This window comes from Streptomyces sp. x-80 (genome assembly GCF_046549095.1).
GTDB lineage: Bacteria > Actinomycetota > Actinomycetes > Streptomycetales > Streptomycetaceae > Streptomyces > Streptomyces celluloflavus.
Genome location: NZ_JAJPWM010000007.1, coordinates 168,462 through 223,903, shown reverse-complemented (window position 1 = coordinate 223,903; position 55,442 = coordinate 168,462). Strand labels below are relative to the sequence as shown.

The following is a 55,442-nucleotide window of genomic DNA, read 5'->3' as shown; positions in this document are numbered from 1 at the left end:
GGCGGCGGCCTGGAAGTCCGCCTCGGACAGACCGGGGACACGGGCCCGGACGGTCAGGGCGATGGCGGTGATGCCCTCGCCGGGCTGGAAGGTGACATCGGCCTGGGTGTCGAGGGCCTCGACGGTGTGGCCCTTGCCCGCCAGGCCGTGCGAGAAGGCCATGGAGTAGCAGGAGGAGTGGGCCGCGGCGATCAGTTCCTCGGGGCTGGTGACGCCGTTCGGCTGCTCCGCGCGGGCCGGCCAGTTCACGTCGTACGTACCGACCTTGGAGGACTCCAGGGCGACGGTGCCCTTGCCCTCCATGAGGTTGCCTTCCCAGTGGGTCTTGGCGGTGCGGGTGGTTGCCATGGTGCATAACTCCTGGTGGTGGGCGGAAAGAGGTCTGCGGGCCCCAGCTTAGTGACCCCGCGCCGCCGCGACCTGCTGATCGGGCCACCCGCGCGGTGGGTCACCGGGGGCCGCCGGACGATCCGGTTCCGCCCGGTTCCGCCCGGTACGCCGTTCGCGGACCGGTCCGCGCGCCGCCGGGCCGGGGGCGCCCGGTAGCATCCGAGGCCGTACGCATGGTGCGTACGGCGCATGCCGCGTACTCCCCGACGCGATCCGTGCCGCGGCCGCTGACCCGGTCCGGCGCGGCCCGCCCGGCGCGACGCGGCGGCCGAAGACCCGGGAGGAGCCCACCGGTGGCGGGAGAACCGCAGGCCGACTGCCTGTTCTGCAAGATCGTGGCGGGGGAGGTGCCGGCGACCATCGTCCGGGAGACCGAGACGACCGTCGCCTTCCGTGACATCAACCCCCAGGCCCCGACCCACATCCTGGTGATCCCCAAGGTCCACTACGCCAACGCCCTGGAGCTGGCCGCCGCCGAACCGGCCATCGCCGGTGACGTGCTGCGCGAGGCGGGCGTGGTGGCCGCCGCGGAGAAGGTCGACACGACCGGGTACCGCATCGTCTTCAACACCGGGCCCGGCGCCGGTCAGACCGTCTTCCACGCCCATGCGCACCTGCTGGGCGGCCGCGACCTCCAGCGTCTGGTCTGACGGGGCCGAGTTGTCCGTACGCGAACTGGTCGTCCTGGGCACCGCGAGTCAGGTCCCCACCCGGCACCGCAACCACAACGGCTATCTGCTGCGCTGGGACGGCCAGGGGCTGCTCTTCGACCCCGGTGAGGGGACGCAGCGCCAGATGCTGCGCGCCGGGGTCGCCGCGCACGACCTCAACCGGATCTGCGTCACGCACTTCCACGGCGACCACTCGCTGGGCCTGGCCGGGGTGATCCAGCGGATCAACCTGGACCGGGTGCCGCATCCGGTCACCGCCCACTATCCGGCGAGCGGACAGCACTTCTTCGACCGGCTGCGCTACTCCACCGCCTACCGCGAGACGGTCCGGCTGACGCAGCGGCCGGTCGCCGCCGACGGCGCGCTGGACCGGACGGCGTCCTACGTCCTGGAGGCGTACCGGCTCTCGCACCCCGTCGAGTCGTACGGCTACCGCCTGGTGGAGCCCGACGCCCGGCGGATGCTGCCCGGCCTCCTGGCGGAGCGCGGGATCACCGGCCCGGACGTCGGTCGGCTGCAACGCGAGGGCGAGCTGCGCGGCGTCCGCCTCGACGAGGTGAGCGAGCTCCGGCCCGGCCAGCGGTTCGCGTTCGTCATGGACACCCGGCTCTGCGACGGGGTGCACGCCCTGGCAGCAGGCGCGGACATGCTCGTCATCGAGTCGACGTTCCTGGACGAGGACCTCCGGCTCGCCGAGGACCACGGGCATCTGACGGCCGGCCAGGCAGCCGAGGCGGCGGCGCGGGCGGGGGTGCGCCACCTCGTGCTGACGCACTTCTCGCAGCGCTACTCCGACCCCGGGGAGTTCGGGCGGCAGGCACGCGCAGCGGGGTTCACCGGCGAACTCACCATCGCCCAGGACCTGATGCGCGTGCCGGTGCCCAAGCGCCGCTGAGCGCCCGGCCCGCGCCTACGGCAGGTAGTACATCGGGTTCGGCATCTTGAACGTCCGGTCCCCGGCGCCGCCCTGGAGATCGCTGTACTGGTCGCCGAAGTTGGCGACGATGTCATAGCCGAGCGACTCGATGTGCTTGCGGGTGCCCGACTTGAAGCCGATCGTCGAGCAGGTGGCGCCGCACGGCAGGTACGCGGGCGGGTGCTCCTTGTCCTTCAGGTAGACGTGCGTACGGTCCAGCGGTACGTCGTAGCCGACGTTCTTGAGGTTGCGCACGCTCCAGGCGCGCTGCGCCTCCTTGCGGCCGGTGAGGAAGAAGACCTCGGCGCCCTTGTCGTGCGCCCAGTTGACCAGCCGGTCCATGCCGAAGACCGCGTCCATGTCCTTGGTGGCGAGGTACTTGTCCTGGCTCGCCTCGGTGAAGTGGAAGCCGACCTGGAGCTCGTAGTTGTAGGTGAGCAGGGTGGTGTCGTCCATGTCGAGGACGATGGCGGGCTTGGCGGGCTTGGCGGGCTTGCCGTGGCCCCGGCCGGGCCGGTGGGCGGCGGACTGCGCACGGTACTTGGCGAGCGCCTTGGTCAGGTAGGTGCGGGCCTTGGCCTCGATGTCGCGGACCTGGCGGCCGTAGTTGCTGTCGGGGGAGGCGTAGTGCTCGCCGTCGGCGGTGACCTTGTCGCCGTAGTACGCCTTGATCTGGTCCTGCACCAGCGTCAGGTTGGGGATCTCCTTGTCGGTGCGCGGCACGGAGTGCTCCGCGGTGGCCTGGCCGATGCCGAACACCGCCGTACCGGCGACGAGTGCGGTGACCACCGCGGCACCGAGGCGGGTACGTCGGGAGAGGGCGGGGAGGGGCATGCGGCTCCTTCGGGAGGTAAAGACGGACCCAAGTAGGTTTAACAGAGCCTCATATCGGTATCTACGCGCGCAGATTCAACGCTTGGCAAAGGCTGGCGGCCGGGCGCGGCGGCCGGTGCCGTCGCGGGTGTTGACGGGCGCGCCGCGCGCTCCCTAGCCTCCATCCTCATGTGTGGACGCCATTTACATAGCGGGACGAATGAGGAATGAGGCGACGCCATGACGGCTGACCGTGCCACCCCCGCCGCACCCACCGCCCCCGCGGACCTCGTCCTCACCGAGGTCCGGCTCACCCCCGTCCTCATCGCCGACCCGCCACTGCTGAACACCCAGGGCGTCCACCAGCCCTACACCCCCCGGCTGATCATCGAGGTGGTCACCGCGGGCGGCGCCACCGGCCTCGGCGAGACCTACGGCGATACCGAGTACCTCGAACTGGCCCGCCCGCTGGCCGAGGCGCTGATCGGCCGGCCGGTCACGGATCTGAACGGACTGCCCGCGCTCGCCGCCCGGGTCTGCGGCGACTCACCGGCCGCCACCGGCGCGGACGCGGTGGACGCCGGCGGGCTGCGCGGTGTGCGGACCGCCGACAAGCTGCGGCTCTCGGTGCTCTCCGGGTTCGAGGTCGCCTGCCTGGACGCCTGGGGCCACGCCACCGGCCTGCCCGTGCACGCGCTGCTCGGCGGCAAGGTCCGCGACCGCGTCGAGTACAGCGCCTACCTCTTCTACCGCTGGGCCCGGCACCCGGGCGGCCGCGGGGAACCCGACGACTGGGGCGCGGCGCTCGATCCGGCCGGCGTCGTCGCGCAGGCCCGCCGCTTCGCCGACACCTACGGTTTCACGTCCTTCAAGCTCAAGGGCGGTGTGTACGAGCCCGCGCGGGAGGTCGCGGCGGTCCGGGCGCTGGCGGCGGCCTTCCCCGGGCGCCCGCTGCGCCTGGACCCCAACGGCGCCTGGAGCGTGCCGGTCGCGCTGGGGGTCGCGCACGAGCTGCGGGACGTCCTGGAGTACCTGGAGGACCCGGCGAGCGGTACCGCGCGGATGGCTGAGGTGGCCGCCGGTACGGATCTGCCGCTGGCCACCAACATGTGCGTCACCACCTTCGACGAGATCGCCGAGGCGTTCACCCGCGGCGCCGTCCAGATCGTCCTCGCCGACCACCACTACTGGGGCGGGCTGCGCAACACCCGCGAACTCGCCGCCGTCTGCCGTACCTTCGGCGTCGGCCTGTCCATGCACTCCAACACCCACCTGGGCATCAGCCTCGCCGCCATGACGCACGTCGCCGCGACCGTCCCCCACCTCGACCACGCCTGCGACACCCACTACCCCTGGCAGCGCGAGGACGTCCTCACCGAGCGGCTCACCTTCCGCGACGGCCGCCTCGACGTGAGCGACGCCCCCGGCCTCGGCGTCACCCTCGACCGCGACCGGCTCGCCGCGCTGCACCGCCGCTGGCTGGCCGACGACGGCGGCCAGCGCGTCCGCGACGACGCCGCGGCCATGCGGGTGGCCGACCCCGGCTGGGTCACCCCCGCCGTCCCGCGCTGGTGACGTGACCGGGGGCGGCCGCGGTCCCGGGCGGTGTCGCCCGGCACGCGTACGGTGTGGCACGGTTTCCTGGCGGTGCGCCACAGTGGGGCCCGTACGCGATCTTTGAGAGGGGCTGTCCCCATGGCACAGGAAGTGCGCGGCGTCATCGCGCCGGGGAAGAACGAGCCGGTCCGGCTGGAGACGATCCTGGTGCCGGACCCGGGTCCGGGCGAGGCCGTGGTGAAGATCCAGGCGTGCGGGGTGTGCCACACCGATCTGCACTACAAGCAGGGCGGCATCAACGACGACTTCCCGTTCCTGCTCGGGCACGAGGCGGCCGGTGTCGTGGAGTCCGTCGGCGCCGGGGTCACCGATGTCGCCCCCGGTGACTTCGTGATCCTCAACTGGCGCGCGGTCTGCGGGCAGTGCCGGGCGTGTCTGCGCGGCCGCCCGCAGTACTGCTTCGACACGCACAACGCGAAGCAGAAGATGACCCTGACGGACGGCACGGAGCTGAGCCCGGCGCTCGGCATCGGCGCCTTCGCCGACAAGACGCTGGTCGCCGCGGGCCAGTGCACCAAGGTCGATCCGCAGGTCTCGCCGGCCGTCGGCGGGCTGCTGGGCTGCGGTGTGATGGCGGGCATCGGCGCCGCCATCAACACCGGCGCGGTCGGCCGCGGCGACTCGGTCGCGGTCATCGGCTGCGGCGGGGTGGGCGACGCGGCGGTGGTCGGCGCCCGGCTGGCCGGCGCGGCCCGGATCATCGCGGTGGACGTCGACGACCGGAAGCTGACGACCGCCCGCACGATGGGCGCCACCCACACCGTCAACTCCCGCACCACCGACGCCGTCGAGGCGATCCGCGAGCTGACCGGCGGCTTCGGCGCGGATGTCGTCATCGACGCGGTGGGCCGCCCGGAGACGTACCGGCAGGCGTTCTACGCCCGCGACCTGGCGGGCACCGTCGTCCTCGTCGGTGTGCCGACCCCGGAGATGACCCTGGAGCTGCCGCTGCTGGACGTCTTCGGCCGCGGCGGCGCCCTCAAGTCCTCCTGGTACGGCGACTGCCTGCCGTCCCGCGACTTCCCGATGCTCATCGACCTGCACCAGCAGGGCCGGATCGACCTCGGCGCGTTCGTCACCGAGACCATCGGCATCGACGGCGTCGAGGGGGCCTTCGAGCGGATGCACGCGGGCGACGTCCTGCGCTCGGTGGTGGAGTTCTGATGGCGGCCCGGATCGACCACCTCGTCACCTCCGGCACCTTCTCGCTGGACGGCGGCACCTGGGACGTCGACAACAACGTCTGGATCGTCGGCGACGACGAGGACGCGATCGTCATCGACGCCGCCCACGACGCCGACGCCATCCTCGCCGCCCTCGGCGGCCGGCGGCTGCGCGCGATCGTCTGCACCCACGCGCACAACGACCACATCGACGCCGCCCCGGCACTGGCCGCCCGTACCGGTGCCACCATCCACCTGCACCCCGGCGACCTGCCGCTGTGGCAGCGGACCCATCCCGACTCCGCACCGGACGCGGAGCTGGCCGACGGGCAGGTGCTGACCATCGCCGGCACGGACCTGACCGTGCTGCACACCCCGGGCCACGCGCCCGGCGCGGTCTGCCTGTACGCGCCCGCCCTCGGCGCGGTCTTCACCGGTGACACCCTCTTCCAGGGCGGCCCGGGTGCCACCGGCCGGTCCTTCTCGGACTTCCCGACGATCGTCGGCTCGATCCGCGACCGGCTGCTGACCCTGCCCCCGGAGACGAAGGTCCTCACCGGCCACGGCGATCCGACGACGATCGGCGCCGAGGCACCGCACCTGGACGAATGGATCAGGCGCGGGCACTGACCGCTACGCCACCGTGGCTGCCCGCGCCAGGATGCGGGCGGCCACCGCGGGGGAGTCCACCAGCGGATGCAGCGCCAGCGCGCGCAGCGCCGCCGCGTGGTCGTGGCCCGTCGCCGCCGCCACCGTCGCCCGCTCGACCGCCTTGATCTGCAACATCAGCCCCAGCTGGTCCTCGCGCAGCGGTGCGCACGGCAGCGGGCGGGCTCCCTCGGCGGTCACCTCGCAGACCGTCTCCACGATCGCGTCCGGCGCCAGCTGCGGCACCGTCGTCCCGTTGCGGACGTTCAGGATCAGCCGGGTGCCCCGGCCGTCCGCGAGGGCCCGCATCAGGGCCAGCGCGACCCGGTCGTAGCCGCCGCCCTCCAGATCCTCGCTGTCGCGCTGCCAGCGCCCGCTCGCCTCCCGGCTGTGCGCCAGGTACGTCTCCTCGCGCTCCAGCCGGATCCGCTCCCACAGCGCGTACGCCGCGTCCGGGCTGCCGGCCGCCGCCGCCTCGAAGAAGCCGCCCTGCTGCCGGTCGAGGAACTCGCCCCGGGTCCGCGCGGTGTCGCGCAGCGCGTCCAGGGTCTCCCGGCGGAAGTAGTAGTAGTGCAGATACTCGTTGGGCAGCGCGCCCAGCGTGCGCAGCCACTCGCCGCCGAACAGCCGGCCCTCCTCGAAGGAGCCCAGCGCCGCGTCGTCCGCGAGCAGCCCTGGCAGCAGCTCGGTGCCGTCCACCACCAGCGACCGCAGCCAGCCGAGGTGGTTGAGCCCCACGTAGTCGTACCGCAGCCGCTCCGGGTCCGCGAAGGCCGCCGGATCGGCGCCGGCCGCGCGGGCCGCCCGGCGCACCAGCCCCACCGGCGAATCGCAGATCCCGATGACCCGCTCGCCCAGCACCTGGGCCATCGCCTCGGTGACCATGCCCGCGGGGTTGGTGAAGTTGATGACCCACGCCCCCGGCGCGCGGGCCGCGATCCGCTCGGCGAGGTGCCTCGCCACCGGGATCGTCCGCAGCCCGTACAGGACGCCGCCGGCCCCCACCGTCTCCTGGCCGAGCACGCCCTCGGACAGCGGGATCCGCTCGTCGCGGACGCGCCCCGCGGTGCCGCCCACCCGGATCGCGGAGAAGACGAAGTCGGCACCGGTCAGCGCGGCGTCCAGATCGTCCGCGACCCGTACGGCCACCGGCGCGGGGCGGCCCTGCGCCAGCCGGGCCAGGACATCGGTGATCACCTTGAGCCGCAGCGGATCGGTGTCGTACAGCGTCACCTCGGAAACGGAGCGTGCCGGGTCGTCCAGCAGCGCGCGGTAGACCAGCGGCACCCGGAATCCGCCACCGCCGAGAATCGTGAGCCTCATGAGGCGGAACGTATCGCAGAGATCGGGCAGACTGGCGGCACGGGCCGGAACGAGAGGGGCCAGCACGGTGAGCAGACGCGACGCACCACCGCCCACGCGCCAGAGTGCCGCGCCGCCGGTGCTCGACCCGCTGGCCGCGGTGCGCGCCGACGGTGATCCGCGCACCGACGTCTTCCTCACCGGCACGGTCTTCCTCGACATCATCTTCACCGGCCTGGACACCGCGCCGGTCCGCGGCACCGAGTCCTGGGCCCGCGGGATGGGCTCCAGCCCCGGCGGCGTCGCCAACATGGCCACCGCGCTGGCCAGGCTCGGACTGCACACCTCACTGGCCGCCGCGTTCGGCGACGACATGTACGGCGAGTACTGCTGGGACGCGCTCGCCCAGGGCGAGGGCATCGACCTGTCGCTGTCGCGTACGGTGCCCGGCTGGCACTCCCCGGTCACCGTCTCCATGGCGTACGAGGGCGAGCGCACGATGGTCTCGCACGGCCATGAGGCGCCGCCGTCCGAGGCCGCCTTCGACAGCCGCCACGCACCGGGCTGCCCGCCGCCGTCCCGCGCCTGCGTCACCTCGCTGGTGCCCGGCCGCCGGGAGGAGTGGCTGGGCTGCGCGGCCGGCCGCGGCAGCCGGATCTTCGCGGACGTCGGCTGGGACGACACCGGCCGCTGGGATCCGGCCGATCTCGCCGGCCTCGAACACTGCGAGGCGTTCCTGCCGAACGCAGAGGAGGCGATGCGCTACACCCGCACGGACTGCCCCCGCGCGGCCGCCCGCAAGCTCGCGGAGCGGGTGCCGCTCGCGGTGGTCACCATGGGTGCGGAGGGCGCCTGCGCGGTGGACGGCAGGACCGGCGAGAGCGCCGAGGTGCCCGCCATCACCGTCGAGGAGCTGGACCCGACCGGCGCGGGCGATGTGTTCGTCGCCGGGTTCATCACCGGCACCCTCGCCGGCTGGCCGCTCACCGACCGGCTGTCCTTCGCGGGGCTGACCGCCGCCCTGTCCGTGCAGGAGTTCGGCGGCTCGCTCTCCGCACCCGGCTGGGCCGAGATCGCCGCCTGGTGGCAGCAGGTACGCGACTTCGAGCGGCGGGCGGGCGGCGGGCCGGAGGTGCCCGCCGCCCCGGCGCTGCCGGTGGGACCGGCCACCTCGGCGGCCTCGGTGCTGCCGGGCGCCCAGGATCCGGCCGTCGCGGCCGCCCCGGCGACACCGGCCGCCGCGGCCCGGCTGCGCCACCGCTATGCCTTCCTGGACACCGTCCTGCCCACCGCCGACCGGCCGTCGCCGCTGGCCCGCGCCGTCCCCACGATCGGCTTCCGCCGGCCGGCCTGAGCGGCCGGGCGGCAGCGGCCGGCCGCGGGGACCGGGCAGGTCCCTCCGCCGCCCTCCGCCGCCCTCCGCCGCCCTCCGCCGTGCCGCGCCCGTGCGTCGCCCCGGGGCGCGTTAAAGCCCTCGGGCTTGTCGGTGCACCGACGTACTCTTGGTAGTCCAGGGGGCCGCGTTTCCGGCACCTCTCTTCAGGCACCTCATACGAGCAAAGGACGGGGGTTGAGCAGGCCACAGAGCCGGCCCATGACTCAGACACCCACGCGACCGCAAGCACGCGCCCAGTTCACCGTCCCGGCCAGTCACCCCATGGTCACGGTCCTGGGATCCGGAGACAGCCTCCTGCGCGTGATCGAGACAGCTTTCCCGGCAACCGACATCCACGTCCGGGGCAATGAAGTCAGCGCGGTCGGCGATGCGCAGGAAGTCGCCCTGATCCAGCGCCTGTTCGACGAGATGATGCTGGTGCTCCGCACCGGACAACCGATGACGGAGGACGCAGTGGAACGCTCCATCGCCATGCTGCGCTCGGCGGAGAACGGCGACGGAGCGGTGGGCGTCACCCCCGCCGAGGTGCTCACCCAGAACATCCTCTCCAACCGCGGCCGCACGATCCGCCCCAAGACCCTCAACCAGAAGCGCTATGTCGACGCCATCGACGCGCACACCGTCGTCTTCGGCATCGGCCCGGCCGGTACCGGCAAGACCTATCTGGCGATGGCCAAGGCGGTACAGGCCCTCCAGGCCAAGCAGATCAACCGCATCATCCTGACCCGCCCCGCGGTCGAGGCCGGCGAGCGTCTGGGCTTCCTGCCCGGCACCCTCTACGAGAAGATCGACCCGTATCTGCGCCCGCTCTACGACGCGCTGCACGACATGCTCGACCCCGACTCCATCCCGCGCCTGATGGCCGCGGGCACGATAGAGGTCGCGCCGCTGGCGTACATGCGGGGCCGGACGCTCAACGACGCGTTCATCATTCTCGACGAGGCGCAGAACACCAGCCCCGAGCAGATGAAGATGTTCCTCACCCGCCTCGGCTTCGAATCGAAGATCGTCATCACCGGCGACGTCACCCAGGTCGATCTCCCCAACGGCACCAAGAGCGGTCTGCGCCAGGTCCAGGACATCCTGGAGGGCGTCGAGGACGTGCATTTCTCCCGCCTCACCAGCCAGGACGTCGTCCGCCACCGGCTGGTCGGCCGTATCGTCGAGGCATACGAGCAGTACGACAGCCGCAACGGCCAGTAGGCCCCGGCACCGCATGTCCCCGGGCCCGCAAGCCCCGGGGCCGGCCCAGAGAAGCGAGAAGTCACACCCCCCATGTCGATCGACGTCAACAACGAATCCGGTACGGACATCGACGAGCAGGCCGTCCTGGACGTCGCCCGCTACGCCGTCGCCCGGATGCGCATCCACCCGCTCTCCGAGCTGTCCGTCATCGTCGTGGACGCCGAGGCCATGGAGCAGCTCCACATCCAGTGGATGGACCTCCCCGGTCCGACCGATGTCATGTCCTTCCCGATGGACGAACTGCGCCCGCCGGCCAAGGACGACGAGGAGCCCCCGCAGGGACTCCTCGGTGACATCGTGCTCTGCCCCGAGGTGGCCAAGAAGCAGGGCGAGGAGGCGCCGACCGGGCACTCCATGGACGAGGAGCTGCAACTGCTCACCGTCCACGGCGTGCTGCACCTCCTCGGCTACGACCACGAGGAGCCGGACGAGAAGGCCGAGATGTTCGGCCTGCAAGCGGCGATCATCGACGGCTGGCGTGCCGAGCGGGGCCTGACCGGCCCCTCCCCGGCCCCCACCGTCACCTGACCGGGCCGCGCCATGACCTTTCAGCTGATCGCCGTCGCGGTCCTCCTCGTCGTGATCGCCTGGCTCGCCGCCTGCGCGGAGGCCGGGCTGGCCCGGACGACCAGCTTCCGCGCCGCGGCGGCCGTCCGGTCCGGCCGCCGCGGCAGCGCCAAGCTCGCCGCCGTCGCCGCCGACCCCACCCGCTATCTGAACGTCGCGCTGCTGGTGCGGGTCGGCTGCGAGATGGCCGCCGGCGTCCTCGTCACCTACGCCTGCCTGCGCTCCTTCGACAGGACCTGGCAGGCGCTGACCGTGGCCATCGCCGTGATGGTGCTGGTCTCCTATGTCGCCGTCGGCGTCTCGCCGCGCACCATCGGCCGCCAGCACCCGCTCAACACCGCGACCGCCGCCTCCTACGTCCTGCTGCCGCTGGCCCGCGTCATGGGCCCCGTCCCGCGGCTGCTGATCCTGCTCGGCAACGCCTTCACGCCCGGGAAGGGCTTCCGCCAGGGCCCGTTCGCCTCCGAGGCGGAGCTGCGCTCGCTGGTCGACCTCGCCGAGAAGGAGTCGCTGATCGAGGACGAGGAGCGCCGGATGGTGCACTCCGTCTTCGAACTCGGCGACACCCTCGTGCGCGAGGTCATGGTGCCGCGGACGGACCTGGTGGCCGTCGAGCGCTACAAGACCATCCGCCAGGCGCTGACCCTCGCGCTGCGCTCCGGTTTCTCGCGTATCCCGGTGACCGGCGAGAACGAGGACGACATCGTCGGCATGGTCTATCTCAAGGACCTCGCCCGCAAGGTGCACATCAGCCGGGACGCCGAGACCGAGCTGATCTCCTCGGCGATGCGCCCGGCGGTCTTCGTACCGGACACCAAGAACGCCGGTGATCTGCTGCGCGAGATGCAGCAGGACCGCAACCACGTCGCGGTGGTGATCGACGAGTACGGCGGCACGGCCGGCATCGTGACGATCGAGGACATCCTGGAGGAGATCGTCGGTGAGATCACCGACGAGTACGACCGCGAGCTGCCGCCCGTCGAGGACCTCGGCGACGGCCGCTACCGCGTCACCGCCCGGCTGGACATCGGCGATCTCGGCGAGCTGTACGGCCTGTCCGAGCTGGACGACGAGGACGTCGAGACGGTCGGCGGACTCCTCGCCAAGCAGCTCGGCCGGGTGCCGATCGCGGGCGCCACCGCCGAGGTCGATCTCTCCTCCGACGCTTCCGACCCGGGCCTGACGGCCCTGCGGCTGACCGCGGAGTCACCGGCGGGGCGCCGCAACAAGATCATCACGGTGCTGTGCGAACCGGTCCGCGGTACACCGGGCGCGGTCCGCGGCGCGGACGAGCGGCCGGCCGCACACTGACCGGTCCCCGCCTCTTGAAGCCCCCCACCGGGCCCCGCATATGCTCGCCTGCATGAGCGAATCCGCACCGCTGGACCCGGAAGACCGCAAGATCATCACGCTCGCGCGCTCGGCGCGGGCCCGTAACGGCGTGCCCGAGGGCGCCGCCGTGCGCGACGAGACCGGCCGCACCTACGTCGCCGGCACCGTCGCCCTGGACTCGTTGCAGCTCAGCGCGTTGCGGACGGCCGTGGCGATGGCCGTCGCCAGCGGCGCGACATCCCTGGAGGCGGCGGCCGTGGTCACGGACGCCGAGCGCGCCGCCGATGCGGACCTGGCCGCCGTCCGGGACCTCGGCGGCCCCACGACGCCGGTCCTGCTCGCGGGCCCCGACGGCACCCTGCGCGCCACCGTCCCGGCGGGCTGACCGCGGGACCGGGGGCCTGCGCCGGCCGGGCTGCCCCTTCCGGCTCCGGGCGTGAGCAGGTGAGGCGCCGGAGATCCCGGTGAGACCGATCTTGCCGGGTCCGCCTGCTTCGCGGGAGCTTCGGGCCGGCGGGGTACCGCGCCGGCGCGCGGTTCCTTCCGGCCGGGGACGTGGTGGCCGAGGGTTCCCGGCGAGGCGCCGAGCGGCTTCACGACCGACGTGATCGAAGCGGCCGGGGCCGGGCCGCCGGCCGTGGCACGCGAACGCGCGGCCGGTCCGCGGTGCTGCGGACGCGGGTGCGGGGCGGTCAGCCGGTGGTCGTCCGGGATGCGCCGCGGGGGGAGCGGTGCCGGTCCACGATCCCCTCGACGATCCTCAGCAAGCGGTCCCCCGTCTGATCGATGCTTCTGTTCTGCGTGCTGACCTGCGCGCCTTCGAGTACGAAGGTGATCTCGGCCGCGGCCTGCTCGGGGTCGGGCAGCCCGGCCTCGGCGCACATGCCGACCAGCCTGCGGGTCTGGCGGGCCTTGTGCTTCTCGATCACCTGCCGTGCGGGGTGGGAGCGGTCGGGCAGCTCGGCGATGGAGTTGATGAACGGGCAGCCCCGGTGCGAGACCGCCGGCAGTCCCTCGGCGATGAAGCGGGCCAGGCCCAGGATCTGCTCCCTGGGCCGGCCGGGGTGTTCCGCCTCGACCCGGTCGAAGGCCGCCTGGTAGTCGGCGGCGACGATCCGCAGCCACTCCGCGACCAGCATGTCCTTGGTTTCGAAGTGCCGGTAGATCGCCATTTTGGTGGTCTCGGCCCGCTCAGCGATGGCCTGGACGCCCACCCGCCGGATCCCCTCGCGCTGGAAGAGCTCTTCCGCCGCGTCGAGGATGCGCTCACGAGGCGGCAGTTTCGCCACCCTGCTCGGCCTTCTGGCGATCGATGCCATGACTGCTCCGTGACGTCCGGTCCGTTGTGGGGCCCCTCATTTCCCGTCACGATACCAGTTTGTCCCGCACGATACCGTTGGGTATCGTCAGGTGCTCGACGGTATCGTTCTTTCCGCTGGGAGTGCGCAGTGAGGATTTCCGAGTACGTGAGCTTCGACGCGGTCGGGCTCGCGGAGCTGGTGGCCAAGGGCGAGGTGACCCCCGCCGAACTGGAAGCAGCCGCACGCGAGGCCGCGCAGGCGGTCGATCCGCAGATCAACGCCATCGTGGAGACCTGGCCGGCCGACGACGAGCCCGGCCCCGGCAGCACACCGCTGGCCGGGGTCCCTTTCCTGATCAAGGACATCGGGGTCGCCATGGCCGGACGGCGAATGGAACTGGGCAGCCGTCTCGCGGCCGGCAACGTCGCCGGCGCCGATTCCTCCCTGATGCTGCGCTTCCGCCGTGCCGGCCTCGTGACGTTCGGGCGTACCACGACACCGGAGATGGCCTACAGCACCACGACGGAACCGGTGCTGTACGGCCCGACCCGCAACCCGTGGGACCTGGAGCGGAGCGCGGGCGGATCCAGTGGGGGCGCGGGCGCGGCTGTCGCTGCCGGGGTGGTCCCGATCGCGCACGGCACCGACGCCGCGGGCTCGCTCCGCATCCCCGCCGCCTATAACGGCCTCTTCGGGCTGAAGCCCACCCGTGGCCGGGTCTCCGTGGGCCCCTTCTTCGACGAGATCTTCAACGGCCTGGCCGTGCACGGCAGTGTCAGCCGCACGGTACGCGACAGTGCGGCACTGCTCGATCAGATCCGCGGCCCGGAACCGGGTGACCCCTACTTCGCCCAGGAGCCGTCCCGGCCGTACGCGGAGGAAGTCACCCGCCACCCGGGCTCGCTGCGGATCGGTGTCCTCGCCCAGGCGTGGGGCGGACGTCGCACCACCACACCGGTGGCCGACGCGCTCTCCCGCACCGTGCGTCTGCTCGAATCCCTCGGTCACCAGGTGGCGGAGGTCAAGGTCGACCTCGGGGCCGACTGGGAGGAGTTCGTCCTGGCCAACGCCCGTCTGATGGCGGCGAATCTCACGGCCTCGGTCGACGAGCTGGCTGCCGCCTTCGACCGGCCCGTCGACTCCTCGACCCTTGAGCCGGTGACCCTCGCCGGCTACCACTACGGGCAGCGGGTCAGTGGCGCCCAGTTCGTCGCCGCTCTCGCGATCCGGAACCGGGTCGCCCGAAGCCTGGCACGGTACTTCGACGCTCACGACCTGCTGCTCACCCCGACCTTGCCGGAGCTTCCGGTGCCCTTGGGCACCCACGCCGAGGGCGCGGCGGCGCTGGACGGCCTCGGCTGGCTTCGCCGCCTCTTCGACCTCGCGCCGTTCTCCGCGCCGTTCAATGTGGCGGGCACGCCCGCCATGTCCGTGCCGGTGACGGCCGACGCCGGGACGGGGCTCCCGGTCGGTATGCAGTTCGCTGCCGGTTACGGGCTCGAAGGCCGTCTCTTCCGCCTCGCCGGACAACTCGAACAGGCCGGCCCGTGGTCGGGCCGGACCCCCACGGTGTGGGCCGGGAACCACCCGGGCCACTGAGGAGTGCCCCTGGAGAGCCGGGAGCCGACGGCGCGGACCCCGCACCGGGCGAGTGGGAGAACCACGTCGTGCAGGTCGCCCGGCGACGCCGTCGCGCATGGCGTGCTCGCGTTCTCGCGCCGTTCCCCGGGCGGCGGCACCAACCGCCTCGGGGGACCAACCGCCTCGGGGGGCGACACCGGCCCGTCCGCGGCGGCCGTCCCCACCCTGACCTGGCGGTGCCCGGCCCGCCGGGTGCGGGCCGGACCGGGCGGGTGGTCGGCGCGGCCCCGGCGATCGGGGAGAATGGGCGCCATGAGCGCTCGTACAGACTCCCCCGCCCCGCACCGCGCCGGCTTCGCGTGCTTCGTCGGCCGCCCGAACGCGGGCAAGTCCACCCTCACGAACGCTCTCGTCGGCACGAAGGTGGCCATCACCTCCAACCGGCCGCAGACCACCCGCCACACCGTGCGCGGGATCGTGCACCGCCCCGACGCGCAGCTGGTCCTCGTCGACACCCCCGGCCTGCACAAGCCGCGCACGCTGCTCGGCGAGCGGCTCAACGACATCGTGCGGACCACCTGGTCCGAGGTCGACGTCATCGGCTTCTGCCTGCCCGCCGACCAGAAGCTCGGCCCCGGCGACCGTTTCATCGCCACCGAGCTGGCCGGTATCAAGAAGACCCCCAAGGTCGCCATCGTCACCAAGACCGACCTGGTCGACTCCAAGACGCTGGCCGCCCAGCTGATCGCCATCGACCAGCTCGGCCGCGACCTCGGTATCGAGTGGGCCGAGATCATCCCGGTCTCCGCCGTCGACTCGGAGGCCGAACGCGGCGCCGCGAAGAAGAACGGCGAGGACGGACCGGCCGGTGACCGGCGGGGCGCCGGTCAGGTCGCGCTCCTCGCCGATCTGCTCGTCCCGCTCCTCCCGGAGAGCCCGCCGCTCTACCCCGAGGGCGACCTCACCGACGAGCCCGAGCAGGTCATGGTCGCCGAGCTGATCCGCGAGGCCGCGCTGGAGGGCGTACGCGACGAGCTGCCGCACTCCATCGCCGTCGTCGTCGAGGAGATGCTGCCGCGCGAGGACCGCCCGGCCGACCGGCCGCTGCTGGACATCCACGCCAATGTCTACATCGAGCGGCCCAGCCAGAAGGGCATCATCATCGGCCCGAAGGGCAAGCGCCTCAAGGAGGTCGGCATGAAGTCGCGCAAGCACATCGAGGCGCTGCTCGGCACGCCGGTCTTCCTGGACCTGCACGTCAAGGTCGCCAAGGACTGGCAGCGCGACCCCAAGCAGCTGCGCAAGCTCGGCTTCTAGCGCACGCACGGACGCGCGCACCCGCCGGACCGCCGGGTGCGCGCACCGGACGCCCCGCGCCGGGCCCCGGAACCCGGACCGCTACGCCACGCCCCGTATCCGCCGTACCAGCAGTGCGCCCAGCAGCCCGGTCGCGGCCGCGGTGAGGAACAGCGTCCGGTAGCCGCCGAGGTGGCCGACGAGCGGTGCGGCCAGTACCGGGGCGGCCACCTGCGGCAGCGAGTTGGCGATGTTGATGACGCCGAGATCCCGGCCGCGGTGCGCGGCGGCCGGCAGCACATCCGTCATCAGCGCGAAGTCGACGGAGGTGAAGACGCCGAAGCCGACGCCCAGCAGCGCCGCGGCGACCAGCGCCCCCGTCCAGGTCTGCCAGCCGGCCAGCAGCGCCGTCGCCACCGTCATGAGCACGCCCGCCCACAGGACGAACGGCTTCCGGCGGCCGGTCCGGTCCGACCAGATCCCGCCGACGACGACCGTGCCGAGCAGCGTCACGCCGTTGACGGCGGTCAGGATCAGCACCCCGCCCTGCGGATCGGCGCGGTGCAGCACGTCCCGCAGGTAGTACAGGAGATAGAGCAGCGCCAGCGCGTTGCCGAGGTTGAGCAGGAAACGGGTCAGCCAGGCCCAGCCCAGATCGGGATGGCGGCGCGGGCCGAGCCGGAAGCCGGTGAGGAACGCCCGCCAGGTGAACGGCGGACGCAGCCCGGCCGGCAGCACCGGATCGGGGTACCGCAGCAGATACGGCAGGGTGGCGAGCACCGTGAAGCCCGCGCAGGCCAGATAGCCCGCGGCGATCCCGCCGGCCAGCGTCGCCAGCCCCGTGCCGACGAGGACGCCGAGGATCTGCGCGGCGCCCAGCCAGCCGCCGACCGCGCCGCGCTGCCCGCGCGGGACCTGGTCGGGGACGGCCGCGGTGACCGCCGCGAACGCCGCGTTGAGGGTGAGCTGCACCAGGCACCAGCCCAGCGCCATCGCCGGGACCGTGCGGGCACCGGCCAGCAGCGCCAGGGCCGCGCCGCCGCCCAGTACACCGGCCAGGATCCACGGCGTACGGCGCCCGTGGCGGGACGTCGTACGGTCCGAGAGGGCGCCGAACAGCGGGTTGGCGACCAGCGAGACCACCGCGCCCAGACCGGTCACCCACGCCAGGACGGACTCCTTGGCGGTGCCGGGCGGCGCCAGCTGGGCGGCCTGGAGGGCGAGCAGGATCTGGAGAGGCCCGTACCAGCCGACCCAGATCGCGCCGTTCGCCAGCGACAGCGCGGCGGTCCAGCCGCGGCCGACCCGCCGGGCGGGCTCCGCCAGGGCCGGCGGCCCCGCGGCGGCGGTCATCCCCGTGCCTGGTCCCGCAGCGCGTCCCGCAGCCAGCGGTAGGAGGCTTTCGGGGTCCGGACCAGCGTCGAGAAGTCGACATGCACCAGGCCGAACCGCCGCGCGTACCCCTCCGCCCACTCGAAGTTGTCCAGCAGCGACCACACGAAATAGCCCCGGACATCGACCCCGGCGTCCATCGCCTCGTGCAGCGCCCGCAGATGCCCGTCCAGAAACGCGATCCGCGCGCCGTCCTCGATGCCCTCGTACGCGCAGCCGTTCTCCGTGATCATGACGGGCGGCAGGCTCGCGCCGTACCGCTCCCGGAAGGACAGCAGCAGCTCGGTGAGGGCCCCGGGGACCACCGGCCAGCCGAAGTCGGTCCGCGGGTAGCCCTCGATCTCCCGTGGCGCGAAGGGGAGTTCGGGCGGCAGCGCGATGCCCCCGAAGTCGGCGGGGCCGGTCGCCGCCGGGTCCGGGGCGCCGACCAGGGTGGGCTGGTAGTAGTTGATCCCGTACCAGTCCAGCGGCTCGGAGATGACCTTCAGATCGTCGGCGACCGGGCCCGGCAGCAGCGCCGCCAGCTCCTCGTCCGGATAGCGGCCGAGCAGGACCGGATCCGCGAACAGCCGGTTGAGCAGCAGGTCGTAGAGGCCGGCGGCGGCCGTGTCGGCGTCGGTGGCGGAGGCCGGCCAGGTCGGCCCGTGCGAATTGGCGATCCCGATGCTCCGGGCGCCCCGGGCGCGCAGCGCCTGTACGGCCAGACCGTGGCCCAGCAGCTGGTGATGGGCGGCCGGCAGCGCGTCGAAGACCAGTTCACGGCCCGGCGCGTGCTGCCCCAGACCGTAGCCGAGCAGGGTCAGTTCGGCCGGTTCGTTGAGGGTGATCCAGTGCGCCACCCGGTCCCCGAGCCGGGCCGCGACCACCTCCGCGTACGCCGCGAAGTGCTCCGCGGTCTCCCGCCGGAGCCAGCCGCCGGCCTCCTCCAGCGGCTGCGGGGTGTCCCAGTGGAACAGCGTCGCCACCGGCCGCACCCCGGCCGCCAGCAGCTCGTCCACCAGCCGGTCGTAGAAGTCGAGCCCGGCGCCGTTGACCGCCCCGCGGCCCGCCGGCACCACCCGTGGCCAGGCCACCGAGAACCGGTACGCCCCGACCCCGAGCCCCTTGAGCAGGGCGACGTCCTCGCGGTAGCGGTGGTAGTGACCGGTCGCGACCCGGGCGTCGGACCCGTCCTTGACCCGCCCCGGCCGCGCCGTGAACACGTCCCACGCCGAGGGCCCCCGCCCGTCCTCGTCCACCGCCCCCTCGATCTGCTGGGCCGAGGTGGACACCCCCCACAGGAAGTCGTGGGGGAAGCGGGGGAGGGGTGACGCTGGCACCGTTGTCATGGGGCGGATCTTCTTGACTCGCGAGTAAAGGTGTCAAGGGGTGTGCGGGCAAAGGGGGTTGGGTACCGGAGCGGCCCGCCGGACGCCGCTTCGCCGACAGCCCCCGGGCGGTCCCGGACAGCCCTCAGGCGCCCTCCTTCAGCACCCGGGTGATCAGCGCCCGCTGCTCGTCGGTCAGCCGTGGATCGGCGCAGTACACCGTCCGGCTGCGCCCCTGGTCCTCGACGGTGATCTGGTAGCGGAAGCCGTCGGGGACGCCGGTGGGCGGTGTGCCGGGGGCGGTGGCGACGGCCTGTTCGGTCAGGGTGTGCCAGTCGCCGGCATCGGGCCGCCCCGAGGTGTCGACCTCGGCGCGGCGCTCGATGCCCGTGAAGCCACCCGTACGGCGGATCTCGATACGCATGAGGGCTTCCTACCCCATGGGGCGCCGGGAATCTTCCGGGGCGGCGCTACCTGGCGGTCACTTGGCGGTCACCCCGACCGTGGACCACGCCTTGAGCAGCGCCTCGGCCTCCTCGCCGGTGCCGTAGCGGGCACGGGCGGCGGTGACGGTGAGGGCGGCGAAGTCGGCGAACTGGGCGTTCTTGGCGAGATGCCCGCCGGTCAGCACGTCGTACCAGATCTGCCCGGCCCGCTCCCAGGCGTGTCCGCCGAGCGCGGTCGCGGCCAGGTAGAAGGCGTGGTTGGGGATGCCGGAGTTCAGGTGTACCCCGCCGTTGTCGCTCGCGGTCTGGACGTACCCCTTCATCGTCGCGGGCTGCGGGTCCTTGCCCAGGGCCTTGTCGTCGTACGCGGTCCCGGGCGCCTTCAGGGAGCGCAGCGCCTTGCCGGTGATCTGCGGGGCGAGCAGGCCCTCGCCGATCAGCCAGTCGGCCTGCCCGACGCTCTGGCCGAGGGCGTACTGCTTGATCAGGGAGCCGAAGACATCCGAGACCGACTCGTTCAGGGCACCGGACTGGCCGGAGTATTCGAGGTTGGCGCTGTACTGGGTGACGCCGTGGGTCAGCTCGTGGCCGATGACGTCGACGGGGATGGTGAAGTCCAGGAAGATGCTGTTGTCGCCGTCGCCGAAGACCATCCGCTGGCCGTCCCAGAAGGCGTTGTCGTACTTCTCGCCGTAGTGGACGGTCGCGTCGAGCGGCAGGCCCTTGCCGTCGATCGAATGCCGTCCGTAGACCTTCAGATAGAGCTCGAAGGTCGCGCCGAGACCGGCCTGCGCGCGGTTGACGGAGGCGTCCTTGGCGGGCGGGTCGGACTCGTTGTGCACCTTCGTACCGGGGACGACCTGCTGGTGGCCGGCGTCGTAGATGGTCCGGTGGGGCTTGTCCGAGACGGTTTCGGGAGCGGGTCCGGTGATGCCGCGGACGGCGGTGTCGCTGCGCCGGGCGCGGTGCAGGGCGTCGTGCTCCAGGGTGTGGCGGGCGGGCCCGTGGTGCGCGGGGTCCTCGGACTGCGCCAGCTTGTCGAGGACATGGGGAGGCACGATCGTGCAGAAGACCGAGCTGGGCGGTGGGGGGAACGGCGGTACCGGGGCGATCTGAGGGGTGACCGGCTGGACCGGTGTGCGGTTGGCGTCCATAGCACGCAATGTGGCATTGCGTGATGCGGGTGTCACTGCCCGCTGCGGATATTCCTGAGAACGTGTGGTTGCTCGCACTCAAGGTCGGCACCACCGGTCCCGCATAGTGATACGGACGGCCGTTTCTCACCTGCCTCGGCTAGGCTGCTCGACATCATGCGTTTCGGGCTGCTTCTCCTTAGCTGCCGCGGCGAGGGCCTGTAGTCGTAGGCCGACCCCCTCCCCGCGGAGTGCGGTGCTGCGATTCATCGCCCCGTCGGCCTTCCCCGAGCTCTGGACAGAGCAGGGGACCCCGCAGCGGACATCCGAGGAGCCCCACGCATCATGACGAATCCGTCGAGCCCTGCCGAGAACGCCGTCGGCCGCCCCACCCCGATCACCAACGCGGCCCACTTCCAGCGCACCTCCGGGATGCCGATCCACAAGTACGGCCGCTACGAGACGGTCGAGATCCCCGACCGCACCTGGCCGGAGAACCGGATCACGGCGGCGCCGCGCTGGCTGTCGACGGACCTGCGGGACGGCAACCAGGCACTGATCGACCCGATGTCGCCCGCGCGCAAGCGGGAGATGTTCGACCTGCTGGTACGGATGGGCTACAAGGAGATCGAGGTCGGATTCCCCTCGTCGGGCGCCACCGATTTCGACTTCGTGCGCTCCATCATCGAAGAGGGCGCGATCCCCGAGGACGTGACGATCTCCGTCCTCACCCAGGCGCGTGAGGAACTGATCGAGCGCACGGTGGAGTCGCTGCGGGGCGCGCACAAGGCGACCGTGCACCTCTACAACGCCACCGCGCCGGTGTTCCGCCGGGTGGTGTTCCGCGGCAGCCGTGAGCAGGTCAAGCAGATCGCGGTGGACGGTACGCGGCTGGTGGCGGAGTACGCGGAGAAGCTGCTGGGCGACGAGACGGCGTTCGGCTACCAGTACTCGCCGGAGATCTTCACGGACACCGAGCTGGACTTCGCGCTGGAGGTCTGCGAGGGCGTGATGGACGTCTGGCAGCCGGAGGCCGGCCGCGAGATCATCCTGAACCTGCCGGCGACGGTGGAGCGCTCGACGCCCTCGACGTACGCCGACCGGTTCGAGTGGATGTCGCGCAACCTGTCGCGGCGCGCGCACGTATGCCTGTCCGCCCACCCGCACAACGACCGCGGCACCGCGGTGGCCGCCGCCGAGCTGGCGGTCATGGCCGGGGCGGACCGGGTCGAGGGCTGCCTGTTCGGACAGGGCGAGCGCACCGGCAACGTGGACCTGGTGACGCTGGGCATGAACCTCTTCTCGCAGGGCGTGGACCCGCAGATCGACTTCTCGCAGATCGACGAGATCCGTCGTACCTCCGAGTACTGCAACCAGATGGAGGTCCACCCGCGCCACCCCTACGCGGGCGACCTGGTCTACACCGCCTTCTCCGGCTCCCACCAGGACGCCATCAAGAAGGGCTTCGACGCGATGGCGGCCGAGGCCACCGCCGCCGGCAAGACCGTCGACGACATCGAGTGGGCGGTGCCGTACCTGCCGATCGACCCCAAGGACGTCGGCCGGTCCTACGAGGCGGTCATCCGCGTCAACTCGCAGTCCGGCAAGGGCGGTATCGCCTACGTCCTGAAGAACGACCACAAGCTGGACCTGCCGCGCCGGATGCAGATCGAGTTCTCCCGGATCATCCAGGAGAAGACCGACGCCGAGGGCGGCGAGGTCACCCCGGCCGCCATCTGGGCCGCCTTCCAGGACGAGTACCTGCCCACCCCGGACCATGCCTGGGGCCGTATCGCGCTGCGCTCCGCGCAGACCTCGACGACGACCGAGGGCACCGACGCGCTGACCGTCGAGGCCGTGGTGGACGGCGCCGACACGGTGCTGACCGGCTCCGGCAACGGCCCGCTGGCCGCCTTCTTCGACGCCCTGCACGCCATCGACGTGGACGTGCGGCTGCTGGACTACAGCGAGCACACCCTGAGCGAGGGCGCCGGCGCCCAGGCCGCCGCGTACATCGAGTGCGCGATCGGCGACAAGGTGCTGTGGGGCGTCGGCGTCGACGCGAACATCGTCCGCGCCTCGATCAAGGCGGTCGTGTCCGCGGTCAACCGCGCGGGCCGCTGACCCTCGGCGGATCTTCCCGGCCCGCACGGGCCGCTCTCCCGGCGCCCCCGCGGCTCACCCCGAGCCGTGGGGGCGCCGTGCACTGCGCTCGCGGTGACCCGTGCCCCGCCGCCCTTCACCCCGCCGTCCTTCGCACCCCATCGTTCCGGCCAAGCCCCCGGCCCCCTCCAGGCCCGGGATTCCCAGCCGCCCCAAGCCCCACCCCAGCACCCCGGCCACCAGTGGCACCGGTGGCGCGACGCGCCCGGCGCCGTCCTCCTCGCCGTCCGCCACGCCGCTCTCCCCGGTGCCGTCCCCGGCCGCCGCACCCGGGAATCCCCATGGTGACCTGGCCACCACCGGCAGTGACGGCGCTCCGGCGGGGACCGGTGCGGCCACGCAGACGGTCGTCGCGGGCGGCGCCCTCGTCCCCCTCGTCCGCCGCCGGCGCCGCACCGACGGCTCCCGGGGCCCGCCCGCCGCGGCGCGTCAACGGGCCCCGCCGTCCTCCCTCCCCAGGGGTGGGGCTCCTCGCCATCCGGCCAGTTGTCCGGTACGAGGTGCTGACGCCGCCTCGGCGATGTGGCTAACATCACGTCAATGCGGCGACGGAGCCGCGGTGTTACGGAGGGCTGACGTGATGCACAAGATGTGTGTGATGGGCGTGCGCACGTCCTGGCGTACCGTCGCCGACGGCGAGTTCTTCTGCCCCGACTGCGGCGGCGACCGCAACTACCTCCGCCGGACCGGCCGTCGCCGGCTCACCGTCCTCGGCGTCCCCCTGCTCTCCCGCGGCACCGCGGGCCCGGTCCTGGAATGCTCCGCCTGCCACGGCCACTTCGGCCTGGACGCCCTGGACCACCCCACCACCGTCCGCTTCTCCGCGATGCTGCGGGACGCCGTCCACACCGTCACCCTCGCGGTGCTGGCCGCCGGCGGTACGTCCTCCCGCGCGGTGCGCGACACCGCGGTCCGTACGGTCCGCGCGGCCGGCTTCGCGGACTGCTCCGAGGACCAGCTGCTCACCCTCCTCGCCGCGCTCGCCGCCGACACCGGCCGCCTCACCACCACCTATGACGTGGTCACCGGCGGCTACGCCGGCCACAACGGCCTCGACCCCTGTGGCACCGCCCTGGCCATAGAGCTCCACGAGTCCCTCGAACCCCTTGCCCCGCACCTGGCCCCGGCCGGCCGCGAATCCCTCCTCCTCCAAGCTGCCCGTATCGCCCTCGCCGACGGCTCCTACACCCCCGCCGAACGCGAGGTCCTGGCCACCGTCGGCGCGGCCCTGATGCTCCGCCCGGCGGACACCGCCCGGCTGCTGGCGGCGGCCCGCACACCGTCCTGAGGGCACGGACCGCCGGGCGTCGCCGCCCGCGGCCCGCCCTCCGCCGGCATGTGCGGACCACTGCCACGTGCGGATCGCTGCCCGGAACCCCGTTCCCCCGCAGTTCAGTGCGGGGACTTGTGCTTCATCTCCGGGACTTCCTTGATCTGTGCCGTCGGGGCGTTGCGCTTCACCGAGTCGATACCGGCTTCGCACGACGCCTTCGAGTTGTATGCCTCGCCGACCGCGATGATCTCGCCGTTCCCGGCCTTCAGCCGGTAGCGGTACTTACCTGCCTTGTCCGTGTACATCTCGAACTTTCCCGCCATGGGGCACCGCCTTTCGAGCGCCGTCGGGCTTCCCCCTCAGAGCACCGTAAGACGGTCCGGGCACGGCCGCATGTGGACGGGAACGGGCGCGGAACGGGGCGGCGAACAGCGCGGGAACACCCTGTCGCCGCCCGTCACCCCGCGTGAGTCAGGCGCGGTCCAGCCGTACGGGCAGGGTGCGCAGACCGCCCGCGATGAATCCGCCCGCGGGCTCCAACTCCCCGGCGGGGACGGCGAGCCGGATGCCGGGGAAGCGGGCGAAGAGGGCCGGCAGAGCGGTCCGGGCCTCCATCCGGGCCAGCGGGGCACCGAGGCAGTGGTGGACGCCGTGGCCGAAGGCGAGGTGTTCCTGACCGGTGCGCCGGATGTCGTACCGGGCGGCGGTGTCGCCGTACTGCTCGGGATCGCGGCCGGCGCCCGCGTACGAGGGGAGGATGGCCTCGCCCCTGCGGATGGTGGGACCGTCCGGGACGGCGATGTCCTCGACGGCGAAGCGGAGGGGGAGACTTGCGATGCTCGGTGCCCAGCGCAGCGTCTCCTCGATGACGTCGTCCCAGGACGACCGGCCCGACCGGACCAGATCGAGCTGGCCGGGGTGGGTGAGCAGGGCGTGTACCGCGTTGCCGATGAGGTTGACGGTGGTCTCGTGGCCGGCGCCGATGACGAGCATCAGGGTGTCCAGCAGCTCCTGTTCGGTCATCCGCCGCCCCTCGTCGTCCCGCGCCGCGACCAGCAGACTCGTCAGATCGTCGGCGGGCTCCGCGCGCTTGAGGGCGACCAGGGAGGTCAGGACCTGGTGCAGGGCCGCACCGGTGGCGGCGGCCTCCTCGGGGGTGACGGTGGTGTCCATGACCGCCCCCATGAGACGCGCCAGCGCATCGCGCGCAGCGCCCTCCGGGATGCCGAACAGTTCACAGATCACCTGCATGGGCAGCGGATGGGCGAAGGACGCGCGGAGGTCCACCGGCGCGTCCGCGGGGCGGGCGGCGAGACCGTCGAGGAGTGCGGAGGTGATGCGCGCGACGCGGGGCAGCATGGCGTCCGTACGGCGCGCCGTGAACGCCGGCGCGATCAGCTTGCGCAGCCTGCGGTGGTCGGCGCCGTACGCGGTGAACATGTTGTTCACGCCGATCCAGGACTGGAGCCAGCTGTCGCGGACCTCACCCCGCCGCCAGGCCGGCCAGTGCTCGCGCGGGTTCTTCGAGACGCGGGGGTCGGTCAGCAGCTCCTTGAGCAGGGCGTGGCTGGTGACCGACCAGGCCGTCACCCCGCCGGGAAGCTCCACCCGCACCACCGGGCCTAGCGCGCGGAGGCGGGCCGCCTCTCCGTGGATATCGTGTCCGACCGGATCGATGACGACGGACCGCTGTCCCATGGCGTGGCTCCTGCCTGGTCGGGAGTGATGGGGGTGAACCGGGCCGGCAGGGCCGCCAGGGCCCGGTGGAAGGCGCCGTTGCGCCACACCAGCTCGGCGTGGCCGACGGCGAGTTCGATGTCGGAGAGCCAGGCGGTGAGCCGCTCGATCGCGGTGGTGGCGATCAGCAGCGCGTGCCGCCGTACGGGGCAGCCGTGCGGGCCCGCCGCCCACGACAGATGCGAACCGCTGCCCGACCGGGCCCGCTCCAGCGTCGGCGTGCCGAACTGGGTGTTGGCGGCGGCGTACGACACCATCACCAACTGGCCCGCGCGTACCCAGGTGCCGTGGAAGAAGACATCGCGGCGGGCGAAGTGCGCGGAGTAGTTCGTCAGCGGCGGGTCGTTCCACAGCACTTCGCTGATCGCGTCCTGCGCGGTCAGCGCGCCGCCCGACAGGGTGCTGTAGTAGCGGTCGTCGGAGAGCATGCGGGAGAGCGCGTTGCCGATGAGGTTGGTGAGCGGTTCGTTGCCCGCGCCCAGCGTCAGGATGATCTGGTTGATCACTTCCTCGTCGGTCAGTCCATGGGGGTGGTCCATGAACCACGAGGTCAGATCCGGCCCGCGCTGCGCCCGCTTCGCGCCGACCAGCTCCACGATGTACTTCTCGTACGCGGCGTTGGCCGCGGCGGCCTCCTGGGGGGAGTTGCCCTCCAGCACCCCGCTGAGTGCGCTGATGAACCGTTCGCTGTAGGAATCGGGCAGCCCGAAGAGGCCGTTGAACATCAGGAGCGGCAGCAGCCGGGCGTAGTCGGCGATCAGATCGACTTCGCCGACCGAGCCGAAGCGGCGGATCAGCGAGTCCGCGGCGAGCCGGACGCGGGCGCGGAGTTCATGCGGTTCGACGAGGTCGAAGCTGTCGGTGATGACCTCGCGGTAGCGGTCGTGCGCCTCGCCCTCGCTGAAGAAGACGTTCGGCCGCCAGCCCAGCATCGGCAGGATCGGGGAGTCGGCCGGGACGGTCCGCATCCAGGCCCGGGAGTCCTTCGTCCAGGTGCTGTCGTCGTGCAACAGGTCGAGCGCCGCCCGGTAGTCGGTCACCAGTATCGCGGTCACCCCCGGTGCGATCTCGACCGGTGCGAGCGCGCCGTACTGGCGCAGATGCTGGTAGAAGCGGTGCGGATCGGCGGCGAAGTCCGGGCCGTAGAGCTTCAGCGGGGCATAGGCGTCGGCGGCGGTGTAGGCGTCGGCAGGGGGGTAGCCGTCGGTGGTGGTATAGGCGTCGGCGGGGGGATACGCGTCGGTGGGGGCGTAGGTGTCGGCGGGCGCCGTGCGCCGGGCAGCCCGGCGGGGGTGTGCCCTCCGGCTGCTGCGGAAAGGTCACGGCGTCTCCTGGGGCGTATGGGCCAGGACATGGCCGACGAGCGCGATCAGGGCGTCGACGGACTGGCCCCGGTCGCGGGCGTCGCACAGCACCAGCGGCGTCTCGGCGTGCAGATCGAGGGCGTCGCGGAGCATGCCGACGTTGTACTGCGGCGCGTCGGGGAAGGTGTTGACCGCGACGGCGTACCGCAGCCCGGCCTCCTCGATGATGTCCATCACCTCGAAGGAGTCCGCCAGCCGGCGGGTGTCCGCGAGGACCAGGGCCCCCAGCGCACCGCAGGCGATGTCGTGCCACAGGGGCCGGAACCGCTTCTGCCCCGGGGTGCCGAACAGATACAGCACCAGGTCCCCGGGGAGCGTGAGGCGGCCGAAGTCCATGGCGACGGTGGTCGTGGTCTTCTCCCGGACGCCGGCGAGATCGTCGACGAACGCCCCGCTCTGCGTCATGACCTCCTCGGTGTGCAGCGGCGGGGTCTCCGACAGGGCCCGGATGAGGGTGGTCTTGCCGACCCCGAACGGCCCTGCGACCAGGAGCTTGACCAGCGTCTGGTCGGTGCCGGAGAGATAGATGGCGTGGGTGTCGGGATGCGCGCCGGAGCCGGGCGGTGAACCGGTGTCGGGAAGCGGGCGGCCGGCGTCAAAAGGCGTACGGGTATTAGGACTTGAGAGAGCGGAGTCCATCGAGAACCCTCTCCAGGATGTGCCGGTCGAGTTGCTCGGCTTCGGGAATGGGGACACGGGCGTGCAGGAGGCCGGCGTCGACCAGGTCGGCCACCAGCACATTCACCACACTGACGGGCAGATGGAGGTGGGCTGCGACCTCGGCCAGAGACAGTGCCCCGGGCCGCAACAGCTCCAGGATGCGGTGCTCTTCCGGGCGTACATCGCTGGTGACCGGCATCCCCGCGTGCTGGAGCAGGGAGAGCCGGTCGAACGTGTTGCGGCTGGGTCGGGCGCGTCCGCCGGTCGCCAAATAGGCCGGTACGAGGCGCCTGTTGCCCTGGCGCGGGGTCATGCCGGGTTACCGAGGTCCCGGGCCGGGCTGTTCATGACCTTGGTGCCCAGCGTCGTCACCTGGATCTGCATGTGGTGCGCGACGACGCCCATATTCACCTCCGGCCCGGCGAAGACGGCGAGGCAGGTGTTCTCGCCCGCGGGGATCGCGAAGACCCAGCCCTCCTCGGACTCGATGACGGTCTGCCGCAGGGTGGCGTCCGGCAGACCGGAGAACGCCGCCGTGACCGCGCGGCCGGCGCCCTGGAGCGCGGACATCATGGCGGCGACCCCCTCGGCGGATTCCCGCTTCAGACCGGGCGAGGAGCCCTCGATGAAGCCGTCGCCGGAGATGACGGCCGCGTGGTGGACGTGCGGCAGGTCCAGGAGGGGGGTCAGCACCCAGGACTTGTCCTCGGTGACACGGCGGCGAGTGGTGCTGTTCATGAGAGGGGGTTCCCTTCGGTGCTGCGAGGGGGATCTGAATGGGCCGCGGCCCGCCCGGATTCGGTGCCTTGCTGGAGCGCGGCCCAGCGTGAGGCGGACTCCTCCGGGGAGCGCGGGGGAACCTGCGCGGTGTGCGGGGGGCGCTGCTCGAACTCCGCCGTGGGCTCGCGGCGCCGCCGGCGCGGGAGTCCGGCGCGGTCGGGCGTGTCGGCCTGCTCCACCGGGGCGGCGGCCACCGCGGGGGGCGGCGAGGTGCCGTGCACGGTCTCCGCGGCCGGTGCCGCCTCCTGAGCGGGCGTTGTGGGGCGGGTCGGCAGCGCCGTGGACGACCGGTCCTGCGTACCGGAGGAACGGCGCGGCAGCGGAGCCATCACGGACATAGGTTTTCGGCTCTCGTCGAGGACGGTCAGGAGGGGGTCGCCCGGGATGTAGACGATGGCCCGCACCCCGCCGTACGGGGACGGCTCGACATGCACCCCGAAGCCGTACTGCCGCACCAGCTGACCGGTCGCGGCGAAGCCGGAGCGCGGCGGGTCGCCGAGCTCGGTGAGCAGCACATCCTCGTCGCCGGACAGCAGCCGCTTCGCGAGCTTGAGCTCGTCGCCGTGCATGCCCACGCCGTAGTCGTCGATGATGACCGAGACGCCGCGGTTGCCCTGCTGGAGGGTGACGGTGACCGGCAGTTCGTGGTGCGAGTGGTGCAGTCCGTTGGCGAGCAGTTCGGCGACCGAGATGGCGACCGGCTCGACGGCGCGGGCGACGACGGCCACCGGGTCGCGCAGCTGGTTGCTGACCTGTACGCGCTCATAGCCGCGCAGCCGTGAGGCGGCGCCGACGACCAGCTCGGCGAGGTAGGAGTCCTCGCGGGTCAGCCCCGGCCAGCCGCCGCACACCACGCCGGTGGCCTGGATGCGGCGCAGCGCCTGCTCGTTGAGGAAGTCCGCGGCCAGCAGGTCATGGGCCACGTTCGGGTCGTCGTAGCGGTGCTGCATGTCCTGGAGCGCCGTCTGGAGCTGGTACAGCAGCGCCTGGATGGTGGTGGTCGCGCCCCGCAACGTGGACTGCGCCGCCGCGTCCACCCGCCGCCGCTCCTTGGCGACGGCCACACTGACCTGCTCCAGCACGGCGGTCAGCGCGTGATCCGTCTCCGAGCCGGCGAACCGCGCGTCCAGCAGCCCGCGTACGGGGACGTGCGGATGGGCGAGCGCCATCGCCAGGTCGGGCAGCCGGGCCCCGGCCAGGTGCCGGATCTCGGCCTCGGTCGCCCGCAGCCGGGCCGTCAGCTCGGTGTTGCTGTGGAGCGAGACGGTGTTCTGCTCTTCGCACACGGTGAGCCGCGCGCGCAGCCCGGCGCGCTGCCTGCGGACGCGGACCAAGGACGCCGCCAGGATCAGGGCGGCGGCCGTACCAGCGCTCAGGCACCACAACAGCCCTAGCGGTATGGGTGTCATAGAGATCCTCGTGGGGGGTGAGGGGGGAGCAGCCGACCGGCCGGCACGGTGTCATGCCGACGAATGTCACGGGATGCTACCGGGGCGGCACGTCGAGTGAGGGGCGAAAGTGCGAAGCGGCCCCGCCTCCCGGAGCGGGTGGCGGGGCCGCGAGCCGAGTGAGCGGAGGTCAGGGAGCCTGACAGGAGACGCCGTTGACAACGGCTATGCACACCGACCGGTCACCGGCCGGGAGTGCCGGGGGTGTGCTCGGGTCGTACGCGCGCATCGCCTGTGGTCCTCCGCCGCCGAGGTGATCAGGGCTCAGGGCCGCCGCCGGCGACTGTGCGGCGGTCCTGAGCGGATCGTAGGCTTCCCGGGCCCGCTTCGCCAGCGTCGGAGCGGCCGCCCGGCGCCCCGAAAATGCGTCCGCCACACAGGCAGTTGGTGGCGCGTCCGGGTATGGCGTCAACGCCGTCGTTCCGGCCATGGAGGCGTACGCTCCGGCCATTCTGATCGCCGCGGCCGCCTTTCGGACGGCCTGTCGCGCGGTGCCGGGCAGTGGCCCATCCCTTTGTCCGTCGGGTAATTACGGCGCCGGATTCCGCCGCCGGATCACTTCCACAGTGTCACGCTCCGCATACGAACGGTGAAAACCCGCACGGGGGATGAATGCCCGCGTGGAACGTGCGGGCGGCAAGGAATGGACCGCGGCGGCGGATCAGGGAAGTGACGGGCGCGGCGGGGAAATTGCGGGGCGGTCCCTGCGCGGGCGGGCGGTGCGTCGGCCTGCGGGCATCCCGCCCGCGGGCATACGGAAGAATGGACCGCATGAGTCTGTTCCGCGACGACGGCATCGTGCTGCGCACCCAGAAGCTGGGTGAGGCGGACCGGATCATCACGCTGCTCACCCGGAACCGCGGGCGGGTCCGTGCCGTGGCCCGCGGGGTGCGCCGGACGAAATCGAAGTTCGGGGCGCGGCTGGAGCCGTTCTCCCACGTCGACGTGCAGTTCTTCGCGCGCGGCGCCGAGCTGGTCGGGCGCGGGCTGCCGCTGTGCACGCAGAGCGAGACGATCGCGGCGTACGGCAGCGGGATCGTCACGGACTACGCGCGCTACACCGCGGGCACCGCGATGCTGGAGACCGCCGAGCGGTTCACCGATCACGAGGGCGAGCCCGCCGTACAGCAGTATCTGCTGCTGGTCGGCGGGCTGCGGACGCTCGCCCGCGGTGAGCACGCACCGCATCTGGTGCTGGACGCGTTCCTGCTGCGCTCGCTCGCCGTGAACGGCTATGCGCCGAGTTTCGACAGCTGTGCGAAGTGCGGGCTGCCCGGCCCCAACCGGTTCTTCTCGGTGGCGTCCGGCGGCGTCGTCTGCGGTGACTGCCGGGTGCCCGGAAGCGTCGTACCCTCCTCTGAAGCCATCGGGCTCCTGGGGGCGCTGCTCACCGGGGACTGGGCGGCGGCGGACGCCTGCGCGGCGCGGCATGTCCGGGAGGGCAGCGGGCTCGTCGCGGCGTATCTGCACTGGCATCTGGAGCGGGGCCTGCGCTCCCTCCGGTACGTAGAGAAATAGCTGTGGACAATCGGCTCGGCCGAGACAGAGACATTGGGAGACGTGGGCGGATGGCACGACGCGGGATTCTGGGCCGCAACCGACGGGAGTACGAGGCGCCCGAGCCGCACCCTTCCGGTGCGCGCCCGCCGAAGATTCCCGGTGAGCTGGTCCCGGGCCATGTGGCGATCGTCATGGACGGCAACGGCCGGTGGGCCAAGGAGCGCGGGCTGCCGCGCACCGAGGGCCACAAGGTCGGCGAGGGCGTCGTCCTGGACGTCCTCAAGGGCTGCATCGAGATGGGCGTGAAGAATCTCTCGCTGTACGCCTTCTCGACCGAGAACTGGAAGCGCTCGCCCGACGAGGTGCGTTTCCTGATGAACTTCAACCGCGATGTCATCCGGCGCCGGCGGGACGAGATGGATGCACTGGGAATCCGGATCCGCTGGGTCGGCCGGATGCCCAAGCTGTGGAAGTCCGTGGTGCAGGAACTTCAGGTCGCGCAGGAGCAGACCAAGGACAACGACGCGATGACGCTGTACTTCTGCGTCAATTACGGCGGGCGTGCGGAGATCGCGGACGCGGCGGCGGCGATTGCGGCGGATGTACGGGCCGGAAAGCTGGACCCGTCGAAGGTCAGTGAGAAGACCGTCGCGAAATACCTGTACTACCCGGACATGCCGGATGTGGATCTCTTCGTCCGGCCGTCCGGTGAGCAGCGCACGTCGAATTACCTGATCTGGCAGAGCGCCTACGCCGAGATGGTTTTCCAGGACATTCTGTGGCCGGATTTCGACCGGCGGAATCTCTGGGACGCCTGCCTCGAATACGCCAAGCGGGACCGCAGGTTCGGCGCGGCTCCGGATGCCGAGCACACGCGGAACTAGCCGGCCCCCGACAGCCGTCCGCCGCGATGCGTCAGGCGTGATGCGTAGGGCGGGATACGCGTGTGCCATGACGCGTACGCCGTGCGCATACGACGCGCGCATACGGCACACGTACGACAGCCGGGTACGTCCGTAGGCGTACGACACACGAAGTGGGTGGGGAGCGCGGGCACGGGAGCGGTGGCCGGCCGGTTCGGTGCGCCGGAGGGTCCCGTCCCGGGCGCTGTAGGGGGGAGGGGGCTCGGTGCCGGTGCCGGTCTCGGTGCCGCCGGGCCGACCGGGGCGCCCCGGGCCGGTGAACGGCCGGGGCCGGAGACGGGCCCGGAGACGGAACGTATGGGCACCCCGGGCAGGAGGCGCGACCGGCGGCGTCGGGCACGCGGTATCCCGCCCGGCCGGTGCCGGACCGGTGCTCACGTGTTCAGCCGGGCGGCGGCCGGCTCACCGGTCCCTTCGCTGCCGGGGGCCGGCGCGGCCCGTGGTCCTGGGCGGCGCGGGCGTCCTCGCGCAGGCCGACAGGCCGACAGGCCAGCAGGGTGCTCACCGACCGGACCGCGCTGTGGCAGGTGCCGCTGTCGGCGCTGTGGAACGTGGACGGGCGACCCGGGCCGGGCGATCCGGCAGCCCGCGGTGCGCGGGGCCGCCGGGCAGCCGCCGGGCCGGGTCAGGCCCCGGCGGCCGACTCCGCGCAGTCGCCGCAGGTGCCGAAGATCTCGATGGTGTGCGCGACGTCCTTGAAGCCGTGCTCGGCGGCGATCTGGTCGGCCCACTTCTCGACCGCGGGGCCCTCGACCTCGACGGCCTTGCCGCAGGCCCGGCACACCAGATGGTGGTGGTGATCGCCGGAGCTGCACCGGCGGTAGACCGCCTCGCCGTCGCTGGTGCGCAGCACATCGACCTCGCCCGCGTCGGCGAGGGACTGCAACGTCCGGTAGACGGTGGTCAGCCCGACCGAGTCGCCCCGGTGCTTGAGCATGTCGTGGAGTTCCTGGGCACTGCGGAACTCGTCGACCTCGTCGAGGGCGGCCGAAACGGCGGTCCGCTGCCGCGTCGACCGGCCGCGTACCGGAGATCCCGCGCTCGTCGCCACCGTTGCCTCCCTAAGACCTCAGGACTTCTTCCCCCTGGACGGGCGTTCGGCCATTGTGCCAGGTGATGGCCGGAAACCGGGTGGGACGCTTACCGGTACATCTATCTCCGTGTCCGGGGCCGGGCCCGCGCCCGGGTCCGCCGCGGAGCGCCGCGCCCGCACGGTCACACGCTCACGTCGTCGGCCGGGGTGCGGCTGCCCGGTACTTCCAGAGTGCACCCTTTCGCGGTGCCCGTAGTGCCCGCGGCGGCCCTGGCGCGCCTTCTCGCGAGCGGCGCGGCGAGCACGGTGGAGAGGACGAACAGGGCGATCGCGAAGAGCACGATGGTCGCGCCGGACGGCACGTCCACGTAGTACGAGGTGGCGGTGCCGGTGAGGGTGACCGCGACGCCGACCGCGATGGACACGACGAAGGTCACCGCGAAGCTGCGGCTGATCTGCTGGGCGGTCGCGACCGGGATCACCATCAGGGCGCTGACCAGCAGCAGGCCGACCACCCGCATGGCGACCGTGACGGTGACCGCGGCGGTGATCGCGATCAGCAGATTCAGCAGCCGGACCGGCAGGCCGGTGACGCGGGCGAACTCCTCGTCCTGGCAGACCGCGAACAGCTGGCGGCGCAGGCCGATGGTGATCAGCAGCACCAGGGCGGCCAGCACATAGATCATCGTCATGTCCTGCGCCGAGACGGTGCTGATCGAGCCGAAGAGATAGGTGCTGAGGTTGGCGTTGGACCCGGCGTCGGAGAGGTTCATCAGCATCACACCGCCCGCCATGCCGCCGTAGAACAGCATCGCCAGCGCGAGGTCGCCGCGGGTCTTGCCGTACCAGCGGATCAGCTCCATGGCGAGCGAGCCCGCGATGGCGACGGCGGTGGCGACCCAGACCGGGCTGAAGTTCAGCAGGAAGCCGAGGCCGACACCGGTGAGCGCGACATGGCCGATGCCGTCGCCCATCAGCGCCTGCCGGCGCTGGACGAGGTAGATGCCGATGGCCGGGGCGGTGACGCCGACGATCAGGGCGGCGAGCAGGGCCCGCTGCATGAAGGCATAGTTCAGGATGTCCATCAGGTCAGCAGTCCTGTACGCATCGGTTCCGCGGCCGCGTCGGCGTGCGGGTGGACATGGTCGTGGCCGGGCAGCGCGTGCTGGCCGACGGCCTCGGGCGGCGGGCCGTCGTGGACGACGCAGCCGTCCCGCAGCACCACCGCGCGGTCGATGAGGGGCTCCAGCGGGCCCAGCTCGTGCAGCACCAGCAGCACGGTGGCCCCGCTGCCGACCTGTTCGCGCACCGCGCTCGCCAGCACTTCCTGGCTGGTCAGGTCGACGCCGGCCATCGGCTCGTCCATGATCAGCAGTTCCGGTTCGCCGGCCAGCGCGCGGGCTATCAGCACCCGCTGGTGCTGGCCGCCGGAGAGCGCGTTGACGGAGTCCCGGGCGCGGTCGGCCATCCCGACCAGCTCCAGCGCGCGGTGCACGGCGGCGCGGTCGGCCTTGCGCAGGACCCCGAGCTTCGTACGGGCCAGCCGGCCGGACGAGACGACCTCGCGGACGGTGGCGGGGACGCCGCCGGCCGCGGTGGTGCGCTGCGGGACGTAGCCGATCCTGGCCCAGTCCCGGAAGCGCCGGAACTCCGTGCCGAACAGCGACAGCGCGCCGCCGGTGAGCGGGACCTGGCCGATCACCGACCGGACGGCGGTGGACTTGCCGGAGCCGTTGGCGCCGAGCAGGGCGACGACCTCGCCGCGGTGCACGGTGAGATCGACCCCGCGCAGTACCGGGCGGGAGCCCAGCGAGGCGGTGGCGCCGCGCAGGTCGACGACCGGCTCATCCATGGTGACCTCCGTCATATGGGGTGTCCGCGGGCGCCGGCTCACTTGGCGCCGAGCGCCTTCTGGAGGGCGGCGAGGTTGGCCTGCATCACGCCGAAGTAGTCCTTGCCGCGGGACTTGTCCGTGATGCCTTCGAGCGGGTCGAGGACATCGGTCTTGAGGTTGAGGTCGCCGGCCAGGGCCTTCGCGGTGGCCGGGTTGGCGATCGTCTCGAAGAAGATCGTGGAGACGTGGTGCTCCTTGGCGAGGTCGTGCAGTTCCTTGACGCGGTTGGCGCTGGGCTCGGACTCGGGGTCGATACCGCTGATGGCCTCCTCGGTGAGGCCGTAGCGCTCGGCGAGGTACCCGAAGGCCGCGTGGGTGGTGACGAAGGTGTCGGAGGTCCGGTTCTTCAGACCGTCCTTGAAGGCCGTGTTCAGGCCGTCCAGCTTCTTGACCAGGGCATCGGTGTTCTTCTGGAAGTCGGCCTTGTGGTCCGGGGCGGCCTTGGCGAGGGTGGCGTTCACGCCCTTGGCGACCTCGGCGTACTTCACCGGGTCGAGCCAGATGTGCGGGTCCTTGCCGGCCTCGGACTCGGAGTGCGAGTGGTTGTCGCCGGTCGTGTGGTGGTGGCCGTCGACCTCGGTGCCGTGCTCTTCGAGCGTGGTCAGGGCGGCGGCGTCGGCGACGTTCTTCACCCCGGACTGCTTGACGGCGCTGTCCACGGCGGGCTGGAGCCCCTTGAGGTAGACGATCGCGTCGGACTCGCCGAGCTGGGCGATCTGCTTCGGGGTGAGGTCCAGGTCATGCGGTTCGACGCCCGGCTTGGTGAGGTCGGACACCTCGACATGCGATCCGCCGATCTGCTCGGCGAGGAACTCCATGGGATAGAAGGACGCCGTCACCTTCAGCTTGCCGCCACTCCCGGTGCCGCCCCCGCTTCCGTTGGCCTCGGGGGTGGAGCAGGCGGAGAGGGCCAGCAGGCCGAGCATCGAGGCTCCGGCGAGGGCTGCGGTGGATATGCGACGGCGTACGTTCATGACAGTCATTTTCAACAAAGATGGAAACGATTGTCAACTAAGCATATGGATGCGGGCCGGCCGCGGGCCCGGCGGCGAGCGGGCGCGGAACCGATTTGATCCCGGGGGTACGGCCGCCGGTACCCTGGGCCATTCGCTGTTCGTCGTCGTAATGAAGAGAGCACCGTGGCCGCCGACAAGATCGATACCATCGTCAGCCTGAGCAAGCGCCGTGGCTTCGTATTCCCCTGTAGTGAGATCTACGGCGGCTCCCGCGCCGCCTGGGATTACGGTCCCCTCGGCGTGGAGCTCAAGGAGAACCTCAAGCGCCAGTGGTGGCGCTCCATGGTCACCTCGCGCGACGACGTCGTCGGTCTCGATTCGTCGGTGATCCTGGCCCCCGAGGTGTGGCAGGCATCCGGCCATGTCGCCACCTTCACCGACCCGCTCACCGAGTGCACCTCCTGCCACAAGCGCTTCCGCGCGGACCACCTGGAAGAGGCGTACGAGGCCAAGCACGGCAAGCTGCCGGCGAACGGCCTCGCCGACCTCAACTGCCCGCACTGCGGCAACAAGGGCGGCTTCACCGAGCCCAAGCAGTTCTCCGGCCTGCTCTCCACCCACCTCGGCCCGTCCCAGGACACCGCCTCGGTCGCCTACCTGCGCCCCGAGACGGCGCAGGGCATCTTCACCAACTTCGCCCAGGTGCAGCAGACCTCGCGCAAGAAGCCGCCGTTCGGCATCGCGCAGATGGGCAAGTCCTTCCGGAACGAGATCACTCCGGGCAACTTCATCTTCCGGACCCGTGAGTTCGAGCAGATGGAGATGGAGTTCTTCGTCAAGCCGGGCGAGGACGAGCAGTGGCAGGAGTACTGGATGGAGCAGAGGTGGAACTGGTACCTCGACCTCGGCATCCGCGAGGAGAACATCCGCTGGTACGACCACCCCGCCGAGAAGCTCTCGCACTACTCCAAGCGCACCGCTGACATCGAGTACCGCTTCAACTTCGGCGGCACCGAGTTCTCCGAGCTGGAGGGCGTGGCCAACCGCACGGACTACGACCTGTCCGCGCACGCCAAGGCGTCCGGCCAGGACCTCTCCTACTTCGACCAGGAGGCCGGCGAGCGCTGGACTCCGTACGTCATCGAGCCGGCGGCCGGTGTGAACCGCGCGATGCTCGCCTTCATGCTCGACGCGTACATCGAGGACGAGGCGCCCAACGCCAAGGGCAAGATGGAGAAGCGCGTGGTCATGCGGCTCGACCCGCGCCTGGCGCCGGTCAAGGTCGCGGTGCTGCCGCTCTCCCGCAACCCGCAGCTGTCGCCGAAGGCGAAGGGCCTGGCGACGGACCTGCGCAAGAACTGGAACATCGAGTTCGACGACGCGGGCGCCATCGGCCGCCGCTACCGCCGCCAGGACGAGATCGGTACCCCGTTCTGCGTCACGGTCGACTTCGACACCCTCGACGACAACGCCGTCACGGTGCGCGAGCGCGACACGATGAAGCAGGAGCGCGTCAGCCTGGACCAGATCCAGACGTACCTGGGCTCGCGGCTGCTCGGCTGCTAGTGCCGGGAGGGGCACCGGTTCCCCGCGCGGCGCGGCGGACAGCTCACGCGAGGCGCCCCCCGGTATGACGACAAGCGCCGGCCGGGCCCGGATCATCGGGCCCGGCCGGCGCTTGTGGTGTGTACGGGGCCGGGAAAGCCTGGCCGCGTCAGCCGGAGAGCCGCGAGGCCGTCCGCGCGGCGAGTGTTCCGCACAGGGCGGCCAGGGGGAGTTCGGCGGCGAGGGCCATGGCGAGCGCACCGGCCAGTTCCTGGCCCGGGGCCGCCAGCGCCACATCGGCGCAGGCGTCGGCGACCAGGAGGAGGGCCGCCGCGGTGGCCGGCGCGCGGTGACGGGGATCGGCGCGTACGAGGCGGGTGCCGGCGGTCAGCAGACAGACCGCCTCCGCCGCGTCCAGGGCCACCCAGGCCACCGCCTCCCGGGGCGGGAGGGTCGCGGCGAGGTAGCCCAGCCACGGCAGCAGGGCCAGTCCGGCACCCATCAGAAGCCGCCCCTGCCACCGGCGTGCGGCACCGGCCGAGGAGTAACTGCGGCTGGAACAAGGCGAGGTGAGGGCGATGAGGCTCATGGAGTGGGTCTCTTCCGGCTGCGGTGAACCCGGCTTTCGGGCTCATCACCACCCTTCCGATCCGGGCCGCAGAAGTCGGTAACGCGGTTGTCCGACTTGGGGTGGCACTGGATACACCCCCGGTGTGGACACTGGCTTCATGGTGGCCCCGGCGCACCGCCGCCTATCGTTTGATCATGACCATTCCACCCCGGCTGCGCCGCGCCCTCGCCCGGCTGCGGCGCGACATCCTCTTCATCGCCGCCGGAGTGCCGCTGCACCTCGTCTCATCACTGTTGTTCGCCTGGGCGGGGGTCCTGCTGGCCGAGACCCTGGCGGGTACCTCGTCCAACGCCCCGGTGCTGCTGGTCGCCCCGCTGGCGCTGCTGGCCGTCGCCGGGTACGGGCTGACCGAGGCGCAGCGGTGGCGGTTCCGGGCGCTGTGCGGGGTGGATCTGCCGCGGCTGCGGTTCACCGAGAAGAAGCGGCAGTTCGCCTACAACTGGCTGGTCGGCCCGCTGCTCGGGATCCTCGGACTCCTGCTGCTCGCGCTGCTGGTGGTGGCGCTGGTGGCGGCGCTGGCACTGGCCTGGGCCTGGGCGGTCCCGTGGAAGTGGCGGGTCGAGCATCCCGGCTACTGGGCCCAGGCCGCGTTCACCAGTGTGCTGGGGCTGTTGGGACTGGCCACGGTGCCCGCGCTGGCCGCCGGGCTGGTACGGCTGGAGAACCTCGTCGGCCGGGCCGTGCTCGGCGTCAGCTGGGCCGACGAACTGGCGCAGCGGGTCGAGGACCTCACCGAGAGCCGGGCCGGTGCGGTGGACGCGGCGGACGCGGAACGCCGCCGTATCGAGCGTGATCTGCACGACGGCGCGCAGCAGCGGCTGGTCTCCCTCGCGCTGAACCTGGGGCTGGCCAAGGCCACCCTCACCGATCTGCCGCCGGCGGCCCGGGAGGCCATCGAGGCGGCGCACCGCGAGGCGAAGGAGGCGATCGAGGAGCTGAACAGCCTCGTGCGCGGCCTGCACCCGGCGGTCCTGGACGAACTCGGGCTGGACGCGGCGCTGTCGGGGCTCGCGGCCCGCGCGCCGCTGCCCGTACGGCTCCGGGTCGATCTGCCGGAGCGGGCCGGGCCGGCCGTCGAGGGGGTCGCGTACTTCGTCGTCTCGGAGGCGCTGACGAATGTCGCCAAGCACGCGCGGGAGGCGACCCGGGCCGATGTGACGGTCACCCGGCTGGGCGGCATACTGCGGGTGGTGATCGCCGACGACGGAATGGGCGGCGCCGATCCGGCCAGGGGGACCGGTCTGCGGGGCCTCGTCCAGCGGGTCCGGTCGGTGGACGGGACGTTCCGGATGAGCAGCCCTGTGGGGGGCCCGACGATGATGAGCGTGGAGCTGCCGTGCCCGAGATGAGACGTGCCGTGATCGCGGAGGACTCCGTGCTGCTGCGGATCGGGCTGGTCAAGGTCGTGGAGATGGCCGGCTTCGAGGTGACGGCCGAGGCAGGGGACGCGCAGGGGCTGTTGGCGGCGGTCGCGGAGCACCGGCCGGACATCGCGGTGGTGGACGTCCGGATGCCGCCCGGCTTCACGGACGAGGGGGTGCGGGCGGCGCTGGCGATCCGGCGGGAGTGGCCGGGGACGGCGGTGCTGCTGCTGTCCCAGTACGTCGAGGAGCGGTACGCGGCCGATCTGCTGGCGGCGAACACCGGCGGCGTGGGCTACCTGCTCAAACAACGGGTCGCGGACGTCGAGGAGTTCATCGAGGCGCTGCGGCGGGTCGCGGCCGGCGGTACGGCGCTGGACCCGCAGGTGGTCGCGCAGTTGCTGGTACGGCGGGCGAGCGACCCGCTGGAGCGGCTGACCGGACGCGAGCGGGAGGTCCTGGCCCTCATGGCGGAGGGCCGGTCCAACGCGGGCATCGCCGCACAACTGGTCGTCAGCGAGAGCGCGGTGGCCAAACACATCAACAACATCCTCGCCAAGCTGGACCTGCCGAAGGCCGGCGCCGACCACCGGCGGGTGCTGGCGGTGCTCCACTTCCTGGGCGTCGGAACCTGAGACCGCGCCGCCCGGCGGCCGGGCGGCACAGTGGCCCCGCGGTCCGGTACGGCGCGGTCCGGCCGTGGCGGTGGCGGGTGGCCGGTGGCGGCTGTGACGGTGGTCGTGAACGGTGGGCGGCGGTGGCGGGCGGGGTCGTCAGGCGTGCAGGCCGCGGAGCACCAGGTCGCGGACGGCGTCGAAGTCGGCGGTGATCCCGGGACGGGACCATTCGGGGGCGTACCCCGGGTCGTGGAAACGGCCGGTGGCGTCGAAGACGGCTCGGGCCGTGGTGGCGGGGGAGGGGGCGGTGAAGGCGCCCTGGGTGACACCGGCCTCGATGAGGATGGTGAGCTGGGCCTCCAGATCGGAGATGTGCCGGTCCACCACGCCGCCGCTCTCGCCGATCAGGGTCATGTACGTGGCGAACAGCTCGGGGTCGTCGCCCGCCTTGTGGCGCTTGGCCTCGAAGAGGGCGGTGAGCCAGCGGTCCAGGCGGTCCGGGGCCGGGCCGTCCTCCGCGACGATGGTCTTCAGCTGCTCGCTCGTACGGTCCAGCCACCGCTCCGTGACCGCCTCCCGCAGCGCCGCCTTCGTGCGGAAGTGGCGGTAGACGCTGCCGTGGCTGACGCCCAGGGCGCGCGCCACATCGACGACCGTGGCCTTGGCCGGGCCGTAGCGGCGCAGCACCTCCTCGGTGGCTTCGAGGATGCGCTCGGGGGTCAGGGTCTCGGGGGGCATGGGACGGGCCGGCCTTTCGGGGAGGAGCGGGCGGGGCGCCGGGCGGGACACCCGGGCGGGACACCCGGGCGGGCGTACGCCAGGTACGTAGGGACCGTACCCGGCGGGCCCGGCGCGCGTCCCGGGGGTCAGCGCTCGCTGTCCAGGTGGGCCATCTGCTCGGCCGGATAGCGGTCGCCGGCGGCGGCACCGGCCGGTACCGCGCGCTCGATCGCGGCCAGGTCGTCGGCGTCCAGCGTGATCTCCACGGCGCCGAGCGCCTCGGCCAGGCGGTCGCGGCGGCGGGCGCCGACCAGCGGGACGATGTCCTCGCCGCGGGAGAGCACCCAGGCGATGGAGGTCTGGGCGACCGAGACGCCCTTCTGCTCGGCGATCTTGCGCAGCGCGTCCACCAGGTCGAGGTTGCGGTCGAGGTTCTCGCCCTGGAAGCGCGGGGACATCCCGCGGAAGTCGTTCGCGGTGAGTGCGCGGCCGCGCTGCCAGTGGCCGCTGATCAGGCCGCGGGCGAGGACGCCGTACGCGGTGATGCCGATGCCCAGCTCGCGGGCGGTGGGCAGGATCTCGTCCTCGATACCGCGGGAGATGAGGGAGTACTCGATCTGGAGGTCGGAGATCGGGGCGACGGCGGCCGCCCGGCGCAGCGAGTCGGCGCCGACCTCGGAGAGGCCGATGTGCCGGACATGGCCGGCCTCGACCAGCTCGGCGATGGCGCCGACCGTCTCCTCGATCGGCACCGCCGGGTCGAGACGGGCGATGCGGTAGATGTCGATGTGGTCGGTGCCCAGGCGCTGGAGCGAGTACGCGGCGAAGTTCTTGACGGCTTCGGGGCGGCCGTCATAGCCGGAGAAGGCGCCTTCGACGGTGCGCAGCGCGCCGAACTTGACGCTGGTCAGGGCCTTTTCGCGGGTGGCGGCGGGGACGCCGCGCAGGGCCTCGCTGATCAGGAGCTCGTTATGGCCCATGCCGTAGAAGTCGCCGGTGTCGAGGAGGGTGACGCCCGCTTCGAGGGCGGCGTGGATGGTGGCGATGGATTCGGTGCGGTCGGTGTCGCCGTACAGGGCGGACATGCCCATGCAGCCGAGACCGAGGGCGGAGGTCTGCGGGCCGGTGGTGCCGAGGGTGCGGGTCTGCACGGGGTGCTCCTCAAGGAAAGAAGGAAGAAAAGAGAGCGCGTGGTGGCGTGCACTCAGCATGGCATGACGACTGACAGATTTCAATATCTGTCAGTCGTCAGTCAGTCGTCATGTCTCGACCGGCGGGACCGACCCGACCCGACTCGACCCGCTCCCGTCCCTCCGCTCTCGTCCCCCTGCTCCCCGTCAGCGCAAGGTGCGCGGCAGACGGAAGGTGAGCGCCGTGGTGCCCAGGACCAGTGCCAGTTGCGTCAGCAGGGCCGCGAGCAGCGCGTCGCGGATGCCCAGGGTCGGCAGGAGGGAGAGGAAGAGGGTGCCGAGGGTGGCCACACCGAGGGCGAGGCCGGACTGCTGGGTGGTGACCATGACGCCGCCGCCCACCCCGGCCTGCGCCACCGGCAACTCGCTGAGCACGATGCGCAGCAGCACCGGCAGCACCATGCCCTGGCCCAGGCCCAGTACCGCCATGCCCGGCGCGAGACCGGCCACCGACACACCGGGCCAGCCCGCGTGGACGGTCAGTGCCAGGGCGGCCAGCCCGGCCGCCTGGATCAGCGAACCGGCCGTCACCACCCGCCGCCCGAAGCGCTGCACCAGTCGCGGACCGGCCAGCGAGGCGAGGAAGAACGTCAGGCAGAGCGGCAGCAGCGCCAGCCCGGCGGAGAACGGGCCGTAGTGGAGGCCGGTTTGCAGGGCGACGGCCACCACGAACATGAAGCCGCCGAAGCCCACCGAGAACGGCACGATCACGGACAGACCGCTGTGCACGGACGGGATGCGCAGCAGGGACGGCGGGAGCAGCGGCGTCCGGCCCGCGCGTTCGGCCCGCCGCTCGACGACGGCGAACGCGGCCGCCGCGAACGGGAAGGCGGCGATCAGCAGCCAGGACCACAGCGGCCAGCCGGCCGCCCGGCCCTCGGTCAGCGGCAGCAGCAGGGTGATCAGCGCGGCGGCGAGCAGCACGGTGCCGGGGCCGTCCACCCGCGTGGGGTGCGGGGAGCGGGTCTCGGGGACCGTACGGGCGGCCAGCAGCCAGGCCGCGGCGGCGATCGGGACGTTCACCAGGAAGACCGCGCGCCAGCCGGTGCCCGCCAGGTCGGCCGAGACCAGCAGCCCGCCGAGTACCTGGCCGAGGGCGCTGGAGACACCGGCTGTGCCGCCGTACAGGCTCACCGCCTTCGCGCGGCGCCGGCCGCTGGTCGTGGCCTGGATGGTGGCCAGCACCTGCGGCAGCAGCAGCGCGGCCGCGGCGCCCTGGGTCACCCGGGCGGCCACCAGCGTCCAGGCGTCCGGCGCCAGCCCGCAGGCGAGCGAGGTGATACCGAAGGCGGCCAGGCCCCACAGGAACAGGCGGCGGCGCCCGATCATGTCACCGAGCCGGCCGCCGAGGACGAGCAGCATGGCGTACGCGACGCCGTAACCCGCCACCACCATCTCCAGCGTGGCGGCGCCCGCGTGCAGATCGCGGCCGATGGTCGGCAGCGCCACATTGACGATAAAGAAGTCGATCATGGGTAGCGCCGCGCCGAGCAGGACGGTCAGCAGGCCGAGCGGGGTCAGGACGGCGGCGGCAGAACGGGCGGGGGCAGGCGTGACCGGCGCGGTCGGCGCGGTAGGTGTGCCTCGTGTGGCCACTGCGGTCGGGGAGAGGGTCGGAATGCGGTTGTCGCTCACGGGGACGACGATCGTCCGCCGCGCAGAGGGGTACCAGGGTCTCCTTATCCTGGTACCCGCGCTACCTGGCAACCGGATGGGGCCTTTGGCATCCTGGAGCGCATGACCGTGGACGCAACGATGACGCAGGCGCCGGACGCGGACCGGCCCCCGGGCCACGCACCGCGTACCGAGGCCCCGCCCGCCGGAGCGCCAGGTACCGACGCCCGGCCTGCCGAGGCTCCGCGCACCGCTGCCCCGCGTACCGGTCCGCGCGACGCCGCTGCCGCCGACGCCGCCGTCCGGCGGGCCGAACTCGCCGCCTTCCTGCGCAGCCGACGGGAGCGGATCACGCCCGAGCAGGTCGGGCTGGTGCGCGGCGGCCGTCGGCGCACCCCCGGGCTGCGCCGCGAGGAGGTCGCGCATCTCGCGGCGGTCGGTGTCACCTGGTACACGTGGATCGAGCAGGCACGCGACATCCAGGTATCGCCGCAGGTCCTGGATGCGGTCGCCCGTGCGCTGCTGATGGACCGCGCCGAGCGCAACCACCTCTTCGTGCTGGCCGGGGTGGCCGATCCGCTGCCGGACACCGAGTGCACCGGCGTGCCGCGCGCGATGCGGCAGGTGCTGGACCAGCTGTCTCCGTTCCCCGCGGCCGTACAGAACGGCCGGTTCGACATCCTCGCCTACAACCGGCCGTACGGGCGGCTGCTCTGCGATCTCGACGCGCTGCCCGAGGAGGACCGCAACTGCCTGTGGCTGGCGTTCACCCACCCCGGGTGGCGGGCGAGCCTGGTCGACCGGGACGCCACGGTGCGGGTGATGGCCGCCAAGTTCCGGGCGTCGATGGCCGAGCATGTCGCGGAGCCCGCCTGGAAGGCGCTGGTCGCGCGGCTGACGGAGGCGTCGCCGGAGTTCCGGGAGATCTGGGCACGGCACGAGGTCGTCCGGTCGGTGAGCAAGACCAAGATCTTCCGCAATGCGCAGGTGGGCACCCTCCAGCTCGTCGCCACCAACTTCTGGACGGGCCCCAACCCCGGCCCCAGGCTGCTCTCCTACACCCCGGCGGACGAGGAGTCCCGGCAGCGGCTGGTGCGGCTGGCCGAGCTGGACGCGGCCGGACCGGAGCAGCCGGCGCGGACCCGGCAGGGGGAGCGGCCACTCGCCGGGGTGTGACGGGTACGCCGCGCCGTGCTCACGGCCGCGCCGTCCCGTAAGCGCCGAGAACCGTACGGGCCCGGAACCGCATGGCCCCGGCGGCGCTCAGGTCCGCCCGCTCTCCGCAGCGCTCAGGACCGTACGTCGCTCAGGACCGCACGTTCTGCGGCGTATGGCCGCGTGGCGGCTCCTCGTCGAACAGGTCCGCCGTGCGGTGGGCCGTGGCGCGGGCCCAGCGGCCGGTGGTCAGGACGCCGAGCAGCAGGATGAGCCCGCCGCAGCCGGTGATGATCCACCAGGCGGGGCGGCCGGCCCTGAGGAAGTCGTTGCCGGTCGCGGCGGCGCCCATCCCGCTCGCCAGCACCGCGCCGATCACCGCGACGCCCAGGGACTGCCCGACCTGCCGGCTGGTGGAGGCGACGGCGGCGGCCACCCCGGCCTGGGCGCGGGGCATCCCCGACACCGCGGTGTTCGTGATCGGCGTGTTGACCAGGCCGAAGCCGATGCCGAACAGGACATAGCCGGTGAACAGCAGGGCGTTGGTCTGCTGGGCGTCGAACACGGCGAAGAGCACCCCGCTGATCCCCATCGTGACCCCCGCGAGCACCAGCGGCAGCCGCGGACCGCCACCGGCGACCAGCCGCCCGGAGACCGGCGCGAAGACCAGCGTCATACCGGCCATGGGGATCATGTAGAGCCCGGCGTCCAGGGCGGACAGCCCGCGGATGTTTTGCAGGTAGAGGGTGTTCATGAAGAGGAAGCCGCCGAGCGAGGCGAAGGCGGCGATCGCGACGACGGTGGCGCCGCTGAACGGCACGCTGTGGAAGAAGCGCAGATCGATCAGGGGTTCCGTGCGCCGGTGCTCGTACCGGATCAGGCAGGCCAGACAGGCCGCCGCGAGCAGTGCGACGGTGATGATCACGGGCGAGTCCAGGCCGGCGTCCGGAGCCTCGATGATCGCGTACGTCACCGTGCCCAGCAGCCCTATGACCAGCAGCTGCCCGACCGGGTCGACGCGGCGCGGCCTGGGGGCGCGCGACTCCGGGACGTAGCGCAGCGTCAGGAAGAGCGCGAGGGCGCCGATCGGGACGTTGATCCAGAAGATCGACCGCCAGCCGACGGTCTGCACCAGCAGCCCGCCGACGATCGGCCCGGCCGCCATGCTGATGCCGACCACCCCGCCCCACACCCCGATGGCGCGGGCCCGCGCGCGGGGATCGGTGAAGGTGTTGGTGATGATCGACATCGCGACGGGGTTGAGCATCGAGCCGCCGACCGCCTGCATCATCCGGAAGATCACCAGCCACTCCAGGCTGGGCGCGAGGCTGCACAGCAGCGAGCCGAGCGAGAAGACGATCAGTCCGACCATGAAGACCCGGCGCCGGCCGAGCCGGTCGGCGGTCGAGCCGGACAGCATCAGCAGCGACGCCAGGACCAGCGTGTAGGCGTCGATCGTCCATTGCAGGCCGGAGACCGAGGCGTGCAGTTCCTTCTGGATCGACGGCAGGGCGACATTGAGGACGGTGTTGTCGAGGCTGACGATCAGCAGGCTCATGCAGCAGATCGCCAGCACGAGCAGACGCCGTCGGCGGCTGAGCTCAGGCATGGATGAACGCTACAACGATCCGGGAACACGGGCCCCGGCGGATCCGGTCGTGCCGTGCGGGACAATGGGGGGTCGGGCCGGTCGTACGCCCCGGGGCTCCGCCCCCGCCGCGCCGCCCGGCCCCGGCCGGCCCGCCGCCCCCGTCCGCTCATCCGCCCGTCGAAGGAATCCGCCTCCCATGACTCTGCTCCAGATCGGTCCGCACACGGTGCAGCCCCCCGTGGTGCTCGCGCCGATGGCCGGGATCACCAACGCCCCGTTCCGGACGCTCTGCCGGGAGTTCAGTGGCGGCAAGGGCCTGTTCGTCAGCGAGATGATCACGACGCGGGCGCTGGTCGAGCGGAACGAGAAGACCATGCAGCTGATCCACTTCGACGCGACCGAGAAACCGCGCTCGATCCAGCTGTACGGCGTCGATCCGGACACCGTCGGCAAGGCCGTCCGCATGATCGCGGACGAGGACCTGGCCGATCACATCGACCTGAACTTCGGCTGCCCGGTCCCCAAGGTGACCCGTAAGGGCGGCGGCTCCGCGCTGCCGTACAAGCGGAACCTGCTGCGCGCGATCCTGCGCGAGGCGGTGGCGAACGCGGGCGCGCTGCCGGTCACGATGAAGATGCGCAAGGGCATCGACGACGGCCACCTCACCTATCTCGACGCGGGCCGGATCGCGGCCGAGGAAGGCGTGAGCGCCATCGCGCTGCACGGGCGGACGGCGGCCCAGCACTACAGCGGCACCGCCGACTGGGACGCCATCGCCCGGCTGAAGGAGCATGTCCCGGAGCTCCCGGTGCTCGGCAACGGCGACATCTGGTCGGCCGACGACGCGGTGCGGATGATGCGCGAGACCGGCTGCGACGGCGTGGTCGTGGGGCGCGGCTGCCTGGGCCGGCCGTGGCTCTTCGGCGACCTGGTGGCCGCCTTCGAGGGCACCGGCACCGCCGCGCAGCCGACGTTCAAGGAGGTCGCGGCCGTGATGCTGCGGCACGCGACGCTGCTGGGGGAGTGGCTGGGGGACGAGGCGCGCGGCGTGATCGACTTCCGTAAGCACGTCGCCTGGTACACCAAGGGCTTCTCGATCGGTTCCGAGATGCGCCGGAACCTCGCCATCACCTCCTCGCTCGACCAGCTGGACGGTCTGCTGTCGGAGCTGGACCTCGACCAGCCGTGGCCGGTGGGCGCGGACGGCCCGCGCGGGCGCACGTCGGGCCGTGACCGGGTGGTCCTCCCGGACGGCTGGCTGGACGACCCGTACGACTGCGCGGGCGTGAGCGCGGACGCGGAGCTGGACACGTCGGGCGGCTGACGACCGGGCCGGACGGCTGACGGCCGGCGGTGCCCCGCTCTCCCGGTCGGGCACCGGACGCCTCCTCGGCGGAAGTCAGCTGCGTGCCGGGGCGGGATCGGCGATGCTGAGGGCCGCGTCCGCGGGGCGCGCAGCAGACCCATGTGCGGCCGGGGGCGGCCCCGGTCCGCGTGACCGGGAGGGGAGTGATGGCCGTGCGCGCCCTGGTCATCGTTCATGACCACATGTCCACCACGGGCCACGTCGGCGAGCGGCTGGCCGAGCGGGGCTACGCGCTCGACGAGCTGCTCGTGGTGCCCGCCGAGCGGTACACGGCACCGGACGTGGACGTGGTGTTCCCGCCGCCCACGAACTATGGCTTGATTCTGACCCTCGGTGCTCCGTGGTCGCTGACCCGGATAAATGGCTGGATGAGCGCGGAACTGGCGCTGCTGCGCACCGCGCACGAGGCCGGCATACCCGTGCTGGGCATCTGTTTCGGCGGCCAGGCGCTGGCCACGGCGCTCGGCGGCCGGACGGAGCGGGCGCCCCGCTTCGAGCTGGGCTGGAGCCGTATCGAGGCCGACGAGCCGGAGCTGGTGGGCCCGGGGCCGTGGTTCCAGTTCCACGGCGACCGCTGGCAGCTGCCGCCGGGCGCCCGTGAACTGGCCCGTAACGAGGTCGCCTCGCAGGCGTTCGTCCGCGGCCGCTCACTTGGCGTGCAGTTCCATCCGGAGCTGACGCCCGAGGTGCTGCGGACCTGGTTCGACCAGGCCGGTGCCGCGATACCGGCCGGGGCCGCCGCGGACCCGGACCGCCTCGTCGCCGAGCTGCGCGCCGATCTGCCCGCCGTACGGGAGCGGGCGCGCACTCTGGTGGACGCCTTCCTCGACCGGGTCGCCGAGGTGTGACGACGGCGCCGGGGCGGGCGGCGGCGGTGCCGAGGTGCGCGGCGACGGTGACCAGGCGCACGGCGACCGCGCCACCGCCCACCGCCCGCGCCCGGCAGCCGCGACGACCGTCCGGATGGCGGGATCGAACGTCTCCCGAGCGCGTGATTCTCGCCACCCTTGATAAGGGGTGCGCTCAGATGAGCATTTATGGAAGGGCTCCACCTCTCCAACGGTGGCACTGGGTGCCATCTGCCACGCGTTCGACTGGTCAATTCAGCAGTTGCGCTTGGTGATGACTCATGGCACTCGGTAGCACATCGGCCACATCCCGCCCGCCGATCCGCGTGATGTATTCAGGTAGTGAATGCACCGTTCAACGGGACGGCAGTTTCGATCTGCTGGCAGATAGCCGGTTACGCACGCATGTCGACCAAGTGGACGTACCCAGACGCCTTCGATCTGGGTATGTTCCTCGCCGTCAGGGCAGCCTCCCCCAACGCCGTCCGGGGGTACCCCCAACGAGGAGTCGGTCCCGTGCCGGAAACCCAAGATCCCCACGTCACCCAGCCTGCGCCCACGAAGTTCGTCTACGACTTCACCGAGGGCAACAAGGACCTCAAGGACCTCCTCGGCGGCAAAGGCGCCAACCTCGCCGAGATGACCAACCTGGGGCTTCCCGTCCCGCCCGGCTTCACGATCACCACTGAAGCCTGCAAGGTCTACCTCGACACCGGAGCGGAACCCGCGGCACTGCGTGCCGAGGTCTCGGAGCACCTCGACGCCCTTGAGAAGAAGATGGGCAAGAAGCTCGGCCAGGCCGACGACCCGCTGCTCGTATCGGTCCGCTCGGGCGCGAAGTTCTCGATGCCCGGCATGATGGACACCGTCTTGAACATCGGCCTCTCCGACGCGTCGGTCGCGGGCCTCGCGGCGCAGGCCGGCGACGAGCGGTTCGCCTGGGACTCCTACCGCCGCCTCATCCAGATGTTCGGCAAGACCGTGCTGGACGTGGACGGCGAGCTCTTCGAGGAGGCGCTGGAGGAGGCCAAGCGGGCCAAGGGTGTCAGCGTCGACGTCGAACTGGACGCGGCCGATCTGCGGGCGCTGGTCGGCGCGTTCAAGGACATCGTCGCCAAGGAGACCGGCCGGGACTTCCCGCAGGACCCGCGCGTGCAGATGGACCTCGCCGTGCGCGCGGTCTTCGACTCGTGGCACACCGACCGCGCCAAGCTCTACCGCCGCCAGGAGCGCATCCCCGGCGACCTCGGCACCGCGGTCAACATCTGCTCGATGGTCTTCGGCAACCTCGGCCCCACCGCGACGTCCCTGGGCGGCGGCACCGGCGTCGCCTTCACCCGCGACCCGGCCAGCGGCCAGCAGGGCGTCTACGGCGACTACTTGCAGAACGCGCAGGGCGAGGACGTCGTCGCCGGCATCCGCAACACCGTGCCCCTCGCCGACCTCGAAGGCATCGACAAACCGGCGTACGACGAGCTGATGCGGATCATGGAGACGCTCGAAACGCACTACCGGGACCTGTGCGACATCGAGTTCACCATCGAGCGCGGCAAGCTCTGGATGCTCCAGACCCGGATCGGCAAGCGCACCGCGGGCGCTGCCTTCCGGATCGCCACCCAGCTCGTCGACCAGGGCCTGATCGACGAGGCGGAGGCCCTGCAACGGGTCAACGGCGCACAGCTGGCGCAGCTGATGTTCCCCCGCTTCGACCTGGACGCGAAGGCCGAGATGATCGGGCGCGGCATCGCCGCCTCCCCGGGCGCGGCGGTCGGCAAGGCCGTCTTCGACTCGTACACCGCCGTCAAATGGTCCCGGTCCGGCGAGAAGATCATCCTCATCCGCCGGGAGACCAACCCCGACGACCTGAACGGCATGATCGCCGCCGAGGGCATCCTCACCTCCCGCGGCGGCAAGACCTCGCACGCCGCCGTCGTCGCCCGCGGCATGGGCAAGACCTGCGTCTGCGGCGCCGAGGAACTGGAGGTCGACACCAAGCGGCGCCGGCTGACCACCTCGGACGGGACCGTCATCGAGGAGGGCGACATCGTCTCCGTCGACGGCTCCTCCGGCAAGGTCTACGCCGGTGAGGTGCCGGTCGTGCCGTCCCCCGTCGTCGAGTACTTCGAGGGCCGGATGCACGCCGGCGCCGACGACGCGGACGAGCTGGTCAAGGCCGTCCACCGCATCATGGCGTACGCGGACCGGGTGCGCCGGCTGCGGGTCCGGGCCAACGCCGACAACGCCGAGGACGCCGCGCGTGCCCGCCGGTTCGGCGCCCAGGGCATCGGTCTGTGCCGCACCGAGCACATGTTCCTCGGCGAGCGCCGCGAGATGGTCGAGCGGCTCATCCTGGCCCACACCGACGCCGACCGGGACGCCGCCCTCGGCGATCTGCTGCCGCGTCAGAAGGCGGACTTCATCGAGCTGTTCGAGGCGATGGACGGACTGCCGGTGACGGTACGGCTGCTGGACCCGCCGCTGCACGAATTCCTGCCCGACATCACCGAGTTGTCGGTACGGGTCGCGCTCGCGGAGTCCCGTAAGGACCCCAACGAGAACGATCTCCGGCTGCTCCAGGCCGTGCACAAGCTGCACGAGCAGAACCCGATGCTCGGACTGCGCGGCGTCCGTCTCGGCCTGGTCATCCCCGGCCTGTTCGCGATGCAGGTACGGGCCATCGCCGAGGCCGCCGCCGAGCGCAAGAACGCCAAGGGTGACCCGCGCGCGGAGATCATGATTCCGCTGGTGGGCACCGTCCAGGAACTGGAGATCGTCCGGGACGAGGCCGAGCGGGTCATCGCCGAGGTCGAGCGGGCCCGCGGCGTCAGCCTCAAGCTCACCCTCGGCACGATGATCGAACTGCCCCGGGCCGCCCTGACGGCCGGCCAGATCGCCGAGTCCGCCGACTTCTTCTCCTTCGGCACCAACGACCTCACCCAGACGGTGTGGGGCTTCTCCCGGGATGATGTGGAGGCCAGCTTCTTCACCGCGTACCTGGAGAAGGGCATCTTCGGCGTCAGCCCCTTCGAGACCATCGACAAGGACGGCGTGGGCTCACTGGTACGCAGCGCCGCCGCGGCGGGCCGGGCCACCCGCCCCGACCTCAAGCTCGGCGTCTGCGGTGAGCACGGCGGCGACCCGGAGTCGGTGCACTTCTTCCACGAGGTGGGCCTGGACTACGTCTCCTGCTCGCCGTTCCGCATCCCGGTCGCGCGGCTGGAGGCGGGCCGCGCCGCCGCCGAGTCCAAGGGGAGCGACAGCCGCTGACCCACTGCGGGGACCGCGGGCGCGCTCGGTGCCCGCGCCACCCCCGAAGACCACCGGAGCCGACGGCCCGGCACCCTCAGCCGTACCGCCGGCTACGGCACCCCACGAGGGCGGCACCTGTGCGGAGGTGCCGCCCTCGGTCCTGCTGTCCGTCTGCGGACGGGCCGCGGGCGGTCGGGATCGCTCGATCGGTCGGGTCTATCTCCGGGCACACCGAATTCACCCGTATCGCCCGTATCATCCGCCACGGCCCTGGCAGGGGCCATCGCCATCGGCGTCGTCCGCCGCCCGGGTCGGCGCCCGCCGTCCGCGTCCGCCGCCCAGGTCAGGGAAGCATGAACACCGCGAAGATGGCGATGAGGATGAAGATGACGAGGACGGTGACCCAGAGGAAGCGGAAACCGCCTTCGGGGTTGTCGGTGCCGCCGCCGCGAGGCCGGTCCTCGGGGAGCCGGGCGTCAGCCGGTCGGTCACGGGAGTAGAAGTCGTCGTCGGAGTCGGTCATCACACCCACCTTCATCGAAGGCAGCGTGCCCTCATTCGCAGGGCTCCAGCGCTGTGCATACCATTCTCTACCACCTTAAAAGAAAGCAAAAGCCTCGTATGGGGCATATCGCCGGATGGGTGGGCGGTGACCGCTGTCGATCGGTGACGGAGCGTGCTCGGCCGGTGCGCGGGCCCGGATCGGGGCAGGGTGCGGCGGGGCGGGGCGTCGCCGTCGTGCCGGGATCGGCCGGGGGTGTGGAACCCCTGTCGGGTGATCGTGTGGGCCGAACGGCCCTGCGCCCGCCGGGCGGGCTGCCCCGCAGGTGAACGCGGGCGAGGGCGGCACCCGTGCGGAGGTGCCGCCCTCGCTTTTCTCCGAACTCCCCCCTCGGGAGCTGCCGCCACCCCCGTCGGCGAGGGAAGGCGGCCTTCCACGGAAATGCTGAGCGGTCGGTTATTTGCTCATCACCCCCCACGGGATCGAGCAATCCGTTCCGTTCGCATCGCCGTCGAATTGAGTACAGCATTCCTGCCGCCCACCCGGTGGCGCGACCCTTTTCAAGTCTGGCCAAAAGGGCGTGGTGACCACCCGTGTTGCCGTGCATACTCAGGCATGCCGGGGGTCGACCGAGGAAAACATGGGTGGGGGTTCGGTGTTACGCGTCCATTTCAGTGGACTCGATCTGGCCCGTGTGCGTATCGCCACGCGCCCCGATGTGCTCTGGGAGACGGTCCTAAGCTTTCATCGACTACGCGACCGACGTGACGATACGGCGTTCGGAAAATGGCGTTCGGAAACACGCGGTAAGTTGAATGGCGAAACGCGACTGCTGGCACCTCTCGTTCCCACGCGCGGGTATTTTCCCGATTTCTTGACGCCACCTGAAGGTCACCTCGGGTTGGACGACGCGTTGTCCGCCCTGCGCGAGACGCCCGCCGCCCGGCTCCACGACGACCTCGCCCGGCTCTCGCTCGCCCGCCCGCTCCCGTCCTGGCTACGGGCCATGGGCGACGGCGACACCCGCCCGCTCGGCCGGCTCGCGGGCACCCTCCGGCACTACTACGAGGCGGCCGTCGCCCCCTACTGGCCGCGCGTCCAGGGCCGGATCGAGGCCGACCGGGCCGCCCGCGGCCGGGCCCTCCTGGACGGCGGCGCGGACCGGCTGCTCGCCTCGCTCCCGCCGATGATGCGCTGGCGGCCACCGGTCCTGGAGGCCGACTACCCGGTGGACCGTGACCTCCATCTCCGCGGCCGGGGGCTGCTGCTCCTGCCCTCGTACTTCTGCCGCCGGACGCCGGTCACCTACCGTGACCCGGACCTGACGCCCGTCCTGGTCTACCCCGTCGAGCATCAGGCGCTCAGGGCCGTGCCGCCTGCCCCGCCGGAGCGCTCGCTGGGCCGGCTCGTCGGCCAGACCCGCTCCGCGATCCTCCAGGGCATCGGCGTCGGCTGCACCACCAGCGAACTCGCCCGCCGCGTCGATGTCTCCCTGGCCTCCGCCAGCCAGCACGCGACCGTACTGCGCGACGCCGGTCTGCTGCTCACCCTCCGCCAGGGCAACGCCGTGCTGCACACGCTCACCCCGCTGGGCAGGGCCCTGCTGCGCGGTGCCCGCCCGGCGGAGGCGGAAGCGGCGGCGTACGAGCGGCTGGGGTGACGGGCGCGCCCCGCGGGCGGACAGCCGGACGGACGGGGCGCCCTCGGTACGGACGACAGACGGGGCGCCCTCGGTACGGGCGACAGGCGGGGCGCCCGGTACGGACGGGCGTCGGGCAGTACGCGCGGTCGGTGATCGGCGCAGTGGCCGGCGAACGGTGCGGTGGCCGGCCGACAACGGTCCGTACGAGGTCCGGCACAGTGACCGGTGCGGCGATCAGTACGGGCGGTCGCCCGCGATGGCGACCCGTTCGGCGATCCGGCGGTGCGGTGCGTAGTCGTTCACCGCGTAGTGCTGGGTGGCGCGGTTGTCCCAGAACGCGATGTCCCCGGCCTGCCACCGGAACCGCACCTGGAACTCCGGCACCTGTGCCTGCTGGAACAACAGCCGCAACAGCCGGTCACTCTCGGCCTCCGCCATCCCCACGATCCGGGTCGTGAACGAGGCATTGACGAACAGCATCCGCCGCCCGGTCTCCGGATGGCGCCGCACCACCGGATGTTCCACCGGCGGGAACTCCCCCTGAAATGGCGCCAGTTGGGCGGACGAGTAGAAGCGCGCGAAGCCCGGCAGATAGTCGTGCACGGCGCGCGCCCCGTCGATGCGCTCCTTGATATCCGGTGCCAGATTGTCGTATGCCACCGCCATATCGGCCCACATCGTGTCCCCGCCGGACGGCGGGACCTCGCGCAGCTGCAACACCGCGCCCAGTGCCGGGCGTTCGCGGAACGTCACATCCGTATGCCAGACATTCTCGAACGTGGGCACCCCGCCCGCCGACTTGTCGAAACGTACGATATCGTCCGCATCGCCGGCCGCCAGCAACGGATTGGTCTCCAGCTCACCCCAATTGCGCGCGAATTCGCGCTGCGCGCCGGACGTCAGATGCTGGCCGCGGAAGAACAGCACCTTCCACTCCAGCAGCGCCCGGTTCAGCTCTGCCCGCAGGGCCGCCGACACCGGACGGGACAGGTCGAGACCGCGGATTTCGGCCCCGAGGGTGGCGGCCTGCGGTACGACCTCGAACAGTTCGTACGGCCGGTCCTGCCAGTCGTCGGGGGTCCGGCGCAGGACGCGCGGGCCCTCGTACAGGCCGTCGGCGGGGATGCGGTACGGGCGGAGTACGGAGTCGGCGGGACCGGCGAT

General features: G+C 72.0%; 50 protein-coding genes (2 of these 50 cut by a window edge). 24 read left to right on the top strand and 26 right to left on the bottom strand.

Features of this window, described 5'->3' with window-relative positions:
* Positions 1–348: the 5' portion of an OsmC family peroxiredoxin gene (locus tag ACLJWH_RS16280; RefSeq protein WP_052855706.1), read on the bottom strand. It extends 81 nt beyond the left edge of the window; 348 of the gene's 429 nt are visible here — the first part of the coding sequence; its start codon is at positions 346–348; the stop codon falls past the left edge of the window.
* Between the two features lie 335 nt (positions 349–683).
* On the opposite strand from ACLJWH_RS16280, the gene ACLJWH_RS16275 reads away from it, so the two are divergent.
* Entirely contained in the window at positions 684–1,040 is a 357-nt protein-coding gene (locus ACLJWH_RS16275) for a histidine triad nucleotide-binding protein (RefSeq protein WP_052855705.1), read from the top strand.
* A 10-nt stretch (positions 1,041–1,050) separates the two neighbouring features.
* Positions 1,051–1,956 (top strand): ribonuclease Z, encoded by a 906-nt coding sequence (locus ACLJWH_RS16270; RefSeq protein WP_411142419.1) that lies wholly within the window; start codon positions 1,051–1,053, stop codon positions 1,954–1,956.
* A gap of 15 nt (positions 1,957–1,971) precedes the next feature.
* Here ACLJWH_RS16270 and ACLJWH_RS16265 read toward each other — a convergent pair whose 3' ends face one another.
* Positions 1,972–2,811 carry an HAD family acid phosphatase gene (locus ACLJWH_RS16265; RefSeq protein ID WP_411142418.1) on the bottom strand — a complete coding sequence of 280 codons (840 nt, stop codon included), beginning with the start codon at positions 2,809–2,811 and terminating at the stop codon, positions 1,972–1,974.
* A 219-nt stretch (positions 2,812–3,030) separates the two neighbouring features.
* Between ACLJWH_RS16265 and ACLJWH_RS16260 the strand changes: the two genes are divergently transcribed.
* From ACLJWH_RS16260 to ACLJWH_RS16250, 3 genes are all read left to right on the top strand, one after another.
* On the top strand, positions 3,031–4,365 hold the full coding sequence (locus ACLJWH_RS16260; protein ID WP_411142417.1) for an enolase C-terminal domain-like protein: 1,335 nt from the start codon (positions 3,031–3,033) through the stop codon (positions 4,363–4,365).
* Positions 4,366–4,485: 120 nt separating this feature from the next.
* The gene (locus tag ACLJWH_RS16255) at positions 4,486–5,571 is read left to right on the top strand and encodes an S-(hydroxymethyl)mycothiol dehydrogenase (RefSeq protein WP_411142416.1); all 1,086 of its coding nucleotides are present in this window, start codon (positions 4,486–4,488) and stop codon (positions 5,569–5,571) included.
* On the top strand, positions 5,571–6,200 hold the full coding sequence (locus ACLJWH_RS16250) for an MBL fold metallo-hydrolase (protein WP_411142415.1): 630 nt from the start codon (positions 5,571–5,573) through the stop codon (positions 6,198–6,200). The genes ACLJWH_RS16255 and ACLJWH_RS16250 overlap by 1 nt, the downstream gene beginning before the upstream one ends.
* A gap of 3 nt (positions 6,201–6,203) precedes the next feature.
* Here ACLJWH_RS16250 and ACLJWH_RS16245 read toward each other — a convergent pair whose 3' ends face one another.
* The gene (locus ACLJWH_RS16245) at positions 6,204–7,541 is read right to left on the bottom strand and encodes a 6-phospho-beta-glucosidase (RefSeq protein WP_411142414.1); all 1,338 of its coding nucleotides are present in this window, start codon (positions 7,539–7,541) and stop codon (positions 6,204–6,206) included.
* Between ACLJWH_RS16245 and ACLJWH_RS16240 the strand changes: the two genes are divergently transcribed.
* From ACLJWH_RS16240 to ACLJWH_RS16220, 5 genes are all read left to right on the top strand, one after another.
* A complete protein-coding gene (locus tag ACLJWH_RS16240; RefSeq protein WP_411142413.1) occupies positions 7,540–8,874 on the top strand; it encodes a carbohydrate kinase family protein in 1,335 nt (444 codons plus the stop codon). The two genes, ACLJWH_RS16245 and ACLJWH_RS16240, sit on opposite strands and share 2 nt — an antisense overlap.
* A 240-nt stretch (positions 8,875–9,114) precedes the next feature.
* Positions 9,115–10,119, top strand: a complete 1,005-nt coding sequence (locus ACLJWH_RS16235) for a PhoH family protein (RefSeq protein WP_052855699.1) — start codon at positions 9,115–9,117, stop codon at positions 10,117–10,119.
* Positions 10,120–10,191: 72 nt separating this feature from the next.
* Positions 10,192–10,689 carry an rRNA maturation RNase YbeY gene (gene ybeY / locus ACLJWH_RS16230; protein ID WP_411142412.1) on the top strand — a complete coding sequence of 166 codons (498 nt, stop codon included), beginning with the start codon at positions 10,192–10,194 and terminating at the stop codon, positions 10,687–10,689.
* A 12-nt stretch (positions 10,690–10,701) separates the two neighbouring features.
* Positions 10,702–12,039, top strand: coding sequence for a hemolysin family protein (locus ACLJWH_RS16225; RefSeq protein ID WP_411142411.1), 1,338 nt, complete (start codon positions 10,702–10,704; stop codon positions 12,037–12,039).
* 52 nt (positions 12,040–12,091) lie between these two features.
* On the top strand, positions 12,092–12,445 hold the full coding sequence (locus ACLJWH_RS16220; protein WP_131122388.1) for a cytidine deaminase: 354 nt from the start codon (positions 12,092–12,094) through the stop codon (positions 12,443–12,445).
* A gap of 307 nt (positions 12,446–12,752) precedes the next feature.
* Here ACLJWH_RS16220 and ACLJWH_RS16215 read toward each other — a convergent pair whose 3' ends face one another.
* Positions 12,753–13,379, bottom strand: coding sequence for a TetR/AcrR family transcriptional regulator (locus tag ACLJWH_RS16215; protein WP_411142410.1), 627 nt, complete (start codon positions 13,377–13,379; stop codon positions 12,753–12,755).
* Between the two features lie 129 nt (positions 13,380–13,508).
* Between ACLJWH_RS16215 and ACLJWH_RS16210 the strand changes: the two genes are divergently transcribed.
* Both ACLJWH_RS16210 and ACLJWH_RS16205 read left to right on the top strand, forming a co-directional pair.
* Positions 13,509–14,960 carry an amidase gene (locus ACLJWH_RS16210; protein ID WP_411142409.1) on the top strand — a complete coding sequence of 484 codons (1,452 nt, stop codon included), beginning with the start codon at positions 13,509–13,511 and terminating at the stop codon, positions 14,958–14,960.
* Positions 14,961–15,254: 294 nt separating this feature from the next.
* Positions 15,255–16,259 carry a GTPase Era gene (locus ACLJWH_RS16205; protein ID WP_411142408.1) on the top strand — a complete coding sequence of 335 codons (1,005 nt, stop codon included), beginning with the start codon at positions 15,255–15,257 and terminating at the stop codon, positions 16,257–16,259.
* A gap of 81 nt (positions 16,260–16,340) precedes the next feature.
* Here ACLJWH_RS16205 and ACLJWH_RS16200 read toward each other — a convergent pair whose 3' ends face one another.
* From ACLJWH_RS16200 to ACLJWH_RS16185, 4 genes are all read right to left on the bottom strand, one after another.
* Positions 16,341–17,591: an MFS transporter gene (locus tag ACLJWH_RS16200; RefSeq protein WP_411142407.1), complete on the bottom strand. Its 1,251-nt coding sequence runs from the start codon at positions 17,589–17,591 to the stop codon at positions 16,341–16,343.
* Positions 17,588–18,958 carry a GH1 family beta-glucosidase gene (locus tag ACLJWH_RS16195; RefSeq protein ID WP_411142406.1) on the bottom strand — a complete coding sequence of 457 codons (1,371 nt, stop codon included), beginning with the start codon at positions 18,956–18,958 and terminating at the stop codon, positions 17,588–17,590. The genes ACLJWH_RS16200 and ACLJWH_RS16195 overlap by 4 nt, the downstream gene beginning before the upstream one ends.
* Before the next feature lie 124 nt (positions 18,959–19,082).
* Complete coding sequence (locus ACLJWH_RS16190) at positions 19,083–19,361, bottom strand: protealysin inhibitor emfourin (protein ID WP_411142405.1); 279 nt, start codon at positions 19,359–19,361, stop codon at positions 19,083–19,085.
* 57 nt (positions 19,362–19,418) lie between these two features.
* On the bottom strand, positions 19,419–20,537 hold the full coding sequence (locus ACLJWH_RS16185; RefSeq protein WP_411142404.1) for a M4 family metallopeptidase: 1,119 nt from the start codon (positions 20,535–20,537) through the stop codon (positions 19,419–19,421).
* Between the two features lie 324 nt (positions 20,538–20,861).
* Between ACLJWH_RS16185 and leuA the strand changes: the two genes are divergently transcribed.
* Both leuA and ACLJWH_RS16175 read left to right on the top strand, forming a co-directional pair.
* Positions 20,862–22,640, top strand: coding sequence for a 2-isopropylmalate synthase (gene leuA / locus ACLJWH_RS16180; protein WP_411142403.1), 1,779 nt, complete (start codon positions 20,862–20,864; stop codon positions 22,638–22,640).
* A 619-nt stretch (positions 22,641–23,259) separates the two neighbouring features.
* Positions 23,260–23,967 (top strand): TerB family tellurite resistance protein, encoded by a 708-nt coding sequence (locus tag ACLJWH_RS16175; RefSeq protein WP_411142600.1) that lies wholly within the window; start codon positions 23,260–23,262, stop codon positions 23,965–23,967.
* A gap of 104 nt (positions 23,968–24,071) precedes the next feature.
* On the opposite strand, the gene ACLJWH_RS16170 is transcribed toward ACLJWH_RS16175, so the two are convergent.
* The 7 genes from ACLJWH_RS16170 to ACLJWH_RS16140 form a co-directional block, all read right to left on the bottom strand.
* Entirely contained in the window at positions 24,072–24,275 is a 204-nt protein-coding gene (locus tag ACLJWH_RS16170; RefSeq protein ID WP_052855687.1) for a YegP family protein, read from the bottom strand.
* Positions 24,276–24,423: 148 nt separating this feature from the next.
* Positions 24,424–25,650, bottom strand: coding sequence for a cytochrome P450 family protein (locus ACLJWH_RS16165; RefSeq protein WP_411142402.1), 1,227 nt, complete (start codon positions 25,648–25,650; stop codon positions 24,424–24,426).
* The gene (locus ACLJWH_RS16160) at positions 25,575–26,843 is read right to left on the bottom strand and encodes a cytochrome P450 (RefSeq protein WP_240150894.1); all 1,269 of its coding nucleotides are present in this window, start codon (positions 26,841–26,843) and stop codon (positions 25,575–25,577) included. The genes ACLJWH_RS16165 and ACLJWH_RS16160 overlap by 76 nt, the downstream gene beginning before the upstream one ends.
* 165 nt (positions 26,844–27,008) lie before the next feature.
* Entirely contained in the window at positions 27,009–27,581 is a 573-nt protein-coding gene (locus ACLJWH_RS16155) for a GTP-binding protein (RefSeq protein WP_052855801.1), read from the bottom strand.
* An 85-nt stretch (positions 27,582–27,666) separates the two neighbouring features.
* Positions 27,667–28,026: a DUF742 domain-containing protein gene (locus ACLJWH_RS16150; protein WP_052855684.1), complete on the bottom strand. Its 360-nt coding sequence runs from the start codon at positions 28,024–28,026 to the stop codon at positions 27,667–27,669.
* Positions 28,023–28,451 carry a roadblock/LC7 domain-containing protein gene (locus ACLJWH_RS16145; RefSeq protein WP_052855683.1) on the bottom strand — a complete coding sequence of 143 codons (429 nt, stop codon included), beginning with the start codon at positions 28,449–28,451 and terminating at the stop codon, positions 28,023–28,025. The genes ACLJWH_RS16150 and ACLJWH_RS16145 overlap by 4 nt, the downstream gene beginning before the upstream one ends.
* On the bottom strand, positions 28,448–29,902 hold the full coding sequence (locus tag ACLJWH_RS16140; RefSeq protein WP_411142401.1) for a sensor histidine kinase: 1,455 nt from the start codon (positions 29,900–29,902) through the stop codon (positions 28,448–28,450). Before ACLJWH_RS16140 ends, ACLJWH_RS16145 begins: the two co-directional genes overlap by 4 nt.
* 810 nt (positions 29,903–30,712) lie before the next feature.
* On the opposite strand from ACLJWH_RS16140, the gene recO reads away from it, so the two are divergent.
* Together recO and ACLJWH_RS16130 are read left to right on the top strand one after the other, a co-directional pair.
* The gene (gene recO, locus ACLJWH_RS16135; RefSeq protein ID WP_411142400.1) at positions 30,713–31,459 is read left to right on the top strand and encodes a DNA repair protein RecO; all 747 of its coding nucleotides are present in this window, start codon (positions 30,713–30,715) and stop codon (positions 31,457–31,459) included.
* A gap of 50 nt (positions 31,460–31,509) precedes the next feature.
* Entirely contained in the window at positions 31,510–32,325 is an 816-nt protein-coding gene (locus tag ACLJWH_RS16130; RefSeq protein WP_411142399.1) for an isoprenyl transferase, read from the top strand.
* A 664-nt stretch (positions 32,326–32,989) separates the two neighbouring features.
* Here ACLJWH_RS16130 and ACLJWH_RS16125 read toward each other — a convergent pair.
* From ACLJWH_RS16125 to ACLJWH_RS16110, 4 genes are all read right to left on the bottom strand, one after another.
* The gene (locus ACLJWH_RS16125; RefSeq protein ID WP_411142398.1) at positions 32,990–33,415 is read right to left on the bottom strand and encodes a Fur family transcriptional regulator; all 426 of its coding nucleotides are present in this window, start codon (positions 33,413–33,415) and stop codon (positions 32,990–32,992) included.
* A 164-nt stretch (positions 33,416–33,579) separates the two neighbouring features.
* Positions 33,580–34,482 carry a metal ABC transporter permease gene (locus ACLJWH_RS16120; protein WP_411142397.1) on the bottom strand — a complete coding sequence of 301 codons (903 nt, stop codon included), beginning with the start codon at positions 34,480–34,482 and terminating at the stop codon, positions 33,580–33,582.
* Positions 34,482–35,249: a metal ABC transporter ATP-binding protein gene (locus ACLJWH_RS16115; protein WP_411142396.1), complete on the bottom strand. Its 768-nt coding sequence runs from the start codon at positions 35,247–35,249 to the stop codon at positions 34,482–34,484. The genes ACLJWH_RS16120 and ACLJWH_RS16115 overlap by 1 nt, the downstream gene beginning before the upstream one ends.
* Before the next feature lie 38 nt (positions 35,250–35,287).
* Complete coding sequence (locus ACLJWH_RS16110; RefSeq protein ID WP_411142395.1) at positions 35,288–36,265, bottom strand: metal ABC transporter substrate-binding protein; 978 nt, start codon at positions 36,263–36,265, stop codon at positions 35,288–35,290.
* A 165-nt stretch (positions 36,266–36,430) separates the two neighbouring features.
* Here ACLJWH_RS16110 and ACLJWH_RS16105 point away from each other — a divergent pair, with 165 nt between their 5' ends.
* Positions 36,431–37,813 (top strand): glycine--tRNA ligase, encoded by a 1,383-nt coding sequence (locus ACLJWH_RS16105; protein ID WP_411142394.1) that lies wholly within the window; start codon positions 36,431–36,433, stop codon positions 37,811–37,813.
* Positions 37,814–37,961: 148 nt separating this feature from the next.
* Here the strand turns inward: ACLJWH_RS16105 and ACLJWH_RS16100 are convergent, their stop codons facing one another.
* Complete coding sequence (locus tag ACLJWH_RS16100; RefSeq protein ID WP_411142392.1) at positions 37,962–38,381, bottom strand: hypothetical protein; 420 nt, start codon at positions 38,379–38,381, stop codon at positions 37,962–37,964.
* Positions 38,382–38,557: 176 nt separating this feature from the next.
* Between ACLJWH_RS16100 and ACLJWH_RS16095 the strand changes: the two genes are divergently transcribed.
* Positions 38,558–39,772 (top strand): sensor histidine kinase, encoded by a 1,215-nt coding sequence (locus ACLJWH_RS16095; RefSeq protein ID WP_411142391.1) that lies wholly within the window; start codon positions 38,558–38,560, stop codon positions 39,770–39,772.
* Entirely contained in the window at positions 39,769–40,419 is a 651-nt protein-coding gene (locus ACLJWH_RS16090; RefSeq protein ID WP_411142390.1) for a response regulator, read from the top strand. The genes ACLJWH_RS16095 and ACLJWH_RS16090 overlap by 4 nt, the downstream gene beginning before the upstream one ends.
* A gap of 138 nt (positions 40,420–40,557) precedes the next feature.
* Here ACLJWH_RS16090 and ACLJWH_RS16085 read toward each other — a convergent pair whose 3' ends face one another.
* The 3 genes from ACLJWH_RS16085 to ACLJWH_RS16075 all read right to left on the bottom strand — a co-directional run bounded on the left by ACLJWH_RS16085 (position 40,558) and on the right by ACLJWH_RS16075 (position 43,907).
* The gene (locus ACLJWH_RS16085; protein WP_411142389.1) at positions 40,558–41,139 is read right to left on the bottom strand and encodes a TetR family transcriptional regulator; all 582 of its coding nucleotides are present in this window, start codon (positions 41,137–41,139) and stop codon (positions 40,558–40,560) included.
* A gap of 128 nt (positions 41,140–41,267) precedes the next feature.
* Positions 41,268–42,272: an aldo/keto reductase gene (locus ACLJWH_RS16080; protein WP_411142388.1), complete on the bottom strand. Its 1,005-nt coding sequence runs from the start codon at positions 42,270–42,272 to the stop codon at positions 41,268–41,270.
* 186 nt (positions 42,273–42,458) lie between these two features.
* Positions 42,459–43,907: an MFS transporter gene (locus ACLJWH_RS16075; protein ID WP_411142599.1), complete on the bottom strand. Its 1,449-nt coding sequence runs from the start codon at positions 43,905–43,907 to the stop codon at positions 42,459–42,461.
* 141 nt (positions 43,908–44,048) lie between these two features.
* Here ACLJWH_RS16075 and ACLJWH_RS16070 point away from each other — a divergent pair, with 141 nt between their 5' ends.
* Positions 44,049–45,101: a helix-turn-helix transcriptional regulator gene (locus ACLJWH_RS16070; RefSeq protein WP_411142387.1), complete on the top strand. Its 1,053-nt coding sequence runs from the start codon at positions 44,049–44,051 to the stop codon at positions 45,099–45,101.
* Positions 45,102–45,231: 130 nt separating this feature from the next.
* Here the strand turns inward: ACLJWH_RS16070 and ACLJWH_RS16065 are convergent, their stop codons facing one another.
* Positions 45,232–46,689 (bottom strand): MFS transporter, encoded by a 1,458-nt coding sequence (locus tag ACLJWH_RS16065; protein WP_411142386.1) that lies wholly within the window; start codon positions 46,687–46,689, stop codon positions 45,232–45,234.
* 178 nt (positions 46,690–46,867) lie between these two features.
* On the opposite strand from ACLJWH_RS16065, the gene dusB reads away from it, so the two are divergent.
* The 3 genes from dusB to ppdK all read left to right on the top strand — a co-directional run bounded on the left by dusB (position 46,868) and on the right by ppdK (position 52,152).
* A complete protein-coding gene (gene dusB, locus ACLJWH_RS16060; protein WP_411142385.1) occupies positions 46,868–47,995 on the top strand; it encodes a tRNA dihydrouridine synthase DusB in 1,128 nt (375 codons plus the stop codon).
* A 188-nt stretch (positions 47,996–48,183) separates the two neighbouring features.
* Positions 48,184–48,885, top strand: a complete 702-nt coding sequence (locus ACLJWH_RS16055; protein WP_411142384.1) for a type 1 glutamine amidotransferase — start codon at positions 48,184–48,186, stop codon at positions 48,883–48,885.
* Between the two features lie 516 nt (positions 48,886–49,401).
* Positions 49,402–52,152, top strand: a complete 2,751-nt coding sequence (gene ppdK, locus ACLJWH_RS16050; protein ID WP_411142383.1) for a pyruvate, phosphate dikinase — start codon at positions 49,402–49,404, stop codon at positions 52,150–52,152.
* A gap of 325 nt (positions 52,153–52,477) precedes the next feature.
* Here ppdK and ACLJWH_RS16045 read toward each other — a convergent pair whose 3' ends face one another.
* Entirely contained in the window at positions 52,478–52,657 is a 180-nt protein-coding gene (locus ACLJWH_RS16045) for a hypothetical protein (RefSeq protein ID WP_131125500.1), read from the bottom strand.
* Positions 52,658–53,447: 790 nt separating this feature from the next.
* On the opposite strand from ACLJWH_RS16045, the gene ACLJWH_RS16040 reads away from it, so the two are divergent.
* Entirely contained in the window at positions 53,448–54,296 is an 849-nt protein-coding gene (locus ACLJWH_RS16040) for an ArsR/SmtB family transcription factor (protein WP_411142382.1), read from the top strand.
* A 216-nt stretch (positions 54,297–54,512) separates the two neighbouring features.
* Here ACLJWH_RS16040 and ACLJWH_RS16035 read toward each other — a convergent pair whose 3' ends face one another.
* Positions 54,513–55,442: the 3' portion of a TauD/TfdA dioxygenase family protein gene (locus ACLJWH_RS16035; RefSeq protein WP_411142381.1), read on the bottom strand. 9 nt of this gene lie beyond the right edge of the window; 930 of the gene's 939 nt are visible here — the last part of the coding sequence; its start codon lies off the right edge, out of view; the stop codon is at positions 54,513–54,515.

Excerpts from the sequence above, each read along its gene's own strand:
- ACLJWH_RS16265 (WP_411142418.1), bottom strand. The coding sequence starts at position 2,811 with ATGCCCCTCCCCGCCCTCTCCCGACGTACCCGCCTCGGTGCCGCGGTG.
- ACLJWH_RS16260 (WP_411142417.1), top strand. The coding sequence starts at position 3,031 with ATGACGGCTGACCGTGCCACCCCCGCCGCACCCACCGCCCCCGCGGAC.
- ACLJWH_RS16255 (WP_411142416.1), top strand. The coding sequence starts at position 4,486 with ATGGCACAGGAAGTGCGCGGCGTCATCGCGCCGGGGAAGAACGAGCCG.
- ACLJWH_RS16250 (WP_411142415.1), top strand. The coding sequence starts at position 5,571 with ATGGCGGCCCGGATCGACCACCTCGTCACCTCCGGCACCTTCTCGCTG.
- ACLJWH_RS16240 (WP_411142413.1), top strand. The coding sequence starts at position 7,540 with ATGAGGCGGAACGTATCGCAGAGATCGGGCAGACTGGCGGCACGGGCC.
- ACLJWH_RS16245 (WP_411142414.1), bottom strand. The coding sequence starts at position 7,541 with ATGAGGCTCACGATTCTCGGCGGTGGCGGATTCCGGGTGCCGCTGGTC.
- ACLJWH_RS16235 (WP_052855699.1), top strand. The coding sequence starts at position 9,115 with ATGACTCAGACACCCACGCGACCGCAAGCACGCGCCCAGTTCACCGTC.
- ybeY (WP_411142412.1), top strand. The coding sequence starts at position 10,192 with ATGTCGATCGACGTCAACAACGAATCCGGTACGGACATCGACGAGCAG.
- ACLJWH_RS16225 (WP_411142411.1), top strand. The coding sequence starts at position 10,702 with ATGACCTTTCAGCTGATCGCCGTCGCGGTCCTCCTCGTCGTGATCGCC.
- ACLJWH_RS16220 (WP_131122388.1), top strand. The coding sequence starts at position 12,092 with ATGAGCGAATCCGCACCGCTGGACCCGGAAGACCGCAAGATCATCACG.
- ACLJWH_RS16215 (WP_411142410.1), bottom strand. The coding sequence starts at position 13,379 with ATGGCATCGATCGCCAGAAGGCCGAGCAGGGTGGCGAAACTGCCGCCT.
- ACLJWH_RS16205 (WP_411142408.1), top strand. The coding sequence starts at position 15,255 with ATGAGCGCTCGTACAGACTCCCCCGCCCCGCACCGCGCCGGCTTCGCG.
- ACLJWH_RS16200 (WP_411142407.1), bottom strand. The coding sequence starts at position 17,591 with ATGACCGCCGCCGCGGGGCCGCCGGCCCTGGCGGAGCCCGCCCGGCGG.
- ACLJWH_RS16195 (WP_411142406.1), bottom strand. The coding sequence starts at position 18,958 with ATGACAACGGTGCCAGCGTCACCCCTCCCCCGCTTCCCCCACGACTTC.
- ACLJWH_RS16190 (WP_411142405.1), bottom strand. The coding sequence starts at position 19,361 with ATGCGTATCGAGATCCGCCGTACGGGTGGCTTCACGGGCATCGAGCGC.
- ACLJWH_RS16185 (WP_411142404.1), bottom strand. The coding sequence starts at position 20,537 with ATGGACGCCAACCGCACACCGGTCCAGCCGGTCACCCCTCAGATCGCC.
- leuA (WP_411142403.1), top strand. The coding sequence starts at position 20,862 with ATGACGAATCCGTCGAGCCCTGCCGAGAACGCCGTCGGCCGCCCCACC.
- ACLJWH_RS16175 (WP_411142600.1), top strand. The coding sequence starts at position 23,260 with ATGCACAAGATGTGTGTGATGGGCGTGCGCACGTCCTGGCGTACCGTC.
- ACLJWH_RS16170 (WP_052855687.1), bottom strand. The coding sequence starts at position 24,275 with ATGGCGGGAAAGTTCGAGATGTACACGGACAAGGCAGGTAAGTACCGC.
- ACLJWH_RS16165 (WP_411142402.1), bottom strand. The coding sequence starts at position 25,650 with ATGGGACAGCGGTCCGTCGTCATCGATCCGGTCGGACACGATATCCAC.
- ACLJWH_RS16150 (WP_052855684.1), bottom strand. The coding sequence starts at position 28,026 with ATGACCCCGCGCCAGGGCAACAGGCGCCTCGTACCGGCCTATTTGGCG.
- ACLJWH_RS16145 (WP_052855683.1), bottom strand. The coding sequence starts at position 28,451 with ATGAACAGCACCACTCGCCGCCGTGTCACCGAGGACAAGTCCTGGGTG.
- ACLJWH_RS16140 (WP_411142401.1), bottom strand. The coding sequence starts at position 29,902 with ATGACACCCATACCGCTAGGGCTGTTGTGGTGCCTGAGCGCTGGTACG.
- recO (WP_411142400.1), top strand. The coding sequence starts at position 30,713 with ATGAGTCTGTTCCGCGACGACGGCATCGTGCTGCGCACCCAGAAGCTG.
- ACLJWH_RS16130 (WP_411142399.1), top strand. The coding sequence starts at position 31,510 with ATGGCACGACGCGGGATTCTGGGCCGCAACCGACGGGAGTACGAGGCG.
- ACLJWH_RS16120 (WP_411142397.1), bottom strand. The coding sequence starts at position 34,482 with ATGGACATCCTGAACTATGCCTTCATGCAGCGGGCCCTGCTCGCCGCC.
- ACLJWH_RS16115 (WP_411142396.1), bottom strand. The coding sequence starts at position 35,249 with ATGGATGAGCCGGTCGTCGACCTGCGCGGCGCCACCGCCTCGCTGGGC.
- ACLJWH_RS16110 (WP_411142395.1), bottom strand. The coding sequence starts at position 36,265 with ATGAACGTACGCCGTCGCATATCCACCGCAGCCCTCGCCGGAGCCTCG.
- ACLJWH_RS16100 (WP_411142392.1), bottom strand. The coding sequence starts at position 38,381 with ATGAGCCTCATCGCCCTCACCTCGCCTTGTTCCAGCCGCAGTTACTCC.
- ACLJWH_RS16095 (WP_411142391.1), top strand. The coding sequence starts at position 38,558 with ATGACCATTCCACCCCGGCTGCGCCGCGCCCTCGCCCGGCTGCGGCGC.
- ACLJWH_RS16090 (WP_411142390.1), top strand. The coding sequence starts at position 39,769 with ATGAGACGTGCCGTGATCGCGGAGGACTCCGTGCTGCTGCGGATCGGG.
- ACLJWH_RS16085 (WP_411142389.1), bottom strand. The coding sequence starts at position 41,139 with ATGCCCCCCGAGACCCTGACCCCCGAGCGCATCCTCGAAGCCACCGAG.
- ACLJWH_RS16070 (WP_411142387.1), top strand. The coding sequence starts at position 44,049 with ATGACCGTGGACGCAACGATGACGCAGGCGCCGGACGCGGACCGGCCC.
- ACLJWH_RS16065 (WP_411142386.1), bottom strand. The coding sequence starts at position 46,689 with ATGCCTGAGCTCAGCCGCCGACGGCGTCTGCTCGTGCTGGCGATCTGC.
- dusB (WP_411142385.1), top strand. The coding sequence starts at position 46,868 with ATGACTCTGCTCCAGATCGGTCCGCACACGGTGCAGCCCCCCGTGGTG.
- ACLJWH_RS16055 (WP_411142384.1), top strand. The coding sequence starts at position 48,184 with ATGGCCGTGCGCGCCCTGGTCATCGTTCATGACCACATGTCCACCACG.
- ACLJWH_RS16045 (WP_131125500.1), bottom strand. The coding sequence starts at position 52,657 with ATGACCGACTCCGACGACGACTTCTACTCCCGTGACCGACCGGCTGAC.